Annotated in this window: 60 protein-coding genes, 1 tRNA gene and 1 pseudogene (2 of these 62 running past the window's edge); 17 read left to right on the top strand and 45 right to left on the bottom strand. The window is 49.3% G+C overall.

Annotated features, from left to right (window positions below):
* Together ACEW81_RS03210 and ACEW81_RS03205 are read left to right on the top strand one after the other, a co-directional pair.
* A protein-coding gene (locus ACEW81_RS03210; RefSeq protein WP_373531525.1) for a GumC family protein crosses the window boundary here: on the top strand, positions 1-311 show its end. It extends 1,834 nt beyond the left edge of the window; only the last 311 of its 2,145 coding nucleotides appear in the window; its start codon lies beyond the left edge, outside the window; it ends in the stop codon at positions 309-311.
* A 436-nt stretch (positions 312-747) separates the two neighbouring features.
* Positions 748-1,977 (top strand): right-handed parallel beta-helix repeat-containing protein, encoded by a 1,230-nt coding sequence (locus ACEW81_RS03205; protein WP_373531524.1) that lies wholly within the window; start codon positions 748-750, stop codon positions 1,975-1,977.
* Between the two features lie 75 nt (positions 1,978-2,052).
* Here ACEW81_RS03205 and trpA read toward each other — a convergent pair whose 3' ends face one another.
* From trpA to ACEW81_RS03165, 8 genes are all read right to left on the bottom strand, one after another.
* Positions 2,053-2,874 carry a tryptophan synthase subunit alpha gene (trpA, locus tag ACEW81_RS03200; RefSeq protein WP_373531523.1) on the bottom strand — a complete coding sequence of 274 codons (822 nt, stop codon included), beginning with the start codon at positions 2,872-2,874 and terminating at the stop codon, positions 2,053-2,055.
* Positions 2,861-4,045 carry a tryptophan synthase subunit beta gene (gene trpB, locus ACEW81_RS03195; RefSeq protein WP_373531522.1) on the bottom strand — a complete coding sequence of 395 codons (1,185 nt, stop codon included), beginning with the start codon at positions 4,043-4,045 and terminating at the stop codon, positions 2,861-2,863. The genes trpA and trpB overlap by 14 nt, the downstream gene beginning before the upstream one ends.
* Positions 4,033-4,725 (bottom strand): phosphoribosylanthranilate isomerase, encoded by a 693-nt coding sequence (locus ACEW81_RS03190; protein WP_373531521.1) that lies wholly within the window; start codon positions 4,723-4,725, stop codon positions 4,033-4,035. Before ACEW81_RS03190 ends, trpB begins: the two co-directional genes overlap by 13 nt.
* Complete coding sequence (locus ACEW81_RS03185) at positions 4,722-5,519, bottom strand: indole-3-glycerol phosphate synthase TrpC (protein ID WP_373531520.1); 798 nt, start codon at positions 5,517-5,519, stop codon at positions 4,722-4,724. The genes ACEW81_RS03190 and ACEW81_RS03185 overlap by 4 nt, the downstream gene beginning before the upstream one ends.
* Positions 5,497-6,486 carry an anthranilate phosphoribosyltransferase gene (gene trpD, locus ACEW81_RS03180; RefSeq protein WP_373531519.1) on the bottom strand — a complete coding sequence of 330 codons (990 nt, stop codon included), beginning with the start codon at positions 6,484-6,486 and terminating at the stop codon, positions 5,497-5,499. The genes ACEW81_RS03185 and trpD overlap by 23 nt, the downstream gene beginning before the upstream one ends.
* Positions 6,480-7,082: an anthranilate synthase component II gene (locus ACEW81_RS03175; RefSeq protein WP_373531518.1), complete on the bottom strand. Its 603-nt coding sequence runs from the start codon at positions 7,080-7,082 to the stop codon at positions 6,480-6,482. Before ACEW81_RS03175 ends, trpD begins: the two co-directional genes overlap by 7 nt.
* Positions 7,051-8,517 carry an anthranilate synthase component I family protein gene (locus ACEW81_RS03170; protein ID WP_373531517.1) on the bottom strand — a complete coding sequence of 489 codons (1,467 nt, stop codon included), beginning with the start codon at positions 8,515-8,517 and terminating at the stop codon, positions 7,051-7,053. Before ACEW81_RS03170 ends, ACEW81_RS03175 begins: the two co-directional genes overlap by 32 nt.
* A 373-nt stretch (positions 8,518-8,890) precedes the next feature.
* Positions 8,891-9,325: a ferritin-like domain-containing protein gene (locus ACEW81_RS03165; protein WP_373531516.1), complete on the bottom strand. Its 435-nt coding sequence runs from the start codon at positions 9,323-9,325 to the stop codon at positions 8,891-8,893.
* A 203-nt stretch (positions 9,326-9,528) separates the two neighbouring features.
* On the opposite strand from ACEW81_RS03165, the gene ACEW81_RS03160 reads away from it, so the two are divergent.
* Positions 9,529-10,194: a hypothetical protein gene (locus tag ACEW81_RS03160; RefSeq protein ID WP_373531515.1), complete on the top strand. Its 666-nt coding sequence runs from the start codon at positions 9,529-9,531 to the stop codon at positions 10,192-10,194.
* A 76-nt stretch (positions 10,195-10,270) separates the two neighbouring features.
* On the opposite strand, the pseudogene dinD reads toward ACEW81_RS03160, so the two are convergent.
* Positions 10,271-11,125 (bottom strand): annotated as a pseudogene (dinD, locus tag ACEW81_RS03155) (DNA damage-inducible protein D).
* Between the two features lie 257 nt (positions 11,126-11,382).
* A tRNA-Thr gene (locus ACEW81_RS03150) sits at positions 11,383-11,458 on the bottom strand.
* 129 nt (positions 11,459-11,587) lie between these two features.
* Between ACEW81_RS03150 and ACEW81_RS03145 the strand changes: the two genes are divergently transcribed.
* The 4 genes from ACEW81_RS03145 (at position 11,588) to ACEW81_RS03130 (ending at position 16,209) form a co-directional block, all read left to right on the top strand.
* Complete coding sequence (locus ACEW81_RS03145; protein ID WP_373531514.1) at positions 11,588-12,610, top strand: ATP-binding protein; 1,023 nt, start codon at positions 11,588-11,590, stop codon at positions 12,608-12,610.
* Between the two features lie 164 nt (positions 12,611-12,774).
* Entirely contained in the window at positions 12,775-14,487 is a 1,713-nt protein-coding gene (locus ACEW81_RS03140) for a R3H domain-containing nucleic acid-binding protein (protein ID WP_373531513.1), read from the top strand.
* Between the two features lie 71 nt (positions 14,488-14,558).
* Entirely contained in the window at positions 14,559-15,206 is a 648-nt protein-coding gene (gene tmk / locus ACEW81_RS03135; RefSeq protein ID WP_373531512.1) for a dTMP kinase, read from the top strand.
* An 82-nt stretch (positions 15,207-15,288) separates the two neighbouring features.
* Entirely contained in the window at positions 15,289-16,209 is a 921-nt protein-coding gene (locus ACEW81_RS03130) for a M48 family metallopeptidase (protein WP_373531511.1), read from the top strand.
* Here ACEW81_RS03130 and ACEW81_RS03125 read toward each other — a convergent pair.
* The 11 genes from ACEW81_RS03125 to ACEW81_RS03075 form a co-directional block, all read right to left on the bottom strand.
* Positions 16,206-18,110, bottom strand: coding sequence for a cation diffusion facilitator family transporter (locus tag ACEW81_RS03125; RefSeq protein ID WP_373531510.1), 1,905 nt, complete (start codon positions 18,108-18,110; stop codon positions 16,206-16,208). The two genes, ACEW81_RS03130 and ACEW81_RS03125, sit on opposite strands and share 4 nt — an antisense overlap.
* Positions 18,111-18,281: 171 nt before the next feature.
* Positions 18,282-18,689 carry a hypothetical protein gene (locus tag ACEW81_RS03120; RefSeq protein WP_373531509.1) on the bottom strand — a complete coding sequence of 136 codons (408 nt, stop codon included), beginning with the start codon at positions 18,687-18,689 and terminating at the stop codon, positions 18,282-18,284.
* 96 nt (positions 18,690-18,785) lie between these two features.
* Positions 18,786-20,897 carry a flagellar biosynthesis protein FlhA gene (gene flhA / locus ACEW81_RS03115; RefSeq protein ID WP_373531508.1) on the bottom strand — a complete coding sequence of 704 codons (2,112 nt, stop codon included), beginning with the start codon at positions 20,895-20,897 and terminating at the stop codon, positions 18,786-18,788.
* Positions 20,894-22,054: a flagellar biosynthesis protein FlhB gene (gene flhB, locus ACEW81_RS03110; protein ID WP_373531507.1), complete on the bottom strand. Its 1,161-nt coding sequence runs from the start codon at positions 22,052-22,054 to the stop codon at positions 20,894-20,896. Before flhB ends, flhA begins: the two co-directional genes overlap by 4 nt.
* A gap of 17 nt (positions 22,055-22,071) precedes the next feature.
* Positions 22,072-22,857: a flagellar biosynthetic protein FliR gene (fliR, locus tag ACEW81_RS03105; RefSeq protein ID WP_373531506.1), complete on the bottom strand. Its 786-nt coding sequence runs from the start codon at positions 22,855-22,857 to the stop codon at positions 22,072-22,074.
* Positions 22,858-22,901: 44 nt separating this feature from the next.
* On the bottom strand, positions 22,902-23,183 hold the full coding sequence (gene fliQ, locus ACEW81_RS03100) for a flagellar biosynthesis protein FliQ (protein ID WP_373531505.1): 282 nt from the start codon (positions 23,181-23,183) through the stop codon (positions 22,902-22,904).
* Positions 23,184-23,193: 10 nt separating this feature from the next.
* Positions 23,194-23,976, bottom strand: coding sequence for a flagellar type III secretion system pore protein FliP (fliP, locus tag ACEW81_RS03095; protein ID WP_373531504.1), 783 nt, complete (start codon positions 23,974-23,976; stop codon positions 23,194-23,196).
* 98 nt (positions 23,977-24,074) lie between these two features.
* Entirely contained in the window at positions 24,075-25,205 is a 1,131-nt protein-coding gene (locus ACEW81_RS03090) for a DnaJ C-terminal domain-containing protein (protein ID WP_373531503.1), read from the bottom strand.
* A gap of 130 nt (positions 25,206-25,335) precedes the next feature.
* Complete coding sequence (locus tag ACEW81_RS03085) at positions 25,336-26,466, bottom strand: LptF/LptG family permease (protein WP_373531502.1); 1,131 nt, start codon at positions 26,464-26,466, stop codon at positions 25,336-25,338.
* A 12-nt stretch (positions 26,467-26,478) separates the two neighbouring features.
* Positions 26,479-27,198, bottom strand: coding sequence for an LPS export ABC transporter ATP-binding protein (gene lptB / locus ACEW81_RS03080; protein WP_373531501.1), 720 nt, complete (start codon positions 27,196-27,198; stop codon positions 26,479-26,481).
* A gap of 59 nt (positions 27,199-27,257) precedes the next feature.
* On the bottom strand, positions 27,258-28,373 hold the full coding sequence (locus tag ACEW81_RS03075) for an LptA/OstA family protein (protein WP_373531500.1): 1,116 nt from the start codon (positions 28,371-28,373) through the stop codon (positions 27,258-27,260).
* Between the two features lie 228 nt (positions 28,374-28,601).
* Between ACEW81_RS03075 and ACEW81_RS03070 the strand changes: the two genes are divergently transcribed.
* The 3 genes from ACEW81_RS03070 (at position 28,602) to ACEW81_RS03060 (ending at position 31,610) form a co-directional block, all read left to right on the top strand.
* Positions 28,602-29,258 (top strand): molybdopterin-dependent oxidoreductase, encoded by a 657-nt coding sequence (locus ACEW81_RS03070; RefSeq protein WP_373531499.1) that lies wholly within the window; start codon positions 28,602-28,604, stop codon positions 29,256-29,258.
* A 187-nt stretch (positions 29,259-29,445) separates the two neighbouring features.
* Positions 29,446-30,705: a hypothetical protein gene (locus ACEW81_RS03065; RefSeq protein ID WP_373531498.1), complete on the top strand. Its 1,260-nt coding sequence runs from the start codon at positions 29,446-29,448 to the stop codon at positions 30,703-30,705.
* Complete coding sequence (locus ACEW81_RS03060; protein ID WP_373531497.1) at positions 30,702-31,610, top strand: hypothetical protein; 909 nt, start codon at positions 30,702-30,704, stop codon at positions 31,608-31,610. The genes ACEW81_RS03065 and ACEW81_RS03060 overlap by 4 nt, the downstream gene beginning before the upstream one ends.
* Before the next feature lie 95 nt (positions 31,611-31,705).
* Here ACEW81_RS03060 and rpsP read toward each other — a convergent pair whose 3' ends face one another.
* The 13 genes from rpsP to ACEW81_RS02995 all read right to left on the bottom strand — a co-directional run bounded on the left by rpsP (position 31,706) and on the right by ACEW81_RS02995 (position 41,125).
* The gene (rpsP, locus tag ACEW81_RS03055) at positions 31,706-32,020 is read right to left on the bottom strand and encodes a 30S ribosomal protein S16 (protein ID WP_373531496.1); all 315 of its coding nucleotides are present in this window, start codon (positions 32,018-32,020) and stop codon (positions 31,706-31,708) included.
* A gap of 74 nt (positions 32,021-32,094) precedes the next feature.
* Entirely contained in the window at positions 32,095-32,559 is a 465-nt protein-coding gene (locus tag ACEW81_RS03050; protein WP_373531495.1) for a hypothetical protein, read from the bottom strand.
* 146 nt (positions 32,560-32,705) lie between these two features.
* Positions 32,706-33,134, bottom strand: coding sequence for a hydrogenase iron-sulfur subunit (locus ACEW81_RS03045; protein ID WP_373531494.1), 429 nt, complete (start codon positions 33,132-33,134; stop codon positions 32,706-32,708).
* Positions 33,135-33,149: 15 nt separating this feature from the next.
* Complete coding sequence (locus tag ACEW81_RS03040; protein ID WP_373531493.1) at positions 33,150-34,295, bottom strand: cytochrome b N-terminal domain-containing protein; 1,146 nt, start codon at positions 34,293-34,295, stop codon at positions 33,150-33,152.
* A 24-nt stretch (positions 34,296-34,319) separates the two neighbouring features.
* On the bottom strand, positions 34,320-34,631 hold the full coding sequence (locus ACEW81_RS03035; protein ID WP_373531492.1) for a hypothetical protein: 312 nt from the start codon (positions 34,629-34,631) through the stop codon (positions 34,320-34,322).
* On the bottom strand, positions 34,628-34,954 hold the full coding sequence (locus ACEW81_RS03030) for a hypothetical protein (protein WP_373531491.1): 327 nt from the start codon (positions 34,952-34,954) through the stop codon (positions 34,628-34,630). Before ACEW81_RS03030 ends, ACEW81_RS03035 begins: the two co-directional genes overlap by 4 nt.
* A complete protein-coding gene (locus tag ACEW81_RS03025) occupies positions 34,954-36,456 on the bottom strand; it encodes a cytochrome b N-terminal domain-containing protein (protein ID WP_373531490.1) in 1,503 nt (500 codons plus the stop codon). Before ACEW81_RS03025 ends, ACEW81_RS03030 begins: the two co-directional genes overlap by 1 nt.
* Entirely contained in the window at positions 36,457-37,107 is a 651-nt protein-coding gene (locus ACEW81_RS03020; RefSeq protein WP_373531489.1) for a QcrA and Rieske domain-containing protein, read from the bottom strand.
* Entirely contained in the window at positions 37,108-38,256 is a 1,149-nt protein-coding gene (locus ACEW81_RS03015) for a hypothetical protein (protein WP_373531488.1), read from the bottom strand. It lies immediately after the preceding gene.
* Between the two features lie 19 nt (positions 38,257-38,275).
* Positions 38,276-38,452, bottom strand: coding sequence for a hypothetical protein (locus ACEW81_RS03010; RefSeq protein ID WP_373531487.1), 177 nt, complete (start codon positions 38,450-38,452; stop codon positions 38,276-38,278).
* Positions 38,453-38,472: 20 nt separating this feature from the next.
* Positions 38,473-38,640 carry a cbb3-type cytochrome oxidase assembly protein gene (locus tag ACEW81_RS03005; RefSeq protein ID WP_373531555.1) on the bottom strand — a complete coding sequence of 56 codons (168 nt, stop codon included), beginning with the start codon at positions 38,638-38,640 and terminating at the stop codon, positions 38,473-38,475.
* A gap of 1 nt (position 38,641) precedes the next feature.
* Positions 38,642-39,682 (bottom strand): cbb3-type cytochrome c oxidase subunit II, encoded by a 1,041-nt coding sequence (locus ACEW81_RS03000; protein WP_373531486.1) that lies wholly within the window; start codon positions 39,680-39,682, stop codon positions 38,642-38,644.
* Positions 39,683-39,718: 36 nt separating this feature from the next.
* On the bottom strand, positions 39,719-41,125 hold the full coding sequence (locus tag ACEW81_RS02995) for a cbb3-type cytochrome c oxidase subunit I (protein WP_373531485.1): 1,407 nt from the start codon (positions 41,123-41,125) through the stop codon (positions 39,719-39,721).
* Positions 41,126-41,377: 252 nt separating this feature from the next.
* Here ACEW81_RS02995 and ACEW81_RS02990 point away from each other — a divergent pair, with 252 nt between their 5' ends.
* Together ACEW81_RS02990 and ACEW81_RS02985 are read left to right on the top strand one after the other, a co-directional pair.
* Entirely contained in the window at positions 41,378-42,244 is an 867-nt protein-coding gene (locus ACEW81_RS02990; protein ID WP_373531484.1) for a hypothetical protein, read from the top strand.
* 14 nt (positions 42,245-42,258) lie between these two features.
* A complete protein-coding gene (locus ACEW81_RS02985; RefSeq protein WP_373531483.1) occupies positions 42,259-43,251 on the top strand; it encodes an ABC transporter ATP-binding protein in 993 nt (330 codons plus the stop codon).
* A gap of 22 nt (positions 43,252-43,273) precedes the next feature.
* Here ACEW81_RS02985 and cdd read toward each other — a convergent pair whose 3' ends face one another.
* Genes cdd through ACEW81_RS02970 form a run of 3 tightly spaced genes read right to left on the bottom strand, consistent with a single transcriptional unit; the run spans position 43,274 to position 45,989 of the window.
* On the bottom strand, positions 43,274-43,696 hold the full coding sequence (gene cdd / locus ACEW81_RS02980) for a cytidine deaminase (RefSeq protein WP_373531482.1): 423 nt from the start codon (positions 43,694-43,696) through the stop codon (positions 43,274-43,276).
* 7 nt (positions 43,697-43,703) lie between these two features.
* Positions 43,704-44,984, bottom strand: coding sequence for a S41 family peptidase (locus ACEW81_RS02975; protein WP_373531481.1), 1,281 nt, complete (start codon positions 44,982-44,984; stop codon positions 43,704-43,706).
* 24 nt (positions 44,985-45,008) lie between these two features.
* A complete protein-coding gene (locus ACEW81_RS02970; RefSeq protein ID WP_373531480.1) occupies positions 45,009-45,989 on the bottom strand; it encodes a hypothetical protein in 981 nt (326 codons plus the stop codon).
* Between the two features lie 199 nt (positions 45,990-46,188).
* Here ACEW81_RS02970 and nagA point away from each other — a divergent pair, with 199 nt between their 5' ends.
* Positions 46,189-47,367 (top strand): N-acetylglucosamine-6-phosphate deacetylase, encoded by a 1,179-nt coding sequence (gene nagA, locus ACEW81_RS02965; protein WP_373531479.1) that lies wholly within the window; start codon positions 46,189-46,191, stop codon positions 47,365-47,367.
* A gap of 3 nt (positions 47,368-47,370) precedes the next feature.
* Here nagA and queC read toward each other — a convergent pair whose 3' ends face one another.
* Entirely contained in the window at positions 47,371-48,126 is a 756-nt protein-coding gene (gene queC / locus ACEW81_RS02960; protein WP_373531478.1) for a 7-cyano-7-deazaguanine synthase QueC, read from the bottom strand.
* A gap of 144 nt (positions 48,127-48,270) precedes the next feature.
* Positions 48,271-49,224 (bottom strand): HEAT repeat domain-containing protein, encoded by a 954-nt coding sequence (locus ACEW81_RS02955; protein ID WP_373531477.1) that lies wholly within the window; start codon positions 49,222-49,224, stop codon positions 48,271-48,273.
* Positions 49,225-49,699: 475 nt separating this feature from the next.
* On the opposite strand from ACEW81_RS02955, the gene ACEW81_RS02950 reads away from it, so the two are divergent.
* Both ACEW81_RS02950 and ACEW81_RS02945 read left to right on the top strand, forming a co-directional pair.
* Positions 49,700-49,927, top strand: a complete 228-nt coding sequence (locus ACEW81_RS02950; protein ID WP_373531476.1) for a hypothetical protein — start codon at positions 49,700-49,702, stop codon at positions 49,925-49,927.
* Positions 49,928-50,086: 159 nt separating this feature from the next.
* The gene (locus ACEW81_RS02945; protein WP_373531475.1) at positions 50,087-50,584 is read left to right on the top strand and encodes a hypothetical protein; all 498 of its coding nucleotides are present in this window, start codon (positions 50,087-50,089) and stop codon (positions 50,582-50,584) included.
* Here the strand turns inward: ACEW81_RS02945 and ACEW81_RS02940 are convergent.
* The 5 genes from ACEW81_RS02940 to ACEW81_RS02920 all read right to left on the bottom strand — a co-directional run bounded on the left by ACEW81_RS02940 (position 50,581) and on the right by ACEW81_RS02920 (position 53,352).
* The gene (locus ACEW81_RS02940; protein WP_373531474.1) at positions 50,581-50,934 is read right to left on the bottom strand and encodes an arsenate reductase family protein; all 354 of its coding nucleotides are present in this window, start codon (positions 50,932-50,934) and stop codon (positions 50,581-50,583) included. The two genes, ACEW81_RS02945 and ACEW81_RS02940, sit on opposite strands and share 4 nt — an antisense overlap.
* A gap of 84 nt (positions 50,935-51,018) precedes the next feature.
* On the bottom strand, positions 51,019-51,726 hold the full coding sequence (locus ACEW81_RS02935) for a class I SAM-dependent methyltransferase (protein WP_373531473.1): 708 nt from the start codon (positions 51,724-51,726) through the stop codon (positions 51,019-51,021).
* A 15-nt stretch (positions 51,727-51,741) separates the two neighbouring features.
* Positions 51,742-52,134 (bottom strand): rhodanese-like domain-containing protein, encoded by a 393-nt coding sequence (locus tag ACEW81_RS02930; RefSeq protein ID WP_373531472.1) that lies wholly within the window; start codon positions 52,132-52,134, stop codon positions 51,742-51,744.
* 170 nt (positions 52,135-52,304) lie between these two features.
* Complete coding sequence (locus tag ACEW81_RS02925; RefSeq protein ID WP_373531471.1) at positions 52,305-52,736, bottom strand: YwiB family protein; 432 nt, start codon at positions 52,734-52,736, stop codon at positions 52,305-52,307.
* 109 nt (positions 52,737-52,845) lie between these two features.
* Positions 52,846-53,352, bottom strand: a complete 507-nt coding sequence (locus ACEW81_RS02920) for a 23S rRNA (pseudouridine(1915)-N(3))-methyltransferase RlmH (RefSeq protein WP_373531470.1) — start codon at positions 53,350-53,352, stop codon at positions 52,846-52,848.
* Positions 53,353-53,455: 103 nt separating this feature from the next.
* Between ACEW81_RS02920 and ACEW81_RS02915 the strand changes: the two genes are divergently transcribed.
* Together ACEW81_RS02915 and ACEW81_RS02910 are read left to right on the top strand one after the other, a co-directional pair.
* Complete coding sequence (locus tag ACEW81_RS02915; RefSeq protein WP_373531469.1) at positions 53,456-54,826, top strand: DUF1015 domain-containing protein; 1,371 nt, start codon at positions 53,456-53,458, stop codon at positions 54,824-54,826.
* A gap of 115 nt (positions 54,827-54,941) precedes the next feature.
* Positions 54,942-55,172 carry a hypothetical protein gene (locus tag ACEW81_RS02910; protein ID WP_373531468.1) on the top strand — a complete coding sequence of 77 codons (231 nt, stop codon included), beginning with the start codon at positions 54,942-54,944 and terminating at the stop codon, positions 55,170-55,172.
* Positions 55,173-55,181: 9 nt separating this feature from the next.
* Here ACEW81_RS02910 and ACEW81_RS02905 read toward each other — a convergent pair whose 3' ends face one another.
* A protein-coding gene (locus ACEW81_RS02905; protein WP_373531467.1) for a DNA methyltransferase crosses the window boundary here: on the bottom strand, positions 55,182-55,649 show its 3' portion. It continues 501 nt past the right edge of the window; the window shows 468 of its 969 coding nt (coding positions 502-969); the start codon falls outside the window, past its right edge — the gene reads right to left on this strand; the stop codon is at positions 55,182-55,184.

Raw genomic sequence — 55,649 nt, 5'->3', positions numbered from 1 at the left:
CAGGCCTCCATGCCCAGCTAGAATACCTGAATGCGGGACTGGTTATGGATAGCACCTTTGAATTTTTAAACGCCAAAAGTTTTGATGTGCTTTTAAATGTACTGAAAACGGATTATGACTGGGTTTTAATCAGCGCGCCCCCCATTTTAAAAGCACCCGATTGCGCCATATTGGCCAGTTATGTGGATGGATTGCTACTGCTGACCAATGGTGAAACGGAAGCTTCCCATATGGCACTGGCCGCCCAAAAAATTCAACGCATGGGGTCTACACCGTTTGGAGTTATCCTGAGAGACTTCTACGGTAAATAACATCCCTAAAATTTTAACGAGGTTATCGCCATGAAATCTATTGGATTTTTAAAATACAGCAAAAATTCCATTATTTTTTCCAGTTGGGAACCTCCGCTGTTTGCGTATAGGGCAGAGACTTTCTACTTGATTTGAAGTATTTAGCCCAAAAAAAATAAAATAGCCTTAAGCCCAGAAATGAAGCCCCATCTGACCACATTGCCCGCCAAATAATTTCCATGCCTGAGTTTGACAGCACATTGCCCCAGCAATTATAAAAACAAAAGAACCCATTTACTTTCGCACTGGAATGAGTGACCTACTGTCGATGGAAGCTCGGCTTTATCTAACTTTCACCTGGGTTTGTCAGTAATCTGTAGCTTAACGATCCCTCCCCTCTCGCTTGCGGGTCAGCTTCTTCCGGCCTTGCAACGAATTATCAATGATGGAGTCAACAATGAAAAAATCTCTCAGCCTTTCATTAGCCTGCCTGGTCGGTTTGGTGTTGGTACAGCAAAGCGCGTTTGCTTACCAGCTCGACGCGGGCGCCAGAAGCATCGGCATTTCCCCCGGCAGCACCCCTAGCGCCACCACCACGGACTTGAGAAACGCCCTCAATTATTTGGCCACCCTAAAAGACAAAAGCCGGGTATGGACCGTAAACATGGCACCGGGCAAGTACTTTGTAACCAACCAGTTAACCGTTCGCAACCTGCAAAACGTTAATTTTCTCTCCAACCTGAACAGCCCAGCCCAGCTCATTAAAAACCCCGGCTGGAATTCGGCCACTGGCGGCGAATATTTAATGCACATCACCTACAGTAAAAATGTATCCGTGGCAGGTATGCAGTTTTACGGCACCACGAATTACACCAAGAACAGCGACCCGGTATGGTCTGATCAGGGCATTTATTTCGGTTCTTGCGATACCGTGGTCATTAAAAATAACGGATTTTTCAATTTCGGCAACAGCGCCCTGCGGGTAGCCACCCATGAGCGGGATCCCATTCGGGGCGTGAACAGCCGCAATACACAAGTGCTGAATAATTTGTTTAACAATATCTACCAGCTCTCTACCACCACCACTGATACCCTGCATGGCGGCACTCAAAATTTCTTGCTGCAAAGTAACGTGTTCTACAACCTGAGAGGCTCCATTAAATTCGCAAGCAGAACGGCTGGGGCCAAAGACATTAAAATTCTGAACAACCGAATCAATGGTGGCAGTCATTATGGGCTTGAACTCAACAACTATAACAACGTCGAAATTCGTGGCAACCAGCTCCAGAACATTCAAGAATTTGCCATGAATATTTATAACAATACCAATGCCACCGGTTCCTTCAACTGGGGTGAAAACTACACCGTTGCCGATAACGTGATAACAAACGCTGGAAAAGGATTACGTTTCAGTACAGAACCTTATGCCAACGGCGTGAAGGTAAACGCAAGAAACGTAAAATTCGATAACAATACCTTCAACGGCATCACAAACACATCGGGCAACCCAGCCATTGCCCAAGTTAATGGCAATATTGCAGGGTTAACCATTACCCGTAACAAGCTAAGCAACATTGCCAATAAAAAATACATTGGCTATACCTCTGGCAGCACCAATGTGGTTTATAACAACAATCAGGTCAATGGTTCCGCCTTTGGGCCCCAACAGTCAACCGCCAGTAAATAAAAAACACTCACAAACCACTGGGAAGCGGGCTGGTTACACACTGGCCCGCTTCCTAGCGTAAATTGTTTTATGACACTAAACAACGGGCGCTGATAGATCCCGAATATAAGACACGATGGACGCCGTGGCATACGCCGGGGCCAAGGCCTTAATTTTTGACATCACGGAAGAGCCTACAATTACGCCGTCCGCTCCCAGCTTCACCATGGCCTCCACATGCGTCCGCTGGGAAATACCAAAGCCCACACAAACCGGTAAATCCGAGTAAGCGCGAACCCGGCTCAACAACTCGCCCAGACCTGAATCATAGCGTTCCTCCACACCCGTTACGCCCAAGCGGGAAACGGCATATAAAAACCCGCCTGAGTGTTCAACAATGCTTGGCAAGCGGCTCTGATCAGTGAGGGTGGAAATTAAAGAAGTGAGCTGTAGGCCACAAGCATCTATGGCAGGCTTGATTTCAGCGATGCACTCCACCGGCAAGTCGGCAATTAAAAGCGCATCCACGCCTGCGGCGGCGATATCGCTACAAAATTTTTCCACCCCACGGGCCAACACCAAATTGTAATAAACCAGTAAACTGATGGGCGTTTCCGGGTGTTTCTCCCGAATTTTTCGAATCAATACAATCGCCTGATCCACATCAAAGCCAGCATCCATGGTTTCACGGGCCGCTTGCTGAATGAGTGGACCATCCGCCACCGGATCGCTGAAAGAAATCCCCAATTCCAAAGCGCTGGCCCCGCCTGCGATAAAGGCATCAATCATGCTCAAACAAACTTCCGGGTTGGGCCAGCCTAACAAAATAAACGGAATCATGGCATGCCGGTTTTCCTGTTTTAATTGCGCGAATCGTTTTTCATAACGCTGCTGATTTTGCAGTTTAAGCGTGGACATGAGCGTTCTCCTGTTGGGCCATTACCTGATGCAGATCTTTATCCCCACGACCCGACAAGTTAATTAAAATAATTTGATCGGGAGACATGGTTTTGGCCAGCACCTCAGCGTACGCCAATGCGTGGCAGGTTTCCAGAGCGGGCAAAATCCCTTCCGCTTTGGCCAGCGTATGAAAAGCAGCCAGTGCCTCGGCATCGGTAGCGGAAACATAAGTGGCTTCCCCCGTGGATTGCATATAGGCATGCTCCGGCCCAACCAGCGGGTAATCCAGTCCGGCAGCCATACTATAGGTTTCATGAACCTGACCATCCCTATCCTGCAACGCCAAACTTTTCATGCCATGCAAACAACCAAGCGTTCCCTTGGCCAAAACCGCCCCGTGATGAGGCGTCTCCAAGCCCAAACCAGCGGGTTCCACCCCAATCAATTGGGCCGAGGTATTTCTAAACCCCTGAAAAATACCAATGGCATTGGAGCCCCCACCCACACAGGCCACTACTTTATCCGGCAATCGACCCGCCTGGGCCAGCATTTGCTGATGGGCTTCTTCTCCAATTACCTGCTGAAAAAAGCGCACCAGCGTGGGGTAAGGATGAGGCCCGGCAGCCGTGCCAATGAGGTAATAGGTATCTCCCAAATTGCTGACCCAATCTCGAAGGGCCTCATTAATGGCATCCTTCAAGGTTTTGGAACCGGTTTCCACCGCATGAACCGTGGCCCCCAACAACCGCATCCGAAATACATTGGGTTGCTGGCGCTCCATATCTACGGCGCCCATGTACACTTCGGTTTTCATGCCCAGCAAGGCACCGGCCATGGCCGTGGCGACACCGTGTTGACCAGCCCCGGTTTCGGCAATCAGCCGGGTTTTCCCCATGGCTTTTGCCAGCAAGGCTTGCCCAATGGCATTGTTGGTTTTATGAGCGCCCCCGTGCAGCAAGTCTTCCCGCTTTAAAAAAACACGCGCGCCATACAATTTAGATAAATTTTTGGCCTCATACAGCGGTGTAGGACGACCTGCATAATGCTTCAGCAACGATTGATATTCCGCCAGAAAATCCGCATCATCTTGAATATTCAAAAAGGCGGCTTCCAGTTCTTCCAGGGCTGGCATTAACAGCTCTGGTACATAAATGCCCCCATAGGGGCCAAAAAAACCTAGGGATTGCATGACAAAGGATCTCCATGGTTGGGTTGCGATTTAAAATTTTGAATGATTTGGCAAAAACGATTCATCTTTTCTACATCTTTTTGTCCGGGCGCTTGTTCAACCCCAGAGGCCACATCCACCCCCACCGGCTGAAATTGCTCCAATACGCTCTGGAGATTATCCGCCGTTACCCCCCCCGCCAACAAACTGGGAAAGGTGGATAAAAACGACCTTAAGCCCACAGCATCAGGCAAGCTTCCCACCGCTTTCACCGCACTGTTTTTGGGTAAATCCAGCAGTAGGGTTTTCACATTGTTCGCTTGCAAGTAAGCCATTGCGGTGGTGCTCAAATTTGAGAAAGATAAATGTGGTTGCAGCAACAGGGTTTTGATCACCGGAGCGGGTAATTGCTCGCAGAAGGCAGGCGTTTCATCGCCGTGCAACTGAATTTGATCCAGCCCCAAGGCAGCCCAATGCGCTTGAATGGTTTCCGCACTGGCATTTTGAAACACCCCTACACATTGTGTTGGGGGACTTTGGGATCGCACCGCTTGCAGAATCGCCTGGGCAGTTTCCACGGTAATAAACCGGGGCGTGTCTGGTACAAAAATAAAGCCCAGCCAATCCGCACCCGCTTGAATGGCGGCCATGGCATCGGACACATTGGTAATTCCGCAAATTTTAACCACAGGTGGGGTCATGTCAGTAGGCCCTGTAACTTTTTTTCCAACGCCAGGGGGGTCGGCTCCCGCATGAGGGTAGAGCCAATTAAAAAGCCATCGCAATAATCCTGAAGCCGCAAAATATCTTCCCGCGTTTGCATGCCGCTGGCCGAAATTTTTAAAACAGAATCTGGAATACGGGGCGCCAACCGATGGGTGGTGGAGAGATCCATGGTCAGCGTTTGCAGATCCCGGTTATTAATGAGCAAAATCGACGGGTTCACCGCCAAAGCCCGATCCACTTCCGCTTCATCCTGCACTTCAATCAAGGGGGTCATGCCCCAGTCCAAAATCAACTGATTCAGCAGGCTCAACTGCGAATCACTGAGGGCTTTCACAATCAGTAAAACCGCTTGGGCCCCTGCTTTTCGGGCTTCATAAACCTGATAGGGATCCATCACAAAATCCTTGCACAAGGTCGGCAAAGAAACCTGCTTCGCCACCTGTTGCAGTAACCCCAAACTCCCTCCAAAATAAGTTTGATCGGTTAGTACCGAAATGGCGGCCCCATACTGCGTGTACAGGGCCAGTAACGGATCTAAATCCAGAGTAGCTTTCAATTGGCCCGCAGAGGGCGAGGCCGGTTTGATTTCTAAAATAAAAGCGCTTTTACCCGCCGATTGCCGAATGGCGGTTTCCAAAGGTTGAGAGGTAATTTTCTGCAGCTGCGGTAGAAAGTCTGCCAAGGGAAGCTGGGCCTTGCGTGCGGCCACCTCCTGAATTTTGTGGGCCACAATGGTATCCAGTACCTTACCGGGTGGAAAACGATTCATAAAACCTCCGGCATTCATTCAATTTTTCCAACGCTTTTCCACCCCGCAGCAAGGCTTTGGCCTCTTGCACCCCCGCCGCCAGAGAACTTGCCTTTCCGGCAATCAACAGGCCCGCTCCCGCATTGAAACACACCATTTGATAGTAAGGAGATTGCTGATCCTGATTTTGAAACAAGCGCATCAAAATGGCCTCATTCTCCACCGGGTTATGTGGGCCGATAGGGTGAAGAGCTGGATTATTTTCTGTTTCAGTTTCTATTACAAAAGGCGGAATGGTCATTTCCTGATAGTGCGTTTTTTGAATCTCAAAAACACGGGTGGGAGCAGCAATTTCCAGCTCATCCAGCCCGGATTCCCCGCAAGCGATCCAGCCTCGCTGACAAACGCCGGTGCTGGCCAAATAATGGGCCATTTGGGTTTGCATAAGCGGATGAGAAACGCCCAGCAACCGATAAGCTGGTTTCACCGGATTTAACAATGGCCCCAAAAAGTTAAACAGGGTTCTGGTTTTAAGCTGACGGCGCAATTGATTAAAGGGGGCCAACTGAGGATAGCACTGCGGCGCAAATAGAAAAACCAGTCCACAATGCGCCAGCCCTTCAGGAATTCGCCGTAAATCCAGTGGCGCTGAAAAGCCCAATTGGGCCAGCAAATCGAAACTACCGCTCAGGCTACTCAAGCCCCGGTTGCCAAATTTAACGACGGGCACGCCCGCCGCCGCCAAAATAAAGGCCACCGTGGTGGAGGTATTAAAATGCGGCAGCCCACTGCCACCGGTTCCACAACAATCCATCACAGGCATCGCCGGAAGCGCAACCGGCAAGACGGTTTCCTCCAGACAAGCCAGCGCATCGGAAAATAAAGCGGGGGTGATTGCCTCGGGCGTTAATTGCCCCAGCCAATGCAAGGTATCCGCTTCCGAATATTCCAGATGAATGAGCTGGCGAAGCTCCTGACGGTTTAGCATAGGTTCAGGAAATTCCTTAGAATCTGTTTGCCATAAGGGGTGCCAATGGATTCGGGGTGAAACTGAATGCCAAAAATGGGCCGGGTGCGATGCTGCATGGCCATAGGAATGGCAGTTTCCAGATCTCGAACCGTAATTTCCAACCCCTCCGGCAGGGTGCTTTCATCCACTAGCAGGGAATGATAGCGCATGGCCTCAAACACTGTAGGGACATCTTTAAACAACCCACTATCGCTTACGCATTGCATGGAACGGCTCTCGCCATGCACGATTTCCGGGGCCGCAATAACCCGGCCACCCAAATAATGCGCAATGCCCTGATGCCCCAGACACACCCCCAAAACCGGACAATCCAGCGCCGCCTGATTTTGAATAATATCAGCGCAAACCCCAAAATCGGCTGCAATGGCCGGGTTTCCGGGGCCGGGAGATAAAATGACCCGTTGCGGCTTTTTGGCCAGCAAGGTGGCAAAATCAATTTGATCATTCCGGTAAATCTTTACCGGGGCTTCAGTTTCCACCTGTGTCATCTGATACAGGTTGTAACTGAACGAATCGTAATTATCAATAATCACCACGGGGCGTTGCGCTAACATCGGCGTTCATCCTTTCCGCCATCAGAATGGCTTTTACCATGCTTTTTGCCTTATTTCGGGTTTCTTCATACTCCGCCTCAGGCTCCGAGTGATGCACAATGCCTGCGCCTGCGTGAATATGGGCCATGCCATCCTGAATCAGGGCGGAACGAATGGCGATGGCCCCATCCGCGTTGCCATTGGCATCAATGTAACCCACCATCCCGGAATAAACACCCCGCTGCTCTGGCTCCAGTTTGGCCAGCAATTGCAGGGCCCGAATTTTAGGCGCCCCACTCACGGTGCCACGGGGAAAGCAACATTTCAGGGCATCATACCCATTTAACCCCGCTTTTAAGGTTCCCTGAATTTCAGTGGCCAGATGCATGACATGGGTATAGCGTAAAATTTGGGCGATTTCCCCCACCGCAATACTTCCCGGCTGACAGATGCGGCCCATATCGTTTCGACCCAGATCCACCAGCATCCGGTGTTCCGCCATTTCTTTACGGCTGGCTTTTAGTTCATCGGTCAAGGCCCGATCGCTTTGCTCGCAAGTGCCTCGGGGCCGGGTGCCGGCTAAGGCTTTCAAGGTCACCTGACCGTTTCGGCTGCGTATAAACGTTTCTGGGGAAGAACCCAGATAGGTAAACTCTGGGAACTTGAGGTAATATGCATAGGGGGAGGGATTGATGGCAGTGACCGTGCGATAAATATCCAGCGTGGAGCATTGAACCGGTAGAGAGAACCGCTGGGCCAGCACAATTTGAAAAATCTGCCCTTCCACAATCCATTGTTTGGCTTGTCGAATGGCTTCCAGAAAGCGAGGCTTGGGGGTAGCGTATTGCACCGAATCAAACACCCGCTCATCCGATATATCGGGCAAGGCCAGCAAGCGCAACTCATGTTTTTCCCGATGCAAGGCGGTTTGAATGGTGCTTAAAAGGGCCTGAGCGCCCAATTCGGCCCGGTGAGAAATGACATGAATGCGACGGTACAAATGATCAAACACAATCACCGAATCATACAGGGCCATGTAAATATCAGGAACGTTCAGCACATCCTGTTCCGGCTGAGGAATCTGCTCAAAGTACTGAGTGGTGCCATAACCCATATAACCCACCCAGCCGGAACTTAACGGCAGATCGGCAAACGAGGCGGGCAGCGGGGTGATATCAGGCAGCGTTTCGGCCTGCAAGGCTTTTAAGCGGGCCATGGGATCGGTACAAGATTCCAGCCGCTCGGTACCATCCCGATGGTTTTGGATCATGGCGGTTCCGTTTTTCAGCCGAAAGCTCAACACCGGATCCAGCCCCAAAATGGAAAAGCGGCCCACCCGGTTATCGCCATCGGTGCTTTCAAATAAAAACATGAGGGGAAAAGACAGGTTGAGCCGATGAAAGAGTGACACCGGGGTTTCCGTATCCGAGAGATAACTTTCTATGGTCAGGGGCATAATGGACTCCGATGGCTTAAAATTTAAACTTGAAAACTAAAAAATGGGAATAAAACACAAAAACAGGCTCGGCGGCCTGCTCTCTTGGGAATGTGGGGAAGGAATGACGATGATTAACGACAATCAACCCAGCACGGCAGGCCAGTAGTTAGGCGAAGCCACCACCACTGTGTTAAATTGGCCGGTTGGGATTGCAGGAAACGCATCATCATCCATACTTATTTTTTAAACTGATTTTAATTCTACTATATAGTAGCCGAGACTGCCACTTTGCTGTCAAGGGGTTGTTTGGCATGCCATGGCCACTGCCGCTTTTAAACCAAAGCACCCGCCAGTGAGACGGGTGCGGGTGGCATTTTTTAGTGAGGAGGCTCTACTTGCGCATCATTTTACGAACTTCGCCAATGTGGGTTTCCTCTTCGGCAACCATGCGGCGGGCAAACTCCTCAAACATCACCGATTTGTCTTTTACCAAATCCAGCAAATCCTGATACAGCTGCATTTGGCGGGACTCATGAATGAGAGACTCTTCCAGAATGCTGAAAATATCGTGCTTGTGGGTTTCCAGGAGCTGTCCAATGCCCAGCGATGGGTGTTCTCCCAGGTAAGTAATCAACTCACCGCTTTCCTGAGCGTGAACCAGAGACTCACTGGCCTGATCGCGCAGCCAGGAGGTAATGGGAATACGGTTAGGGCCAAACACCATAAAGGAATAGTGCGTGTAGCGAACCACACCCGCCAGTTCCATTTCCACAATGCGGTTCAGGGTGTCTACCACTTTGGGCATATCAAACGTATAATCGGTCATGCTTACATCCTTATTAAAATAGCGCGTGTAAAAGTATCCATTCGTTGAGAATAATCGAGTGGGCTTGCGTTTGATTCTAACGGAATGCCCCGCTTTCTCCAAACAAACAGAAACAACGGGCCTATGGCCCCGTTTCCAGAACGCCCCCAGCCGTGCTTGCCCTGGGTGGCATCGTTCAAAAAAGATGTGATACATTAGGCACTATGAAAAAATTATGCCTCACCCTCGGCTTTACCGGCCTGCTGATGCATGCAGCGCTTATTGCCAGCAGCTGGGCAGATTTATCCAGCCCGGTGAATCAAAGCGCACTGGATGCTATTTTTTCAAATGGCCTACCCGCCCCTTATGAGGCCACCTCGTCTCAAGCATTGAATACGACATCCAATGAGGCGGTTGGGTTTTACGCTTTTTTAGAGAACCCGAAAACCCAGTCTCAGGTCATCCTCATTGACATTCGCCAAGCTGATCAGCGTTCTTTTTATTTAACCGAGGATTTGGGGCGGCTTGCCAAAACCCTGCTCACCCAGGCGGGCCCAACCATGCCAATTGCTAGCCCCCTTTCGGTCCCCATCTCGCTAAAAATCCAGCCCCTTCGCTCAAACGCTGCTGAAAATCAGTTGGCCAATTTAAAAATTGCTCAACCCAAAGGGGTGGATCAATTGGGGTTTATTGGCCGTTTAAAATTCTCACAAGACCGCCATATTGTGCTTTTACTGCTGAATGCCCACTATCCCGAAGTGCTGTTAGCCACAGAAAACACCCCCTTGCGACTGGAAGCCAACACCCTGATTGACACCTTAAGAAACACCGATAAAACCCTGCCCTCCGAACGCTTCATTCTATGGCGCCTAAGACGCATTTTTAAGTGAAATCCGTAACACAGAACGCATTCAAGTTTTTTGAACGCCTAAAAAAATAGCCCTCTACCAAAATCATATTCGCTTTCTAATTGTCAACGACAGGCAGCAAAGGTCTGACCTCTTTTAAAAACTTTTTCTCCTCGGATTTCACGCGCCTTTCCAACTTTTTGATATCTTCTTCTGGCGGCAGCTCTTATGGTTTAATACCACTCTTTTCTAACAGTTCTCGGATGTTTTGATTATTCTGCACGTGCTCATCCGTAATTTGAACTTCTCCGTATAAATCATCTCGTCTAACATTATGATTTGTAATTTCAGTTGCAAGATTTTTTGCCGTAATAGTCACGGTTGGAAGAAAGTCTGCCAGCGCTCGACGTGGGGGGATATTTAACTTGTCTTTCATTTGGGAGGTGTTGTAGCCACCAAAAAGCGCTTGATCGCCTTTGCTCCGAATGTTGCCGAAGCCCTGACTATCAACACCACGCTCATAAATATTCTTAGAGAGCTCTGTTTCACTAGCGGTAAGTTGTTCTCTCGCCTGAAGTCGTTCTTGAAGTAATAGTCGAGCTTCCAAAACCTCCTGTTTTCTGGTCTGAATGGCAAAGTACGTCTGCGCAAAAGCAATCTGTCCCTTACCCGGATCGCCATTTTGAGCGATCAAATAGCAAGCATATCGAGTCAGCTTGATATCAAGCACACTTCTTTCTGTCCCTGAGCCAATTTCAACCATTTTGTTGGTATCAACAAAATGGTCTACAATTTGTTGACCCACAACCTCACAAGCAATTTTGGCTTTGTTTATAACATTTAAAAAATTACGCCACTCGTCGTAGTCTAAAAGGTGTTGCAGATCTCGAGCATACCAAAACTCTACATCTCCCTCCATTTGGGCATATTCTTCGAAATTTTTTCTCAAGAGCTCGATCAATTCTTTTTTCATAGCACTTTCCCAAATAAAACCAGACTCATACTTCGTAAAATAAGCCTAAATCAATGAACAAAAAAATAGAACACATTACATACTATATATTATGACAACTGGGCAATATTGCACATTTTTAATCGCCTCATTAATATAAATGAGTACGTAAATAAAATTTGCAGTCGCTGCTTGCTTTATATTTTGATGAACTGCGACAAAACGGCGACAAAAAGAACCCTATAAAAACAAAAAGCAGCACAAAAGCCGCTAGATATTGGAGCCGATGACCGGAATTGAACCGGTGACCTACGGTTTACGAAACCGTTGCTCTACCAACTGAGCTACATCGGCATGAAAAATGACTAGAAGATGAATTCCTTTTATACCTCAAACCACACTCAGCGAACAAGACACCCCCATAAAAACAGCATGACCCGGCGGGCTCATGTTGAACCGAGCCTCTCCTTTGGCTAAGGTGGAATGATGACATTTTCCGCATTCCCATTACCCCAACCCCAATCCCCCCCCTCGCTCAGCGAAAGCCAAGCCCGCATGGTTCGTGCGCTGGATGAGCGCCGCTTTTTTAAACTGATTGGGGGCGGTAGCTTTACGGAAGGGGATAAAATCGCCCAGCTCAGCAACATCTACAGTCGAGCCGGGGTCGATTGCATTGACATTGCCCCCGATGCAGCCCTGATTGAAACCGTATGGCGGGCGGTGCAATCGGTACAAGGCCCAAAACCGGTGATCATGGTCAGCATTCCACTGGATGCCGACCCGCATTTCCGAAAAATCGAACTGACCGAAGCCGACTGCATTGGCTGCGGACTTTGCCTGCCGGTTTGTCCCACAGAAGCCTTTACCCTGTCCAGTGCGCTGGAAGTGTCTCAAAATCTATGTTATGGCTGCGGGCGATGCGTTCCCACCTGCCCCACCGATGCCTTACGATTGCTGCCCTTTCAGGTGGAAAGTCAGATTGAAGCAGCGCTGAAGCATCCGGCCACCGAAGCCGTGGAAATCCATAGCCACTTTGTGGATGCCTATATGCTGGAGGCTTTTTTAAATCGCTGGGGACATTTATTACACAATAAGCTCGTAGCGCTTTGCTTTCGGCTGGACCAGCCCGATGACCCGCAAGTACTGAGCTTTGTGCAAACCGCCCAGCGGCGCCATGCTATGCCCATACTGCTCCAGATAGACGGACTCCCCATGTCGGGAACCACGCACTTGGAAGCTTCCTTGCCCGCCTTGGAAGCAGCAGTGAGAGCCAGACATATTTTTGAGAAAAACAACTTACAAGCGCCTCCCATAACCATTTCCGGGGGGATTAACCAACAAACAGCTTGCCTGCTGCAACAAGCGCCTTATCAATGGATCGCCGGGGCGGGCATGGGAACCGTGGCTCGGCAAGCGGTCTGGAATCTGAACGAACCAGAGGCGCTAGCGGTGGCCACCCAAATCACACAGGCATTTCAAAGCCGATCCGCAGACCGGCGCCTCTAAAATGCTTTCCCCTGCAATCCACCCAAATCATCCACCTCAATACCAACGAAAATAGAAACTATCCAATCGAAAGTAAAGTTTCAAACAGGGCTTTTCCAATTTTAAGACAATCATCCAACCATACGATATAATGAAAGTAAGAGGGAAAAAGTTCGAAAGGGAAAGTGACTCTGAAAAAGCCTGCACATGCGAGCAGAAATTTTCTGCAGCCGTTAAACTCACCCCATGTATCGAATCCGCCATCCGTCAATCCTGTTTTATTTGAGGAAAGCGCCATCGCTACTGATCTCCAACTACTCATCGACATTCTGCCCGAGCGGCTCCGCCGAGCCATTCAAGCGGTGGATCTGGATGACTTGATAGAAATTGTTATGGATCTGGGCCGCATGGCCGAGGCCCGGTTTTCAGAAGGCAACATTTTGGAACTGGGCGAACAACAGGTCACGTTGGACGAAATCCACCATGTGGTTAAACACATGGGTTACTTTACCAGCGATAACCGGGCTGGCATCCCCCGAACCCTGCACCGTATCAGCGCCATGCGAAACCGGCAAGGCGATATTGTAGGCCTGACCTGCCGAGTGGGGAAACTGGTTACCGGAACGGTTGATCCCATTAAAGATATTATTGAAAGCGGCAAAAGCGTTCTGCTGCTGGGCCGTCCGGGGGTGGGCAAAACCTCCCGGCTCCGGGAAATCGCCATGCTGCTGGCCGGAGAGTCTCAAAAACGGGTGGTAATCGTGGATACCTCCAACGAAATTGCGGGGGATGGCGATATTCCACACCCGGCGGTGGGCCGAGCCCGCCGTATTCAGGTGCCTCACCGAGAGCGCCAGAAAGAAACCATGATTGAAGCGGTACAAAACCACACCCCGGAAGTGATCATCGTGGATGAAATCGGCACCGAGGATGAAGCCATGGCCGCCCGCACCATCGCCGAACGGGGCGTTATTCTGGTGGCCACCGCCCACGGGCACACCCTGGAAAATCTGGTCAAAAACCCCATGTTGTCGGATTTGGCCGGGGGCATTCAAACCGTGACCCTGGGCGATGAGGAAGCCAAGCGGCGGGCCTCTCAAAAAACCATTCAGGAGCGAGCCAAAAAGCCGACTTTTGACATCTGTATTGAAATCCGGGATCGCAACACACTGGCGGTTTACCCGGATGTGGCCGAAGCGGTGGATCACCTGCTGAGGGGCTGGACCTTGTTTCCAGAAATTCGACGGGTGGACGCTGAAACCGGGGCCACCAAAGTACTGAAAACCAACTTTGAAGTCATGCCCACCCAAATGATGGACCCCCCGGCAGGCAGCTTCAACCCCGGCGATTTCTCCGAGCATCCCCGGGATGATTCGGCGCTGCCGGTGGGGCAGGAAGAGTATCGTGTTTTTGTTTACGGGGTCAGCAAGTCCTATCTGGATCGTATTTTAGAGCGGCTGAATATGCACCACATCCGCATTACCAAAAACGTGTACGACGCCAATGCGGTCATTGCCATAAAGGCCAACGCCCGACCGGGCTCTAAAATTTTAAAACTGGCTCAGGATTACGAAGTACCGGTGTATTACGCCAAAACCAACACCATGCCCCAAATCCAGCGGGCGCTGAGAGAAGCGCTGGATGCGGAAGTAGGCGCTTTTGCCGGACAAATGATTCAAACCCCGTTTGAAGATGAAATGGAACTGGCCTTACGGGAAGCGCAAGAAGCGGTAGACATGGCGCTGGCTGAAAAAATCGCCATTGAATTGGCCCCCAGACGCTCCTATATCCGCCGCATTCAGCATGAGCTGGTGGAAAGGCACCATTTAACCAGTGTGAGCATTGGGGATGAGCCCAATCGCCGCCTAAAAGTGCTGCCGCTCAAAAACCGGGATTAACATCCCCGCCAGCCGCCTGCTTTGTTTATAATAAACGCTTGCAATCAATTGGCAGGGTGGATGATACGCGCATGGGCTTAACACAAAAACAGGGTTTATTAATCACGTTTGAGGGAATTGACGGCTCCGGCAAATCTACCCAGCTGGCCTTGTGCGCCCAGGCATTGCAAGCCAGCGGCCAAAGCGTGGTGATTACCCGAAATCCGGGCGGCACCCCCTTTGGGATGGAGCTGCGGGAAATACTGCTGCACTCTAAGCAAACCGTATTCCCCATGAGCGAACTGCTGTTGTTTATCGCCGATCGGGCACAGCACATGGATGAAGTGGTATTCCCGGCGCTGGCGCAAGGCAAAATGGTGCTTTGCGATCGGCATATGGACTCCACACTGGCCTATCAGGGCTATGGGCGAGGGCTCTCCATTGAAACCATTCAGGAACTGAACCAGATTGCCATTCAGGGCAAAAAGCCGGACTTGACCCTGTTATTTGACGCCGACCCCCATGTTCTGGCCCAACGGGTCACCCAACGTGGGCAAGCCGATCGACTGGAAGGCGAAAAAGCGGAATTCCACCGCAAGGTACGGGAAGGTTTTTTAGCACTGGCCCAACAAGAGCCCGAGCGAATCCATATTTTTAACGCGCTGGACAGTCAGCAAGCCCTGCACCAACAAGTGATGCAAGTATTAGCAGCACAGCGGCAGCCATTAAAAACCCTATAACTTTTCAAACAGGCTGGATTTTACAGCACCCGCGCAGTACATTTTAATCAATTGACCAGCCAATTTAATTCAGTGGGGTGTTATGTCTATTTCAAGCCTTGGCAATTTTTACGCAGCCCAACCCCAACCTTATCGGCCACAGCCGCCTGTCTGGGTAACACAGCCTCCAGTAACCACCCTTGGCATGTACGCCGCCACTGAAAGCGATGTAGACTACCCAACACCGCTTCCCAAAAAATCTTCCAGCAAAATTGATGAACTGGTTTTAAAGCACTCCAAACCCATTGAGCTGCCAGAGGCCACCATTCCCCTAACCCGCATTGCCAACCGATTGGCCAAAGCAGGGGGCATTCAGCAGGCTTTTAACATTCAGATTGTGAACAAGCCCAGTTACAACGCGGCGGCCTTTAGCAACGGTACGGTTATCTTCAATCTGGATACCTTAAAGCGGGCCAAATCCCCGGAAGAATTGGCCTTTGTGCTGGCCCATGAACTTTCTCACGTTCAGTTTGAAGACGCCAAAGCCCGCAAAAAGCGTTATGGGCTTGCTACTACGGCAGCACTGGTACTGGAAGAGGCTAGCACCTGGCTTCTACAAGCTCGCAGCCTTTTAAAAGGAATCTTTATTTCCATTGCGGCCCCAGCAGCGGCATTTCAATGGTTTGCCTTTCAGGAGCGCAAAGACGAAGCCCGAGCGGACGTAAACGCCATTCACCTGCTAAAACGAGCCGGATACACCCCGATGGGCTACACCACCGCCTTTTCCAACATGAAGCAAGATATGGGCAAAGCGTCTTTATGGACGGAAATTCAATGGAAAGTATTTGGCGAAGACCACCCGGCCCTGCCCACCCGCCAGCGCTCTGTAGAGCAAGCCATCCTAAACACCCCACCCAGCCTCAATGAACGACCGCTGATGAGCCCTGAGGAATGGCAAGACCTGAAACTGGCCGCCACCTGCATACCCACCCATACGGGCAAAGGCTTAAAACTAGGCGATTAGCTGGCCGACTTCATTTCCCCATTGCTTCTGCCGTTGCGGGTTTCAGATTCTTCCGTTTTCACCTCGAAGGGCACCGGGGAATCAATAATCACGCTCACGATACGGGGGCCATCGGCCTCATCTACTGTAAACTTCAAATCCTCAAAGTCCACTTCATCGCCCTGTTCAGGCTCCCGGCCCAGTTCACCAAACACATAGCCGCCAATGGTTTTGAAATCATCAAACGGAATATTGAGGTTTAACTTATCGTTTAAATCCTCAATTTCAAACTTGCCGTTCACCTTAACCCGGTTGGTTCCCATAAAGGTGAACATGGGTTCTTCCTCTTCATGCTCATCCCAAATTTCACCAATAATCTCTTCAATCACATCCTCAACGGTTACCAAACCGGCAAAACCGCCATGTTCATCGGCCACCGCCGCAATGCGGATTTTGTTGCGCTTAAAGTCTTCCAGTAAGTCGCTAATGCCCTTGTTTTCAGGAAAAATATCAATTTCCCGAACCACATTGGCCAGCGGGGTGTCCATCTGGTTTTTGCGAATCAGGTCAAACACATCCCGAGAGTGAACCAGCCCCACCAGATCATCCACGTTTTCCTTAAACACGGGCAACCGGGAATGGCCACTTTCTATCATCAAATCGGCCACTTCAGACAACGGGGTTTCCACTTCCACATATTCCACATCAATCCGGGGAATCATAATGTCTTTTACCGTGGCTTCGCTGAAATCGTAGACGTTTTTCAGCAAAATTTCGGAGCGGGCATCCAGTACGCCTTCTTTGCGGCCTTGCTCTACCAGTGAATTAAACTTTTCGCCCCATTCAATTTCAGATTCATCGGCCAAAACTTCCACAAACACTTGAGAAGCCTGTGCAATGCGGGCCTGAATCTTGTCCTTGATGCGGTCCGTAAGATCATCCACGTCTTTTACCTGAATATAAGGATCCACCTGCACTTGCAAGTGAATAGTCAAGCCGGCAATGCCGTGATCCAGGGTTTTTAAATCCAGAATTTCGGAGACACCGTGCATACTGGTGACCAAATCGGTAATTTTTTTCTCCACTTTGGGAGAAGCCGAGGTTTGGGTAAGAATGCCCCGGTTATGACGAAACAGGTAAATGGCCATACCCGCTAGCAGAAAACCGATAACAATGGACACAATAGCGTCAAATCGGGTTAATACAGCCGCAAACAAATTAGACTCCAGGGCTTCCGCTGAAATCCACCCGGACTCCACCGAGAAGAAGGAGATGGAGATGGCGATTAGGGCCAAAAAAGCACCTAACAGCGCGATATTGTCTTCATAAAACACAAACCGGGTGGTGGGGCTAAGCACATTTTTAATGTTGCGATAGGCCAGCGCAAAGGTTTGAAATTCATTTTGCGTTTTAATCTGCATCTCTTCCAAAACGGCCTGAGAGGCACGGCGAACCGCCACAATTTCCAACCCAATACTGATGATTAGAATGGTGGCCGATAACACATACCCTTGCAAGGTAATGGCATCGGGAGAGGTGAGGTGATGAAAACCTTCGGAAATGGCCCAGGCGGAGGTGGCAATTAAGAACACACAGGCCGCTAAGGCCCAAACGTTGGCTTCCAGCCCATAGCCAAAGGGATGGGTTCGATCCGGCGGCTTCTGGCTGAACTTGTTACCCAAAATCAGGGCAATACTGTTTACCGCATCACCAAAGGAGTGCAAACTTTCACTAAACATGGACGGACTGCGGGAAAACCACCAGGCCAAAAACTTAATGCCGCCCACGGCAAGGTTAACCAGAAACGCCACCCATAGGGAGGATTCGGCATGCTGAAAGGCATTATCTCGAGGGCCGATGAAAGTCGGTGTTGCGGGATAATCGGTTGGCCTTGGAGTGCCTGGAGGTTCGACTGTACCCATGTAACCTTGCGAATTGAGTTCCAACACACCTTTTTCCTTTGGGGAAAACGGTAATTATTAAATCGGACGAAACCCTGAAAGCTTTAATACTTTTCCAGCATCGCCTTGACTCAATACCCCATTATAACAACAGTTGGCCAAAAAGGGGAAATTGGCCGGTTCAAACCGAAATCAGGAACTGGTGTCAGGAGTAGGTGGCTCCCCCTCCAATTCCGGCTCCGGTGGGTCTTCCGGGTATAAATCGTCAAGCTTTTTGCCCAAAGCCAACTCAGCGGGAGAACCCATATTTCCATTTCCATCCGTCGCAGGCAAGCCCGAAGAAGCCCCTTCTTTTTTGTTGTCATTCGGGGTTCCGTGGGGATTAGACAGAATATCCCCAATCATAAAACCGATAATGGCCGCCGCAAAAGAACCAAGCAGGCTAACCGCCAGCGTTTCCACAATCGCCATTCCCGAAAAACTTTCGGTGGTGATGGCCGCAAAATCCATAGGCCGGGTTTGTTGGTAAAAACCCGGCACTGAGGTCACTAAAAACGTAATGCTCCAGCACAGGCCAGCAACTTTCATGGGTAACTTCATACCAAACCACACTCCGGTTTCAGAAAAAGGGTGTTCATCTCCATCCTATAATTTCTGGAACAATTAATCCGGTTACTCACACCTTTAATCCTCCACCTAGGCGAGCTGGGCCAAATCCACCCGCACCGAGCCAACGGCGGTGGCTTTCACGCTAGGGCCAATTTCGTTATAGGACAACACCGCAATTTGCGGCAGCATCCGATCAATCATGCGACGAAACGGCAGCCGCAAACGGGCGTTACACAGCAATACCGGCTGCACCCCGTGGGCACCGATTACCCGTTCAATTTCCTGATTGAGGGCCGCAAACAGTTTTTGGGTAAAGGCAGGCCCCATGGCCAGGGTTTGCCCATCCTGCGTTAAGCCTTGAGCCATTTGCTCTTCCACCATGGGGTCCAGAGTGACCACAGGCAACTCTCCGGTATCCGGGTTTTGATGCTGCTTGCAAATACTGCGAGACAACGCCATGCGTACCTGCTCGGTCAGGTAGTCAGGCTCTTTGCTCACCCGGCAATGATAGCTGAGGGCTTCCAGAATGGTAACCATATCCCGAATGCTGACTTTTTCCCGCAACAGGTTTTGTAAAACAATCTGGATTTCAGCCTCAGTCAGGGTATCCGGCACCAAATCGCCCACCAGGCTTTCGTTCACCTTTCTGGTATTGCCCAGCAAGTTCTGCACATCGCCTCGGCCCAGAATTTCGGCGGCGTTTTTCTTGATCATTTCGGTTAAATGGGTAGATACCACCGAAGAAGCGCTTACCACGGTATAGCCGACCATTTCGGCCTGCTCTTTCTCATCCGATTCAATCCACAAGGCAGGCAACCCAAAAGCGGGTTCTTTGGTTTCAATGCCTTCAATGGGTTCAGTAATATCAGGATCGGTACTCATAGCCAGCCACAAATCGGCCATCACCTCCCCTTGCTCAATGGTCACCCCCCGTAGCTTGATGTTGTACTGGTTGGGCGGCAACTGCAAATTATCTCGCACCCGAATGGAAGGCAGCACAAAGCCAAATTCCAGCGCGATTTGCTTACGAATCTGGGCAATGCGATCCAGCAAATCGCCCCCTGCCTCAGCCTCTATTAAAGGCACCAGCCGGTAACCAATCTCCAGCTCCAGGGTTTCCACTTGCAGCATATCCAGTACATTTTCGGTGGTGGTTTTCTTTTTTTGAACGGTTTTGGCCTTGCTGTCTTCCAAAACCTTCATTTCGGCCTGTTCCCGCGTATTTTTAACCAGTAAAAAACTACCGCCTATGGCCAAAGCGCCCACCACTAAAAACGGCAGGTTGGGCAAACCGGGAACCATACCCATCAACAGCATCAGGCCGCCCATAATGGCTAAGACTTTGGGGTTCTGGAACATTTGTCCCCCGATTTCATCCCCCAGAGACATTTCAGAATCATTGACCCGAGTTACTAAAATACCAGTGGCCGCCGAAATAATTAAGGCCGGTAACTGAGACACCAGACCATCCCCCACCGATAAGGTGGTAAAGGTGGCGGCGGCCTGTTCCAAAGGCATTCCCATTTGCAAAACACCAATAATCAAGCCGCCCACAATGTTAATCACCGTAATGATAATGGCGGCAATGGCATCGCCTTTTACAAATTTGCTGGCACCATCCATGGTTCCGTAAAAATCGGCTTCTCGCTGAATATTCTGGCGGCGCTGCTTGGCCTGCTTCTCATCAATCATGCCCGCGTTCAAATCGGCATCAATACTCAACTGCTTACCGGGCATGGCATCCAAAGTAAATCGGGCCGCTACTTCCGATACCCGGCCCGCACCGTTGGTGATAACAATAAAGTTGATAATGATGAGGATGATGAAAATCAGCATACCCACCACGTAGTTGCCACCAATGACAAAGTTCCCGAAGGCATGCACCACCTCTCCGGCCTCGCCATACAGCAAAATCAGGCGGGTGGTACTCACGTTAAGGCCCAAACGAAACAGGGTGGCAAACAGCAGCACGGTGGGAAAGGTGGAGTACTGAAGCGGCTCCTGAGTGTATAAGGTGACCAGCAAAATGGTAACGGATAAGGCAATGTTCAGGGTCAAAAACACATCTAGCAAAAAGGGCGAAAGGGGAATCACCATCATGGTGACCACAAACACAATGCCGACGGCCAGCAGCACATCGTTGTGCTTCAGCAGGTCTTTCCAGCCCAGTTTAGGCAGGTTTTTGAAAGGGGAACTCATTCGCTAGCATCCTCCCGCTTTCTCTGAACCGCCGCTTTCCGGGCCGCCTCTTTTTGGGCCGCTTCTTTAGAGCGTTTTTGGGCGGCCATCCTGCGTCCCTTGTTTTTGGCGAACACAAACGCCAGCACTTCGGCCACGGCCACAAACAAATCTGGCGGAACCATGCATTCCACCTCAATCACCGGATAAAGCGCACGGGCCAAAGGCTTGTTTTCCACCATGGGAACCCCTGCCTCTTTGGCCACTTCCTTAATTTTTTGGGCGAATATATCTTTTCCCATGGCCACCACCACCGGGGCAGGGGCAATGTCTGGATCGTATTTCAGGGCAATGGCGTAGTGGGTGGGGTTGGTAATCACCACGTCGGCGGTGGGCACTGCCGCCAGCTGACGGGTGCGCATCATCTTCATTCCCATTTGCCGCATGCGGCTTTTCATCATGGGATCGCCGTCAATGTTCTTGCGCTCATCTTTAATATCCTGTTTGGACATGCGGAGTTGCTTTTCCATCTCCCAAGCCTGATAGCGCCAGTCGGCCATACCAATAATGAGAAACGAGATACAGCCCCACTTGGCAATTTCGCCTGCCACGCCCACAATCACGCCCCACGCGGTGGGTACTTCCAGGGCGCCCAACCCCATCAACTCCTGCAAGTGGCCACGAATGACCGAATAGCCGCAAGCCCCGATAATACTCATTTTAATAATGGCCTTCACCACTTCAATGACAGAACGCATTGAAAAAAGGCGTTTAAACCCGTTCAGTGGATTCAGCTTGTCCAGCTTGGGAGCAAGCGCTTGCATGGTAAACAAGGGGCCTACCTGGGTGAGGTTGGAGATAATGGCCATTACGCACACCGATAGCAAAAAGGGCAACATCAGCCAAATCATGGACTCCAGAGTACCGGCAAACAACCCCTGAAAGGTTTCCTTGCTAAAAGGCTTGAGCGCCATGGGGCTGGTTAACAGCTTGCCAAAGGAATATTGCATTTGGGCGTAAACGGTATTAATGGTGTAAGGTCCCATAGACCCCATCATCCAGGTGACCGCGATTAAAACCAGCGCCCCGTTAAAATCCTGACTTTTGGCAACCTGCCCCTTGTTCCGCGCGTCAGAGACACGCTTGCCAGTTGGCTTTTCTGTCTTTTCTCCAGACATCTTCTGCTAGCCTCCCCTCACGTCTTGTAAAGGCCCAGCAGGACCTTGACGAGGGTGGCGTAATGTTCTCCCAGCAAGGTGCTGAGATAAGGAAGGCTAACCATCATGGCAAAAAGGCCGCCGCCCACTTTAACCGGCAAGCCCACGATAAAAATATTCATTTGCGGCATTACTTTAGCCACAAAGCTCAACGCGATTTCCAGCAAGATCAATATAGACATCAGCGGCACACTCACCATCATGGCCATAATAAACATATCGCCGCTAAGCCGGATAAACCGTTCCGCCATCAAGCCTCCGGTTAAGTTCCCTTCCCCAATAAAATGCCCCAAAGGAATGGCATTGAAACTTCGATCCACGCCCACAATCAACGCATGGTGAATATTCAGATTCAAAAACAACAGCGCCGCAAAGTAGAAAAAGAACTGCCCAACCACCGCCGACTGGGTATTGGTAACCGGATCCAGCAAGTTGGCGATGGACAGACCCATTTGCATACTAAAAAATTCCCCGGCAATTTGCAGGGCAATAAACACCAGATTGGCCGTAAAGCCGATGAGAATGCCTAAAATACTTTCCTGAATCGCCAATAGAGCAAACTGAATTAAATCTTTGGGAATGACCAGATTGCCCGCGTGCAAGGGAAACAGAATGAGCGCAATGGTAACCGCAAAACCCACCTTAACCTGATTGGGAATGTTGTGCATGTTGAATAACGGGGCGCTGGCCATCATTCCGGCAATGCGAAACAGCACCAGTAGGAAGCCAATCACGGTATTCAGGGTCAGCAGACTCAAATCCAAATGAACGAGGCTCCTTGGGTAATTTTTGGGGGTAATTTTTGAGGTTACTTTTTGGGCGCTTGGGCCACTTCAATCAGGGTTTCAAAAATCTGGTTGGAGTAATCCAGCACCATCTGGGTCATCCACGGCCCTGCCAGAATGAGTACCAAAAAGGAAGCCAGCAGCTTTGGCACAAAGGACAAAGAGGCTTCCTGAATCTGGGTAACCGCCTGAAAGATAGAGATAGACACCCCCACCATCAGGTTTACCAGCAACATGGGGGCCGATAGCAAAATAATCAGCCACAACGCGTTTTGCAATAAATCAATAAAGGCAGATTCTGTCATGCGCTGTCTCCTAACCAAATCCGGTGACAAGCGACTGGGAAATCAAGTGCCAACCATCCACCAGCACGAATAACACCAGCTTGAAGGGCAGGGCCACTGTGGCGGGCGGCAAAAACATCATACCCATGGAAACCAGCACGCTGGACACCACCATATCAATAATCAAAAACGGCAGAAAAATGATAAACCCAAGCTGAAAAGCCGTTTTAAGCTCACTAATGGTAAAAGCGGGCAGCAGAACGTGGGTAGGCACCTCGCCCCGGTTTTTGGGCTTTTTTAATTTGGCCAGACTCATAAACAATTCCAGATCCTTGGGCGCGGTTTGCTTGAACATAAAGGTTCGAACCGGCACCATGGCCTTGGTTAACGCTTGCTCTTGCGGCATTTGCCCCTTTAAATAAGGCTGAAACGCCTCCTTGTTAATTTGGGTGAAGGTGGGGGACATCACAAAAAAGGTTAAAATCAAAGACAAGCCAATAATCACCTGACTGGGTGGCAACTGAGGGGTACCGATGGCTTGGCGCACCAGAGACAACACAATCACAATGCGGGTAAAAGCGGTGCCCATAACCAAAATAGCGGGCGCTAAAGTAAGCACGGTGAGCAAAACCAGAATTTGCAGCCCCTTGCTCACTTCCTGGGGATTGGTGGCAGAGCCTACCTGAATATCCACGGTAGGAATCCCCAACTGGGCCATAGCCGGAGGGGTCAGTAGGCACGCTAGCGCCAACCCCAGCATCAGCAGGCCCATTATTCTCAATCCACGATCAACCCTGAGGCCAGTCCCGCTCATCCGGCAATACTCCACACTTTCACCACGTTCCTCCATAGTATGGAGATTTTTCAGGCGGCGAACATCATCCGAACGATGTAGGCCCGCTATTCACTTTTTTAGCGAGGCTTTTTGGGGCTGGGCTTTTCAGGACGCAACCGGGCCAGTTCCTGATACAACTCTTTTTCTCGGGCCGACAAATGATCGGGAAGCACCACCACCACGGTCACAAAATGATCCCCCTGCGTCAGGCCACTTTGCACCCCTCGTTCCTTCAGCCGAAACACCTTACCGGGCTGAGTACCGGCTGGCACGGTCATTTTAACGCCCCCATTCAGGGTGTTGACCTCAATTTCACAACCCAATACGGCATCGGTTAACGCAATCGGCACTTCCCCGTAAACATCCATGCCCTCTATGCGTAAGGCCGGATCAAAGCTGATTTCAATTTGCAGAAACAAGTCTCCGCTTTCCGCACCCCCCTGCCCCCTCCCGCCTTCCTTGGCCACCCGAACTTTGGAACCGTTTTTAACCCCCGCCGGAATGCGCACATCAATTTTTTTCAGACGAATTAAAATCTTTTCCCCATGGCACACCGGGCAAACCGCCCCATTCACTTTTCCGGTGCCGGAACAACGGCGACAAAGCTCGTTATGCTGAACATTGACCGTTTTAACCACCCCTTCTGAGGCTTCCTGAAGGGCAATCACCGTTTTTACATGCACATCCTCGCCCCGAGCGGATTTTTCGGAGGGCTTACCGCCGCTTTCCTTGCCGGTTTTAAACACGCCTTCGGTGGATGAGGCTTGATTAGACTTGTCCTGAAACCCTTTTTTCAAAAAAGATTCAAACAAATCGTTAATAGAGGTAGTGCTTCCCTTGGTTTGCGCTTTGTCCTCCGGCGTTTTGTCGGAAGGAGGGGCAGTGGTTTTTTTCTCGCTGGGTGGGGGAGGCGTAGCTTTTCCTTTAGCCTGCTGAGCCGCCTGTTTTTTATAAGCGTTTTTGCCTTCAGTGGCGCTGCCTTGCTGCATGGCCTGCAAACTGGCATCATGCATGGCCCGCTTATCCGGGTTGCTTAAAATTTCATACGCTTCATTAAGTTGTTTGAAGCGTTCTTCTGCCTGGGTATTGCCAGCGTTCAAATCCGGGTGATGTTGCCGGGCCAGTTTTCGAAAAGCCTGCCTGACCACCTCTGCGTCCGCAAAGGTTTCCACCCCCAAAACTTGATAATAGTTTTTGAACATAGCCATGCAATCGACTTGGTACTTTCACCCTTACTCGCTTTTTCCATTTTAGAGCATCTTGAAACACTCTCACCATATCCACCCGGACGAGATCAACCTGAAACCGATTTAAAACGGGAAAGCGGTGAAAAAAACGCTATCCCTGTGTAGGGCGCAACGAGTGCAATACAAGCGTAGTTAAAATAGCGGCCATTAAAGGAATCCAGGCCACCAGCCAGGGGGCAATCAAATCCAGCGAACCAAAACTACCGGAAAACGGCACCAGAATACTGTAGAAAAAGACCACAATCACACCGAACAACAACCCATAGACCCGGTTGGTTCTGACCCGTTCCATGCCCAGCAAAGCGCCCAGCAAGGCAAAAATAATGGTGGCCACAGGCGCAGACCACTTCTGCCAGACCCGTACTTCAAAAAACGGCACATCCTGCAACTGGCCGCCTTCTTTCATCAAGCGAATGTATTGCCGTAGCTGGCCCCAAGGCATAATCATGGGGTTTTGCTGGGTGTAATCCAGCAAAATGGCGGCGTATTTATCCGTTCTGATTTGTTGCTGACTGAATTGACGGATATCGTGGTAAACGCCATCCTCATCCAAAACATACTCAATACCATCCTTCAGTTCCCACTGATGGCTTTTGGGCATCCAGCGGCCCGTATTGGCCCGAATGATTCGAGAAATTTGTACCCCCGCCTGAGGGGTATCGGTATAGTACAAAATAATAAAATCCGATAATTCCGGCTTCTGGATTTGCCCAATTAAAAAGAACTTGCTGAGCTTTTTATCGTGATTTTTTTCCACAAACAAAAAGTTGCGATCAGGCACGTCCTTTAATTCGGCATCCGTATAATATTTTTCCAGCCAATTGGCGGTATTAGGAATCACCCACTCGTTTACCGCCGCGTGAAACCCGCCAAACAGCAGGCCAATCCATAGTACTGCCGCTAAAATACGGGCAGGGCTAATGCCACTGGCCAATAACGCCACCAGCTCATAGTTCTGGCTAAGCCGCTGAAACAGAATAATGGTTCCCAGCAATACGGCAATGGGAATGGTTTGCGGCAACACTTGCGGCAAATGCAGCAAAAACATCACCAGGCCCTGCCAAGGGCTGATTTGTCCGCCAAAAACGTACTGGGTCAGTTTAAACAAGGTTTCCGGGGCCAGCCAGATAATACTGAACAGCACCACCGCAAACAGCACAATCAAAAAAAGCTGGCTACCTAAGTACCAGTCCAGCAGGGAGAAAAGTTTGGTCGATCTCAACGTTCCGTACTCCTACAAGCTGAAGTCTTCGCCCAGATAGGTTCGGCGAACCATTTCATTCTGGGCGACGGCCACGTTGGTACCGGAGAAAATCAACTTGCCATCGTGAATAATATTGGCGCGATCAACCACCGACAAGGTGGCCCGAGGGTTGTGATCGGTGAGCAAAATGCCCAGTCCCCGCTCTTTCAGCAATACAATTAACTTTTGAATATCCTGAATGGCAATGGGATCAATACCGGTAAAAGGCTCATCCAACAGTAAATACTTGGGATTGGTGGCAATGGCCCGGGCAATTTCAACCCGACGTCGCTCCCCCCCAGACAGGCTGATGACAGAAGCGGCTCTCAGCTTGGTGATTCCGAACTCCTCCAGCAATGTATCAATACGCTGCTGGCGTTCTTTGGCGCTCATTGGCTGAAATTCCAGTACCAGCGCCAGGTTTTCTTCTACCGTTAAGCTGCGAAAGACCGACGTTTCCTGCGGCAAATACCCAATACCCGCCTTGGCCCGCTCATGAATGGGCAACCCGGACAGGACCCGATCATCCAGCGAGACAGTGCCCCCATTGGGCTTGACAATGCCCACCACGGAATAAAAGGTGGTGGTTTTTCCGGCCCCGTTGGGTCCCAGTAAGCCTACAATCTCGCCCGGATTGATATCGAAAGAAATGTCGTTGACCACAGGACGACCGGCATAACTTTTACGAAGATGTTCAACGATGAGGGGCATAGGGCAAGAATTCCAAACTCAACCAGATTAAGACGGAGAAAGACCGAAGGGCGTTCTAACTAATAGTCCGAGGCCTCATCGGAGGGCAAGGCTTTAGCACCCGTAGCAGGCCCTTTGGCAGGCGTGGCGGCCGGTTGCTGAGCGCCTTTGTTTTCGGTTTTGAAGTTCACTTTTACATTGCCTACCGCGTCAAAATTTTTGGGATTGGTGGTAATGGTAATTTTATCGGCGGTAATTACCCGGCCCGGCTCGGTAATGGTGGGGCGTCCGGTCAGGAAAATGCGATCCAGATCATTGCCCTTCAGCTTAAAAGTGGCCTTGGGACCCACGGCCACATAATCATCGTAGAGAATTTTGACATTACCGCTGGCCATCATCACATCGGATGATTTGTCATACTGCTGATAATCTGAGGTAATAATTACCTTGGTGGGTTTAGCCGAAGCCGGGGTTGTGGTGGGCTTGGCAATGGGCGAAGGGCTTTCTTTCAAATTCACATTGGTGGTTACATGATTTTCAGCGATCAAATTCCCGGAATCAACCATCACCGTAATGCGATCGCCGTTAATGACACTGTTTTCCTGCTCTATTTTAGCCCCACCGGAAAAAATAACCCGGTCTGCCTTGCCATCGGGCTTCATGCGAACGTTGGCGATAGAGCTAAAAGCACGAGAGCCTTTATAATCCACCTTTACGTTACCGCTGGCTGAAACCACCTTGTTTTTATTGTCAAATTCCTGAGCATCGGAGCGAATTAAAAACGGGGCAGCGGCCACGGTGGCAATATGAGACACCACGTTTCCCAAAGCCCCGTAACGATCTTCGGCCAGATAAACCTTGATAACATCGCCCACAATGTTATCTTCACCCACATTGGGCTTAATGCGCTTGAAGGTGGGCCGATTGTAAAAGTTAGCCACTTGCGGCTTCCCAGCGGCATCCATATCCACCTCGGCCTTGTTGCCGGTAATCCGCATATCCTGAAACGCAACGGTGACATGCCCGCTGAGTATATATTTCTTTTCTGGCAAGTTATAAGACTGTTTATCCGCGGTCATGCGAATATTACTGGGATCAGGGGTAATGGCCGACGTTGCGGCCGAAGCCAACACCACCTGAGAGAACATGGCCAACAACGCCATAAGGGCTAATCGTTTAAAAACGGAACGGCTCATAAACACCTGCGGAGGTTTCCTGAGGATTGGGGGATCACTCATCACGACTTTTGTATCATCCTATGATAGAACAAACGCTGTATTTTGAAGAGATGCAAAATCAGCCGCTTTGTTCAAATTCATTTCAGGCAAAGCTCAAGCACAGGAAAGCACGGATCGGCCCAATCAAAAATTTCCTTCGGCGAAAAACTGTGGGGGCTCTAAGCCGCTTATGCTAAAATGAGCCTCATGTTTTACAGTCTTCACAATCAAACCTTGGGTTCCGTTACCGATAAGCCGGACCAGCTGGGCGTTAAGTCCAATAACCCATTCCCCAACTGGCCTGCCAGCTATATGGATGGTTATAAAAGCGTTGATTTAAACCAATGGGCCATGGAAGTGAGTGGGCTGGTTGACAAGCCCCAAAGCTTTTCTTTGAAAGATTTTGCCCAATTTACCCGTATCCAGCAAAACAGACGGCTGGTATTCGCGGATGGCTACACCTACCGCGACACCTGGGAAGGCTTTGTGGTGCAAGAACTGTTGCACCGGGTTTGCCCCCAGCCAGAAGCCAAATACCTCAAGCAAACCAATTTATGCGGGCATGTGGAATATTTGCCGTTGAAAGACCTATATACACAACGGGCCTTGTTTTGCGTAAGAGCCAGTGGTAAAACCCTGCCCGCCATACACGGCGGCCCCTTGCGCCTGATGATTTTTGATCGCTATGCCCACAAAGGCATGGGCCAACTGGCAAAGCTGGAACTCGTGGAAGAGGAGCATCCCGGCCACTATGCTTGCAAAGGGCATGATTCCGACGCCATGATTCAACCAGGCAACTACTACGCCAGCGATTTAAACAGCATGCAAGTGATTCAAACCCCCGGTGAGGTCACTCAGTGGTAAGTGGGAACCCATTGACCAAATCCCCGTCCTAACTCACAAAACGCACGTTCAACAAGCAGGGGCTTGTTAATTTTTACGAAGAATATAGAGCCTCTCAGAAATCGGTCGCCGTTGGCCGGTTTTATTGGGATAATATCTTTATTCAGATTCGGATCCAGCACCCCTGAAATACAAGGCCAATCGCGCGATGAGTAAAACGACTGCACCAGCCACCTCGCCTGTTAAATCATGGATGGGAGTCGTTTTGGCGGCCAGCATTCTGTTTACTCAAGTTAATAGTAGCTTTGCGGCAAATCCTGCCCAAAAAGGCTTGGTAGAGCGAGATTTTTTACCCCCCGTGGCCAGTATTAACGCCAAGCTGGTTGAAAGCGTGGAGTCAGGCAGTGAGGACTTACTGGAGCCTGTGGCCTTGTCCGCCGTTCAAAGCCCGGTTTTACAAGCCTCACCCAAAATAGAAAAGCTCAATACAGACTTAAGCGTACACATTAAAACCGATCAACTGGAAAACTTGCTGGAAATCCAGAGAAGGGTAGATGAAGCCGATTTGGAATCTCTGTGGGAAGCCACTATCCAGAAAAATCCGGTCATTCGCTTCTCTTTGGAAAAACTGGCCACCCCCAGCGATCTACAAACCAAGCAATCCAGCCGGTTTATGACCAAAACCCTGAATATGCTGATTTCAGGAGCCACCATGGTTCCCGCCATGTTACCCGGCGCCAGCGTATACCAAAACATGGGCAGTATGGCCATGGGGAACGCCTTGCAAAATATGGTGAATGGTAAAACCCAGGTCAATGTAGGCAGCCTGTCCGCTACAGAGCAAATTCAGCTGGCCAGCCTCATTGATGAACTGAAACTGCGACTGATACACAGCTATCAGGATTACAAAAATACCTTGCAAAATCTGGCCCAAAGCCATCAAGTGACCGTTAAAAACAACGCCATTTACGCCAAAGCCCTATCCTCCAAAAACGATTTGGCCATTATGGCCTCAGGAGCCGCCTACTATCAGTCGGTTCTCAGTGAAACGGCCTTGCGGCAAAAAGCAAAATTAAACCGTGTGCAACTGGAGCGGCTGGCTGGACCCGAAGCTGTTAACCGACTGGAGTTAGCCGTCCATGTCTCTGAAAACACCAGCACAGCAAGCGCCGCGCCGACCAACAACCGCTCTGGATCCGAGGATTTGGTAGGCCCCTTGCCCATTGAAACCGCCGCACCCCACAACACCGCCAGAATCACGGAAATGGTTGGCCCGGAACTTCCGCCCGCCAAGATTAAGACGCCGAAAAAGACCGTGCAGAACAACAAAAATTTCAAAAAATACGAACTGCCACAGCCCATGGAAATCGGCCCTCACCTGCAAGAAAGCAGACACATTGAGCCGCTCAATATTTCACAGGCTACCCACAACGCAGGGCCAGAAAACCCGGAGAACCCGTTTCAATGAAAAAAACCAACCAACAGGTTTTGGCCCTGAGTTTGATACTGGTAACCGCCATCAGCCTGCCGTTTAGTGCTTTGGCACAAGGCAAAGCCAAGCCAGCGGCAGCTTCCGCCAAATCTTCAAAAACGCATGCCGTTGAACCCAAGCCCATTTTAGATGAAGCGGCCAAAAAAGAAATTAACGAAGTCGCCAAAAAGCTGGACCCCGAAACCCGTAAAAACATGAACCAGCTTGCGGAGAATATGGAGCAAGAAGACAAAACCATCTACAACGAAGTCCGGGACGAGGAAGAACTTGCGCTAACTGACATCGGCATGCTTTGGGAAGCGGCGGTAGAGCGCAGCGGAACCATTCGCTACGCCATTGAAAAACTGTCCCGCAGGGACGCAACCGGTAAGCCTGTGGAAGGCGATAACTTTTCCAAACGAATGCTGGGCAGTCTGGTCCATCTGGGCGGTGTAGCGGGCAGTATGTGGACCGGAACGCCTGCCGGATTGATTGGTTCAGGCATGATTCAGGATTTGATGAGTGGCAACCCCACCGATTCTGCGCTGGCCAGAGTGACTGACGCCGATATGGTGATTTTGGCCAAAGAAGTAGAAGAGCTGCAGAATCAGCTGATCACCCTGTACTACAATTACAAACACTCTAAAGAAAGACTTAGCCTGGCTCAAGAAGCACAAAGCACCATGCTGAAGTACGGCGAGCAGGCCGAATTAAAAAGCACCAAAGATACCGAGGCCCTGAAGCCCTTAATGCAATCCCTGATGGAATCAGCCCGTCAGGAGGTTCAGAATGCCGAGCAGGCCCTGAGCAGCAACCGATCCGCCTTAAGTGGAGTGGTAGGCCCTACCGCCATTGCCGCTTTGGACCAGTCAAGCCCAAAAAACGTCAGCCTGGGCAACTAATTTAGTTTGCTAGTTAAGCAAAAGTTGTAACTCCCATTAAAAAAGAGGCCTGTTGTTAGGCCTCTTTTAATGATCGAGATTGATGGCAGCAAAAACTACTCGGCGGTAGCTTTCGCTTTTTCAGCCGCTTTCTTAGAAAGCTTGTCCCGCTTAACTGACTCAAGCTTAATCAGGTTTCCACCTTCATCAGCTTTTTCAATCAGCTTTTTAGCGGTATCACTAGGCTGAGCGCCTTTGCTAATCCAGTCCAAAGCAGCTTGCTTGTCCAGTTTTAATTCTTTGGAGATTGGATTGTAGTACCCCAACTCAGACAAAGGCGCACCATCGCGACGATTGCGAATATCGGTAACCACGATCCGGTAAAACGGACGGTGTTTGCGGCCTTGACGCTTCAAACGAATCTTAACCATAGAAAGGGGAATCTCCTAGTTTTTCACATGGACACACAGATTAAGGTACCTTTGTAGCACAAAAATAATTGCGCTTACAAGCGACTTTTTCTTTGATTACGCAAAGAATTCAGGAAAACCAGATTTCCGATTGCCAGATAAGTTAAAAACAAAATCGCAATGCTGCTAATCATCCAGGTGTTATGCCCGTCGCTAATAAAGCCCACCTTCCAGGCATTGCCGTTTTCAGCAAGCACCAGCCCGTAAATGGCCAACAGCAACATATAAACACCGAGTAAATGGGGCAACAAACAAACAATGACAATCGCCACCAGGAATTCTGCAATCAATAAAAGTCCATAGCCGCCCCACACAACATCGGAGGCACTAAAATAATTGTGCAGCATCCCGGACAGGGTTAATGGAATGGCGCACAAAAGCAAAAAGCACGAGCCCGGCAAAATAATGGGCCAAAACTCTTTAAAAAACCAATGAAAACGCCCTTCAGCGTTAGTCACATCAAAATGATGGCCTTCATGCGGGTCTGGATGATTAGACATACGCTTCTTCTCCTATCTAGCTCTCTGCAATGATACCAAAGCTGGCGATCAATAAGATCAAAGCGAAGTAAAAGAGAAAAAACCAGACATATTTGATGAAAAGCGTAATATCCTTGCGTTCTTCCATATCCATCTCTTCCTATGCCTTACTTCGCTGCCTTAGCGGTCGATTTAACTTCAGGAGCTGGCAATGCTTTGCAATCCTCTACAAATTGACCAACCATTTCGCTTAATTTGTCGTACTCAACCGCAGAAAGCCAATAGCCTTGAACTCTGCGCTTGTCTACGCTGGGCTTAAGCTTAGGCATGCGCTTGCCCACCAGCCGATCGCGGCAAAACTTATTGCCTTCACGGTAGTGGCAATCACCCATCCGGCAGCCCAATGCAAACGTACCACTGGCCCCGTTTTTTAACGCGGTTTCCAGCATGATGGGCTGGATTTGACCGCTACAAGGTACCCGGATAATTTTGACAGAAGGATGATCGGTCATGTTGCCTTGTTCATCAAGCTTGCCTTCAAAATCCACGCTTCGCTCGCAGACCAGGCCGATTAGTTTTGTATTGTCAGTAGTCATCACTCTTTTTCCTTCTTAAGAAGTGGTCAAAGCGGCTTCGATTTCAGCTAACACGTTGTTGGTTTCGCGCCGGGGGATTTCAATAGCCTTAAAGGCGCAAGCACCAACACACAGGCCACAGTTTGCGCAACGACCCGGATCCACAACGGCCAGCCGCTTGAAACGTGTGCCATCGTTGCCACGATCAACCATTTCAATGGCCTCATAAGGGCAATCGTTATAGCAAAGCGAGCAACCCGTGCAATTCTCACGAACAACGGTTGCAAACTGATCACGCAAGGCTTTCTTTTGCAAATAAGGCAAAATAAGCAACCCGACCGGAACAGCCAACACCAAAAGCACAACCAGCAAAGGATCCACTTGTTGAGCGGCCAGATACTGGGGCCAAGCGTACAACAAATCAAAATTCATCACAGAGCTGACAGAGGTTAAGGAAGGGGTCGCCAAAGGGTCATTGGCGTTCAGTATTTGCAAACTAACCGGAAAGGCCGCTGAAAAAAGAAACAAAACACCCGACAGCATAACCACCAAAGCCAAAGGAGGCTCTGAAACCGGCCGTGTAATACGCAGGTAGTGTAACCACAACATAAACATCATGAACAAGGGAATGCCCAAGTGCAAAAACATCATCCGGGTCAGCGTGTAATCGGTAATCATTTTACCGGCAATTAAAAACTCGGCCACCGCGCTGCCAATTAAAGGGGTCTTGCTCACCAGGTTAAAGGTCATATTGGCAAGGGTAACAGCTTCTTGGTCCCAAATTAGCAGATAGCCAGTTAAACCAATGGTAAAGGTAATGATTAACAAAACCACACCAGTCACCCAAGGCACAATGCGGTATTCCCGGTAGCGATCGGTGAACCAAACCCTGAACATGTGTAGCATGACGAAAATCATCATCCCGTCACTGGCGTACCGGTGAATAGAACGAAAGAGGTTCCCAAAAGGAAGCTCAAAAGTAATGTATCGGACAGAGGCGTAAGCGGTGGCAAGTGTTGGCTGGTAATAAGCAAACAAAAGCAATCCGGATATAAACAAAGCCCAGATAAAAAAGTTGGGTAACGCTCCGTGATAATAGAAAGGGTTATATTTTTGGGAAAAAAGGTCATTTAAACCCTTTTCTAACCACAAAGTCGCTTTTTGTAACGGTTCGGTATACACGGGCTTGGCTCCTTTTTAGCTCGTCTATTTCTTGGAATTCGGCTCATCCAGTGCAGTATAGATTTCATCTTGCGAGCCGAGCAAAATATAGGAAACGCTGACCGCAAATAAAGTCAGGCCAATGGCCCAACTATACTTTTGCAGGTTGGGAAGAATGACTTTATTGTACTGAGTCAATATGGCAACCGGCTCCAAAAGCTCTTGGGGTTTGCCATTAACAAATTTAACCAGCCAAATGCTACCTTCGGCACTAAACATGACCCATAGGCCAGCCAAAGAAACAACCGCAATCAGCAGAGCGGCCAGGTCTCTCCAATAACGTTTCAACACATTCATTGTGTAATTCCTTTATCTTCAGCACGAACGCTCAGCAAAAAACCACGCCGAATCATCCATTCAAAAAGTCTGACTGGCTTCTGCACATTGCCTTTTCCTTTTTCATGAACGTAGCTGTCGTAAGCCAATACCGCAATGGAAACAAACAATAGCACCATTACCAATGCCCAGACAAAAGCGTTCAAAAGATTCGGACGCAAGGTAAAAGCCCCAAATGTCCTGAAGCCAAACGATGCAGCAACCGTAGCGATTAGAAAGAAAAACCACCACATTGGCCGATTTAAAGGCTTCTCCCTATCACTTTTAGAAAAAGTGGTTGGCATTAAGCAGTCACTCCTTCAGGTTGCAAGGTGCCTGCGCGTTCATCACGACGAGCCCGGTCTACCCAAAACAAGAAGGCAGCCAACAGAATCTGTGCGATGGAATAGCCAAACCACAGCAGATTCCAGTACAGGTTGGTGAAATCAATACCCACAGCAGCACCATGGAACATCATTTCAAACCAGGCAATCATGCTGTGACCACCAAAAGCGCCAGCCAGCTTGGAGTTTTCCACCACCAAGTGCCAGAAAAAGAGATAAAACGTACTGGCAGCCAGGTTAAATAACATCCACACAGTCATTGGAAGACGTTGTTTATACATGCTCCAATGCCAGAACTGTCCAATAGTGATCATCAAAATCAAATGGCCAAACCAGTAAGGCGGATCCGTTTCAATGTTAGCCATGTTGGCGATAATCAACATGGAGAACACCATAAACTCAATGGCCGCCATAATGCCAATGGTTGTAAACAATGGGCGCTTCAACCAGTTGCGCTCAGGACCAAAATCTAAAAAAGTCAAACCAATGGTTACAAAAGGAATACCCAAAGTCCAAAGTGTGGCCCAGTAAGGATCCATGTATTTCAGCAATTGGTATAAGGCCAGGAAGTACCAGTCTGACAAAATAGGCAGAGGGGTTACTTCAGGGTTGGCGCGCGTACCAGATTCCGCGGGGAAAATAATGGCGGTTACAACCAACATGGCAATCACCAGAAGCACCAAAGGTTTTTTGAGGTTGATGCGCTTCAAACGATTTTTGTAGAAATAAATTTCAGAAATCACCAGCAAAATTAAAGATAATGCGAAGTGCAGAGAGTAAAAACGGGTCATGGTAGCCTGACCAATAGAACTTCCTCCCATTAAAATTTGAGAGGTGCTGAACCCTTGATGGGTTAAATTACCAATTAACTGGGTAACCGCCCCAACCGCGTTGGGAATAAACCAGGAACCCTTGTAATTGGCAAAATCCCAAGGCCAGGTCCAGTTAGCGGGTGTAATGTCCAGGTAGGTGGGGAATGTAGCGAAAACCTTAGTGGCCCAAAAAGCCCGCTGGTTCCAAATCAGCAAATACCCACTCAAGCCTGAATACATGGCTATAACCAACAACAAAATACCCAAAATAAAAGTTAACTCACCCTTATTTTTGTATTCAGCCGTAAACCACATGCGGTAGACCCGAAGGGTAGCGGCGATAATCATGGCGTCGCCACTATACTTATGCATTCCCCTTAAAATAGAACCCCAGGCGTTGTGAGAGATAATATCCACCGAGTTAAAAGCCTGAGCGGTGGTCGGTAGATAGATAGCAACCAGAATAACGCCCGTAATGAGAACCAAAACCCAGCACAAGTAATACAAGGCGCCCAACTGGTACCAGGGAGACTGTGCTTGTAAATCGACTTTGGTTTCATCAAAAAGATCGATTTTCTGAACCCGCTCTTTCAGCCAATTAACGGCTTGAGCAGGGAGTGCTTTGGGGTCAAAAGAATTTGTGGCTACCATTTAGGCGATACCTCCTGCCTCAAGCGTGGTAATAACCAGCTTGGAGCCTACCATATCGAACTGAAACTGTCTGGGCGGACGAGGAGCAGGCCCACTCACCACTTTTCCGGCCAATAACTTACCGCTCACATCCTGAGACTGAAGCGGATCGTAAACGCTCAAGTGGCAAGGACAAGCGAATAAAGGATTGTTGGCGGAAGGATAGTTATAAGCCGCTGCCTCCGCAGGATCCGGCAAAAAGTTAAACACACAGCCCATGTGAGGGCAAATCCGGCTGACTACCAGAAAATCCGGTTTTCCGTCTTTGTCTTCAGGCAATCGAACGACAAAACCCGGAATTTTACTGGCTTGAAAGTGCTTAAACGTATATTCTTTGCTTTGCTGGCTAAACGTAAAAGGCTGAAATGACCAAGGGGTAGGAAAGCTGGCCAAATCAAATTCCACGTTTCGTTCAGCGGTGGGCATATCGGGTTCTTTAACCAAACCCTTGGTGCCATGCCACTCGGTAGGATTGCCCGATAAATCCCAGCCAGTACTCTTTAAAGGACCGGAAGAGGGACGTAAATAACGGAAAAGAGGAGAAACAAACAGAGCCAACGCGCCCAATACGGGAATGCTGACAATCAGCTTCAAAAAATCTCTTCGGTTCATTTATTGAGCCCCTCCTTGTGTTTGGGCGTGTCCTGCAGCATTGCCAGGCACTACAGTATTTTTAGGAACAGGTCCCACATGGGTCATACCGCCTGTAATGGGATCCGCCGGCAAAATGGTGTAATGGTGGCCCTTATTGGGTCCATTATTTTGCATAGCCTGAGACCAGGGGCGATTGGTGGGCATGGGACGACAGCTTTCAAGCTGAAGCAAGCCCGGTGGGGGGTTCTTGGCTTCTGCCATTGTGTCTGGGTTCAGATCATTGTCATACGCCCAAGTACGAACATAGCGAACCGTGTTCATCAATAACTGATTGTCAAAAATATAGGTCGGCTTGCCCGTGTCTTTGTCCAAATTGACGTTGCCGTACCAAGCGGGCATAGCAGAAGGGTAAATACCTTCACACAAGTACTTCAGCAATTGGGCATCCGTTCGGTTATAGACACGACTATACTGCTGGAAATTGGCCGGAGCAGGCATCAGGTTCTTCACCTGAGGCGCGTCATGCAGCTCGTGATTTCCGGTTTTACCAGTATGCAAGAAGCCATCGCCTTGGCCCTTAGAACCGTGGCAAACCGCACAGTTACCGCTGAAAATACTCGCCATGGTGGTTTTTGGATCAGGAGATTTTATATCGCCAGCACCCGCCAAATAACGAGCGTAAAAAATAACAGCCCAGCGCTCATCAGGGTTGAGCGAATCTCTAAAAGCAGGGTGCCCTTTGGGCAGCACAGCTTTACGTTCAGAGGTCAGCAAAGCCGGAACAGGTTTGCCATGCTCATCAATGAGTTGTTTCACTTCGCCTCGGGTCAGAAAGCGATAAAGGTCAATGGGCGTAGTGTAGGCCAGATCGGTCTTTACCTTTTGAGTTTGCCAGTAAGAAGTGGCGTGGCATTTGACGCATTGCTGCTGAAAAATTTCCCGGCCTTTCATTAATGACGGCGGCTTGGAGGGGAAAGCAAAATCTTCATCACTCAACTGCTGATTAAAAACGGGCTGGGAAACCAGGTTAATATCACTCTGCTCAGCATTCTTAACCGCGCCTGTACAGCCAGTCAAAAAAACCGTCAATGAAACCACAGCGGTCAGAGCTAACGTTTGTACCGGAAGCATTTTTTTATCAATCTGCTTGTTTAACGAGAAGTCCATGTATATATAGCCTTTTTGCTTAATATCCAAAAAACTGAATCCAGGAAATAGAGGCCCAGCCAACAATCAGGATGAAAAAGAGCCACAAAAACCATGGCACTTTATGCTCACCAACCTCAAATTCATCGTAAGGCTTGGGCAGACTGGCTTCGTTGTGCGAGGCCAGTTTTTCAGTTGTATTGTTCTCTTCAGACATGAGGGAAAACTCCGTTCTGATTAATCATCATGAAGCATGCGAAACTTGGAATCTTCCAAATCGTCCAGCTTTCCATTGCGAGAGGCCCAAAACATTGCTGCAAAAGCAATCAGGAAAAACAAGCCACAAATGGCAAATGCCGCAATATAACCTGGTCCAATACCTCCAGAAAGACAAGATGGGCACATATTAGTGTCGTCCGCCTCCATGGTTTTGAGGAAATTCGTGTTTCAGTTCAGTCAGATGGGTAATCTCTTCGTAGTTTTTAGACATCACATCCGGCTGATCCAACTGAGAATAGTTTACAACTTCTATTTGATTAGAAGGGGTAGCGCCATCCACTGGCAAGGTTTTAATGAAAGCAACCAGATAAGCCAGTTGTTGCTCACTCAAACTGCGACCCCAACGAGGCATCCGGGTGCCAGTGACCCCTTCTTTAAGACGCCAGTAAAACAAAGCATCGGTGTATTGCTTGTAAAAAGGACGGGTCAGGTTTGCCGGTTTTTTAATCATGGAAGAGCTAACAGGCCCATTGCCCCGACCGGTGACACCGTGGCAAGTAGCGCAGTTTTGCATATAAATGCCCCGACCGGAGTTGGCGATGGAAGAGTTATCCGTATCCACGTTTTTAGAAATTCGCTTCCACTCATCCCGCATTTCCTGAGGCGCCTCTAGCCAGGTTAAAGGCTCTTGAGACGGAGCGCCTGCGTGTCCACCAGCAGCGGGTTCATGACTGGACTTTTTGCGGCGACGAGCGGCAAGCTCACGCTCTTTGCCCAACGTTTGCAAATAAGCGACCAGATCTTTCATTTCATGATCTTCCAGATAACTGAAAGAAGGCATTAAAGAACCGGGCTTAACCGCACGAGGCTGCACGTGGTGCGCCCAGTGCCAAGCATCGGGGTATTTGCCACCAATGTTAGACAAATCAGGGCCAGTACGCTCGGTACCCAGCAAGTGAGGCGTTTCATGAACGAAGTCGCCTGCCTGAACCATCTCACCCATTTCGCGATCTTGATACCGGACAAACTGGGTATGGCAGTAAACACAGCCTTCCCGCTTGTAAATCTCCCGACCCCGCCATTCACTGGCCGTGTAGTCATGAGAAGCGGCAGTGGCTTCCGGTTGAAATGTAGTCGCTGGCAAAATGGCGGTTACAAAAATAATCGTTAAGAAAATCAGGGCCACAAAGACAGCGGCAATCAGGTAGTTGAGAATTCTAGGTTGCATAGTCGTCTTTTTCCTTAAATAGTCCTTGTGTTCGCCCTATACGTAAGCGATTCCAGTGGGAGACTCCGGCAGCGGCTCAGCCGATTTGGAGAAAACCGTTTTATAAATGTTCAACATGTAGAGGATTTGCCCAGAAAGTAACAGGAAGCCAGAAACAGTACGGGCCAGGAAATAAGGCACCATTTCCATCACCCACTGATCGTAAGGCAAGGTGAAATGCCAGCCAGCGGCCTGAATTAAGCCTGCAATGGTCAGCGAAAACACCATCAGAATCCAGCCAATAAAGCTGAGCCAGAAGTGCCAGATAGCCAGAGAGCGGCTGTAGATTTTACGCCCGGTAATTTTAGGAATAATAAAGTAGGAGGCTGCGAAAACAATAAAGGTAAAGGTGGCCAACAGCGCCAAGTGAGCGTGACCCACCACCCAGTTAGAGAAATGCAAGTACCAGTTAATGGAGCGGGTCGCCTGAAAGGGTCCCTGGATACAAGTGAGCAAATACGCCAAGCCCGCCGCCATGGCAAACCGCATGGGAATGTGATCGGCCATAAGGTGCCACTTGCCTTTCAGGGTCATAAAGAAATTCACCTGAACGGTCAAAACGGGAATCAACAAGAAAACACTGGAGATAACGGCAATGGCTTTCAACCACTCAGGAACCGGAGATTGCAGAATGTGGTGGGTGCCAGTAGGCGCGTAGAACATGCCAATGGTCCAGAAGCCGATCATGGATAGAGTGTGACTGTAAAGCGGATTGCCAGAGAAACGAGGCAGCAGGTAGTACAAAATACCAACACCGCCTACGGTAAACCACATGCCTAGAATGTTGTGCCCATAGAACCAGCCCGCAATGGCATCGTTCAAGCCAGTAAATTGTACGAACGCCCGGTTGCCGACCACATAAACGATTGGAAACCAGAACAGAGCGCCCATAAAATACCAGAGACTAACGTACCATTTCTTTTCGGTACCGGTGAAAACGCTCATGTACACGTTAACACCCACCAGCAGCAGCGCACTGAGAACCAGCCAGTCAAACGGACCATTCAGCTCCGCATACTCCCGGCCTTCCGTGTACCCGTTCATAATGGACCAAACGCCCAAAATAACGGTTAAATTCCAGAAAAAGAGAGTGATATTACCCAGCCGCTCAGACCAAAGATTTTTTCGACCCGACAAAACCGGCACAATGTAGAACATGCAGGAAACATAGCCCATAGAAAGCCAGCCAATCAGGATGGTATTGATATGCGCTGGACGAATGCGGCCAAAAGCCAACTGCGGAATGCCATGAATCAAATCAGGATAAGAAAGTAAAATTGAGGCGATCATGCCAAACAGCATGCCGAAAACCAGGTAAAAAATGGCGCAAATCAAGAAGTTGCGACTGGCGCTAAAGGGTTCATCACTAAATACGGCGCGCCATAGGGTGGTAAGGGCTTGCATAGGTTTGGTCATTCTCCAGAGATAAGGCTTACGGGGGAACTCAAGCTGAGTACCTTTAACTTTCCATCATTAATATAAACACGGGGAAATGACGGAAAATATGCGGAATCACATACGGCGATCGGCTTTGAGCCTACTAGATGTAGTACAGGTTACCAAAAAAAGTAGATTTAGGGGCTTTTATGAGATAAATAATTCATGAAAATTTTCCAAATGCCAATCTACGCTTTTTAGGGGAGGGGAATTTATACCATGGAAACGATGCCCGGTTATTTTTTAATACAAACGCCTGATTTGCCTAAATTTAAAGGCCCGGAAACAGGTTTAAGGCCCACACTGAGAACGGGTATTGCCGACGATCGCCCCGATGAGTGGATACCCGTTGAATCGCTCAACCCCACCTTCCCGATGGACAGGGTAGACGCAATCATTGGCCCCCGACAATCAGAGCGGTTGGCCAAAGCGCAGCAATCACAAATCAATAACCTGCTGACCGGTTTAAGCCAAGGCATTGATGTATTGGTTCAAAACAGCGCATGGCGCCATCAATTTACAGAATCCAAAGTGATTCAGGGTAGCCGTGAAAATATTTTTGATCAGCTTTCATCCCTATGGCATTTAGCGGTGGCCCGCTTCAAGGAAGCCTGCCCTGAAAATCAGGATGCGCCAGAGGCGAAAGCTCTTAAAATTGAGGAAAAAGATAGGTTAGAAGAGGCTCTGCCTTTGGCAAACACACCTTCAGAGCCTTTAGAACCGGAACCTCGTCCTAACCCGGAGGCCTTTGAAAATTTTCAAAAAGTCATTGTCAAATACCCGGATGTTGCCCTCAAACCAGCCCCGGAACTGCCATTTGATCTGGGCGCTCAGGCCGCTTCCGTGGCACAGAATCCGGCAGAGGTAAAAAAAGGGTTGAATGCTTTGCGTCAACAAAAATTGAGCCTGGATCAAAAAATAAAAACAGAGGCCCAAGCCAGGCAGCTAAAAGCCGAAGCCCTCAAAACCCATCAATCCGAAGCATTTAAGCAAGCGCTTCCTGAAATTTTAGGGGGCGTGAAAACACTGTTTGAATTGCCAAAAAGTAAGTGTGACCCGGTTTCAACACCTTCAAACCCCAAATAGGCTATAATGGCCTTATGGCTGCTTCACCCTTACTTTCCATTGAGAACCTATCGGTTGCCTTTCCCACAGAAGATGGACCGGCTTGCGCTGTGAACCATTTGTCCTTGCAAATTGAGCGAGGCAAAGTGCTGGGAGTGGTTGGAGAATCGGGCTGCGGCAAAAGCATGACCAGCATGGCTGTTTTACGGCTGGTGCCACAACCGGGCTATATCTCGGAAGGGGCGGTATATTTTAATGGACAAAATCTGTTGACCCTCAGCCCCGAAGAAATCCGCAAAGTGCGAGGCGCTCAAATCGCCCTGATTCCCCAAGATCCGCTTACCTCCCTCAATCCGGTTTACACCATTGGCGATCAGATTGCGGAAGTGCTGACCCTGCATCAGGGTTTGAGCAAGCGAGACGCGCACCGGCGGGCCATTGAACTGCTGGATCTGGTTCGCATCCCTAACGGCAAAGATCGCATTCACGAATATCCGCATCAATTTTCGGGGGGCATGCGTCAGCGTGTGATGATTGCCATGGCCCTGAGCTGTACGCCATCCTTGTTAATTGCCGATGAACCCACCACCGCACTGGATGTTACGGTGCAGGCCCAAATTCTGGCCCTGTTGCGGGATATTCGCAAGGAGCATGACACGGCAATTATGCTGATTACCCACGATTTGGGGGTGGTGGCCGAAATGTGCGATGAAGTAGCGGTAATGTACGCAGGCCGGGTGGTTGAACAAGCCAGCGCCCTGGATTTATTTAAAAAACCCAAACACCCTTACACCTTGGGCTTACTGAATTCCTTGCCCACCATGACCCGCAGCCGCCTGCAACCCATCGAAGGGCAACCGCCTTCTATTACAGAAATGCCGCCCGGTTGCGCCTTTGAACCCCGCTGCGACAAACGCCTTGAGGTTTGCAAAACCCGATTTCCACAAGCAGCGATGATGGAAGAAACCCATCAGGTAAGCTGCTACCTGTACCCCGGCAGTTATTGGCCTGAACAACAAGCCCCCTGAAATCTTTAAGGATTGGGGTTTATTAAGTCAAAGGTGTGGTAGGGCCAAATGCCTCTGGTAGTAAAGCGGCCATGGTTAAAATGCGAACTTCTCCGGTTTGGCTATCGCTCATAATCACCGGGGTATCTGGTTTTAAAAATTCGGCCATCACTTGGCGACAAGCACCACAAGGGGTCACCGAGCCATGAGGACGGCGACTGGCCCAAACCGCAATGGCCTGAAAACGTTGCTGACCATCACTAATGGCCTTCACCAAAGCAGTTCTTTCCGCGCAAAGGGTCAGCCCAAAACTGGCGTTTTCTACATTCACCCCACAAATAACTTGCCCGTTTTCGGCCAGCAAAGCGGCCCCAACCGGAAAATCACTGTAAGGCGTATAGGCGTTTTCAGCGGCTAAACGCGCCTGAGCCAACAACGCCTCAGCCTGATGAGGGGTCAAGGGCATGCTCTCTCTATTTCCCAATTTCATTTTTCAGAAACTGCATAGCCCGATCCAGTTGAGGGTCCCGTTGGGCCAGATAGTCCGCTTCGGTATAGGCCGCTTTAACGTTGGGTTCGATGCCTTTTTTGTTGATATCCGTGCCATTGGGCGTCAGGTATTTGGAAATAGTGATATTCATACCGCTATTGTTGGACAAGGTGTTGATCTTCTGTACCAAGCCCTTGCCAAAGGATTGAGAGCCGATTAGGGTGGCTCGATGATTGTCTTTGAGAGCGCCCGCCAAAATTTCACTGGCACTGGCACTGCCACCATCAATCAACACCACCACTGGCTTTTCAGTAATGGTGCCAGGATGAGCACTGTACACCCGACGGTCCCGTTCCCGGTTCACAATGGAAACAATATCGCCACTTTCCAGAAACATATCCGCAATTTCAACGGCGTTAGAAAACAATCCGCCGTAATTGCCCCGCAAGTCAATGATCAAGGCTTGTTTAGCGGTTAAATCCTTCATGCTGTCTTTCATTTCATCCAGCATGTTTTCACTGATAAAACTGCTCAGTCGGATATAACCAACCTGCGGATCGTCCATGGGCTTGGTAAATACAGATTTAATCTTGATCTCATCCCGCTCAATCTGCTTCAGCAACTCATCGTTGCCCCGCTTGATACTGAGGGTAACAAAAGTGCCTTTTTCTCCCCGAATCTGATCGGCGGCATCTTCTACACTCATTCCAGCGGTTTCAATGCCGTTAATGTGGGTGATTTGATCCTTGGGCATTAAACCCGCCCGTTGGGCAGGCGTATCATCAATGGTGGCCAACACCAAAAGCTTATTGTCTCGCTTGGAGATTTGAATCCCCACCCCGTATAAGCGGGAATCAATGCTCATGCTTTGCTCGTTCATGTCACGAGGTTGCAAAAAACGGGTGTATTCATCGTTTAAGCTAGCGACCATGGTTCCAATGGCCACATAAGCATCATCGGTATCCTTTAGCTTACCTTGATACTTATACCGCCACTTGGACCAGTCCTGCCCATTAAAAGAACCGTCCACGTATTCTGTGCGCACCATAGTCCAGGCTTCATCGTAAAGCTGTTCGGCAACACGCGCTTTATCAGCGGCAGTATTCACGTTTACAGCAGAAGAGGGCGTGGCTGGCTTTTGAAGATTACAGCCTGAGAATACGCTAATCGATGTCGAAAATAGCGCTATGAAGGTGAAGATCCCCGCCCGTTTTAAAAAGGCAGGGATCTTCAAAGCAGTAGATAGAGAACCCGGATTGTTCATCGGCTTCTAAAAATTTGGCTGAAATTAATGGTTCAAGTCTTCAGGGGAACCCATTTTACCGCCCGAAGTGTTGGAGAGAATAAACAAGTCGATAATCTCCGACAATTCGTTGGCTTTGCCCTGGTAATACTTGATATCAGTTTCCAGCTTGCGGATAACGGTTTTATACTCTTCAATTTTTTTAATGTTGGCCCGAACAGCGTCCAGCATTTCAGATTGAGCGGATTGCGCTTCAGACAGAACATCTTCCATGGAAAGGCCCATGGCTTCCATCGTCAAACGAATGATCTGGGCGCCGGTTTGCTTGGTGACGCCATCAGGCAATTCATTCACCAAACGAATCAGGGTTTTTACATTGCCACTGAATTCAGTATCCACTTCCTGAGGAATCGCTTCCTGAGCAAAGTGCTGCGCGGCAGAAAACTGTTGATGCTGCTGCTGTTGTTGCTGCTGTTGGGGTTGTTGAAACTGAGGGCGTTCGTACCCAATGTCTGCTGATAATGAAGAAATGGAGGTTTCTTCCTCACCAAACGAAATGGGGGCCTTCGATAAATCCTTGTAACCTGAAAGGTCAGCCATACTTCCTCCCGATATTGAGCTATCCGACTTCACATAGTTCACCTGAGATGTAGAGGAAGGAACTCCGGCCGGATGGCGAGCCTCCGTTTGTGCATCCGGCACCATACCTCTCATCGATAGTGTATCATCAAATTCCTTTTTTGGGGTTTCCAGCCTTTGCGCCGTTTCGGGCGGTAAGTGAACAGCTTGAAGTTCACGACTCAACCGCTGGCTACTTTCATGCAACTCAGGCGGTAAAGAGGCGTCAGAGTCATCCGCTTCCAAAAACTGAAAACCGGATTGATCGTTCCGGGAAATCTCGATTTCCTGATAAGCGTCAATCTGTAATTCATTTCCCCCGGAAGAGGCCACTGAGGTTCTCAAAGCTTCAAACAGCTTTTGCTTGAGCAAAGAAGTAGAACCTGTTGTATTTTCATAGTCACTCATACAACCTATTATGGGTCCGATTGAGCAGTGTGACAAGTACAGGCTTTCAACCCGATCCATAAAACCTCCATCCGATGGAATTTCCCTTACCTTTCCTTTTTTACTTTTCTTTTTTCTTTTTACACCCTCATTCCCTTAAAAACAGCCCTGATTGGCATAAAGCTGTTAAAATACCTTCAATATGATGAGCGGCGACACAATGAAAATAATTACAGGGGCTACTCTGATTCTCCCTGACGGGCAGCTTTCGGAAAGCTCCTTGCTGATAGAAGGAAACCGGATTCGGGCCATTAGCCCGGAAGCGCCGGGATCATTGCTGTTAAATCAGGAAAATGTGGAAGTGTTTTCGGGGGCTGGCTGCTATTTAACGCCAGGGTTAATCGAGCTGCACTTTAACGGGGCTTTGGGATGCAATCTGAATCAAACCAGCATTACTGAAGCACAGGCATTGCTCCAAAAACTCCCCGCCTTTGGCATTACCAGCGTTCTGTTTACAGTAATTACCGGCGCCATGACCGATATGCTGTCGGCCATTCACACGCTGGAAGAAGCCATTCATCATAAAAACCCTTACCATTGCAGGCCCTTGGGCATCCATTTAGAAGGACCTTTTATTAATCCTGCCTACCGGGGAACGCATCCTGCCCACGAAATTCGCACCGCCAACCCGGAAGAGTTAAGCATTCTAATTTCTCCGCAAACCAAAATGATTACCCTGGCCCCGGAGATGGATGCCAGTGGGCAACTTATTCCCTGGCTTCGGCAACAAGGCATTCGGGTTTCCATTGGCCATTCCAACGCCACCCATCAACAAACACTGCAATCGTTTCAGCAAGGGGCCAATAGCGTTACCCATCTTTATAACGCAATGCGTCCGCTGCACCACCGGGAACCCGGCATTATTGGCGCCGCCTTGTGCGAAGAGGATATTTTCGTGCAATTCATCGGGGATGGCGCTCATGTCCACCCCGAAGCCATTCGAATGCTCTTAAGAATGAAGCCCCGAAACCGGGTTTTACTGACCAGCGATGCCAGCCCGTTGGCAGGACTCGACGATGGCAGCAAAGGCAGTTTTTCGCTACAAACCGTAACGGTACGAGGCCATCAGGTCATCAATCAGGAAGGCGGATTGGCGGGCAGCGGCAAACTGGTGAGCGATTGCGTAAAAAACATGGTGCAATGGCAGCTTTGCGACTTTGCGGAAGCCGTTCAATACGCCTCCTACAACCCGGCCCTGTTTTTGAATGAAGAAGCCATTGGGCGACTGGAACCCGGATGTCTGGCGGATCTAGTGCTTTGGAACAAGGAAACGCTGGCCGTGGAAACCACCTTTATTAACGGGGAAGTGATTTACCAAAAAAACAGGGTGCCTGTATAACCGCTAAAAGGCAATACCAACGCTGGTAGCGGTTTGGGCTTCCACTTGCCGCTGGGCGTTTTTAACCCGAATACACGACGGGCATGCCCCACATTGGGTTTCGGTTTCCTCGTAACAACTCCAGATTAAATGAAACGGCACCTTCAGGGACAGTCCCCGTTCAATAATTTGAATTTTGTTCAACTCACCCACCGGGGTTTCCACCTGAACGCCGGTTAAGGTGGAAAAGGCGAATACCTCGCTTAACTTGTCTCTAAAGGCGGGCGTATTATCAGGAAAATCGACGCCTTCCTCGGCATTAGCCCCAAACACCAAAGTGTTGGCTTTCAAGGCTTCCGCAAAGCACGCCCCAATGTTTAAAAATAATCCGTTTCGGTTCGGCACCCAAACCCGGTTTACGTCATACAATGCCGCGTCCGTTTCCGCTTTTTGCTCCTGAATGCCCTGGGCTTTTAAAACAGCGGCCGGGGTTAAAGCGGTAGGCAATAATTCCGAAATCCAGGGCAAGGCAATCACCCGGTGCGCAATTTGATAATGAGCAGCAATGGCTTGAGCGGCCTTCAATTCGTTTTTAACCGCCCGTTGCCCATAATCAAACGTTAAGGCACAGGCCACCGGCTTTTGAGATAACACTTCTGCCAAAGCCACCGTGGAATCCAGCCCGCCCGATAAAAGAACCACAGCGCAATTGGCAACAAACTCGGAGGAATGCGATGAAGAGAAAGATAAAGAAGAGGGTGATGAAATAGAATCAGGCATGCAAAAACCTCAAATGGAAGCAATTAGTGGGCAACGCAACCCAAAATAACACAATCGAAACCCCATCACCCATGAAAGCAAGTGTGGAATCCACCACCGAAACCAACCAACGCCCTATCATTCCGTTTAGCCTGATGGGCTGATTTAAGGAATATAGCCTTCAATCTCTTCCCTTAAAAACCGGGGCAGGTTTTCCCGGCTCAGCAGTTCCCGAATGGCGGCTTCCCCTTGCAGGGTATAAACGGCGTAAACGGCGGCTTTGGCCACTTCATCGTTTTCATCCAGCACACAGTTTTTTAAAGCCTCTACACAGTCTTCATCCCCAATTTGCCCCAAGGCTTCCACTGCCGCCAAACGAATGGAAGGCGCTTCATCGTTTAGCGCTTTGCGTAAACTATCCGAAGCTTTCCGGCTGGGCTGACCAATGCGCCCAACCGCTTCAATAATTTGTTCTTTCAAAAAATTAAACTTATCACGAATCCCCTGCTTGGACTCCAGAATATCAATCAAAGGCTCAATGGCCCGAATATCCCCCAGCATGCCCAAAGCCTTCACGGCGGATTCTTTCAGATAAACCGATTTTTCCCGCTCATCGGCCAAAATATCAATCAAAGGTTTCACCGCGTATTCATCGCCCATGCGGCCCAGGCTTTCAGCCACGGCCAATCGCAAACGGTAATTCTCTTGCCGGTTATTCAAAATACTCATCAGCGGAATAATGGCCCGGTTATCGCCAATTTTGCCCAAAGCCTGAGCAGCGCCACAACGCAGGCGAGCGCTTTCATCCGATTTATCAAAATCAGCAGGCTCAGGATGCTCATACAATTCAATATGGGTGGCCAGTAGCACATCAATTAAAACCGGAACCGCGTCTTCAGCCTTAATTCGGCTCAGTACGCTCATGGCCTGCATAATCAGGCGGGTATTTCGCTCCTGCCTGACACATTCCAGCAGACATAAAACACCCGCCTCCATGGGCTCTTTCAGCAACAAGTCGCCCAAAGCGGACATAGCCCGCAACCGGTGATCGATGACATGGCTGTCTCTGGCCTCAATCACCCCCATCAGCTCATAGATTTTTTGGGGAACAGCGTCCATTTGGCTCCGTACTAAGCGTGGTTCATTGGACCAATTTACCATTTTTTCAACTGACAAGCGCACGGTCCTCACGCTTATTTTTGAGGTGTTGATGGGGACGTTGCCAATTTGACAGCATTTTATTCTCATTGCACCTTGCTGAAACGTGCTAATTCTAACAAAAACAAAACCCTTCATGAAACCCTACTATTGTTTTTTTGTTTAAATAATTCGATTTCTCTCATTCTTGGCTTTTATATGCAAAAAAATACTTTATTTTCAAGATCTTATTTTCAAAAGAGTAATGTGATTTGCATACCATTATGATTTTTTTAAAGTTATGTAAACAACCTTAAAACGTTGGGCTAACCTACGATCAAAACCCCTTCTATGACCGTTTCAGATTAATTTTTGTAAACAGAATCTTGTCCGAATGCTTATAATGGCAAAACGTGGAAAACATAAACGTTTCATGGGACAGGGTAGAGGAGTTAGCGTGAGTACGATTGATCCATTTGAGAGTGATAGTATCGTTGTCGGTACATTCAAACGCTGGAGCGCATCCGCGGTGGAATGTTACAGCCGTAAAGCCAATTGCGACGGCTGCTATTATCAAAATTTCTTCTCCAGCAGGCCTTATGGCTGCAAAATGAATCTGGCAGTGGAGCAACTGATTGAAAGCATTGGCGAGCCTAGCGCGGGGCTGGTCAGTAAATTTTCCTAACATAATTTGACTTTAACCATTCAACAAAAAGCCGGGCCTCTCAAAGCCCGGCTTTTTATTTGAGAAGGCCCACTTTAACAGTAAAGCCTTGCGACAAATTCGGATCTGCGCCAAGATAGGAAAAATTCCCCCGATGCAAGCGAGTAAAGGTCCATCATTATGCCTACCACTATTCCCATCATGCCTATTATTCTGGCTGTTTTGTTATTACTACCCATTCGCCTTGGCAATCAGGCACTCAAAGGACTGGCTTTCACCCTGTGGCTTATCGGTGGTCTGGTGCTCTCCACACGGGGCGTCAATTTTTTAATGGATTCTCCCGCCATCACCAATATGCCTTTAATGGCCGGATTGATTGTAGCCGCTTTAATCATTGGCTTTGGCAAAGGCAAGTTTGTACTCGCTAAAACCTCCGCCAAAAACATTGAGCGCATTGATCAGTTTAGCGAACCCAAAAAGCCCATTGAAGTGTATAGCGTACGAAGCTGGATCATTATTACTTTAATGGTTGGCATCAGCTTGGCGTTAAACATTTTCAACGTGGATCACATCGTGCGTGGCCCCATTAACCTGGGTATCGGTTTTGCCTTGATTGTCAGCAGTCTGGTTTACCTGAAAGCCTTGTCCGCCAATAAGCAAGCGCCCGCTTCCAACTAGGATTGCCTTAAAAACGCTTTCAAACTGGCTTCATCAAAGCCTTGATACAGCGCGCCCTGGTCATTCATGATCACAGGGCGCTTTATCAAATTCGGATCCGTCAACATGAGCTGCAGGGCCGTTGATTTATCCGGCAAATTTTGGCCCAGATTTTTCGCTTTATAAATGGCGCTTCTGCTATTTAAACTGGCCTTGACGTTGGCCTCATCCACCAGCCTGGCCAAAATTTCAGCAGTGGGAGGCTGGGTTTCAATGGGCAACTCCTCAAAGGCCACGTTTTGACTTTCTAAAAAAGCCTTAGCCTTTTGACAGGTTACACAGTTTTTTTTACCGTAAAAGCGAAGGGTCATGGGCCTGTTATTCTCATCAAAACTGGAATATACCCATTATAAGGGAGGAATCAGCGCCTTTACGCATAATGGGCATCAGCTTCTTTAAGCCTTGCGGCCCCAAACCAGCAAAGAACCCACATTCGTTCTGAAGTCCACCACATCCGCCAGCGTTTCATATCCCCAACCCGGCTTAAAACTGGCCTGCTCCGCCGCCGTAAGCGGATTGGGATTAAACAGGCGATCCGCCTGCACCTCCTGAAATCCAGCCTTTTGCAACAACGCTATATATTCCTGCTGGGCGTACAGGTGCATGGAAATTTCCATCCAATCAGCCCAACAGTGGCTATAGGGGTTTTCCTGATAAAAATCGACCATCAGCCAAACGCTGGCCCCGGCACTAGCCACCCGATGCCATTCCTGCAAGGCAGTTAAAGGGTCTGCCATATAATAAATGGCTTCTACCGATAGCAACCGATCCAGGGAATCCGGCTCAAAGGGTAAGCATTCCGCCGCCGATACCAAAAAATCCACATTGGGAGGATTTTCAGGATGGGCCAGCGCTTCCCGAATCATCAGGGGGGCCACATCAATGCCGCAGGCCGCTCCATCTGGCATCACCCGACGGGCCGTTTCCCGCACCGCATACCCGTTGCCGCAGCCAATATCCAAACATCGCAGCCCCGAACGCAGATTCATGCGTTCCAGAATCTGTCGGGTCATGGGCCAATGCCCTTTGGCCATGGATTCTCCCTTGCCAAGGGCTGCCCAGCTATCAAATAAAATAGCGGCGGGGTTCATCGGTTCTGTCATTGAAACCAGTTCAGTTTAGAGGTTGTTATCGTATTCCACGGTGGGGTAAGGCTTTTCTTTCCATTGTTTGTAGCCGCCTTGCAACGAATAGACATCCCGGTATCCCATTTGTTGCAGTACATCGGCGGCCAGGGCAGAGCGTCCACCGCCGCCGCAATAGGTGACCACGGTGCGGTTTCTGTCCGGGGCGGTATCATCCACTTCCAGCTCCAAAACCCCACGGGGAATATTGGTGGAATTCTCAATACGGGAATGGGTGTGATCGTTGGCTTCTCGCACATCAATCAAAATCATGTCTTTGCCTTGCTCAATCCACTGGCGCAACTCATCCTGGGTCACTTCCCGTATACGGGTTTTGGCATCGGCCACAAAATCCTGCCAGGTTTTGGCTTGTTGGGTCTGGGTCATGGGGGTCCCCTCCTTTGTCAGTCAATCCGCTTGAATATGGTTATTTTACAGGCAAACGCCCGCCAATCCCATAGGTGAATCGGCTAATTCCCAGATTAAAAAACCTGTTTTAAAGGCAAAAAGCCGTTGAATAAAATCATCAACGGCTTTTTTAATGCGTTTGTTAAAAACTAACGGATAAACAATTCCAGATTAAAGTAACCCAAATGGGTGTCTCCGCTCCACAGTTCGTATAAAACCTCGATAATGCCGCCTTCGGGGGTTAAGGCATAATCCAGTTTTTTGGTGAAATTACGGCAAACCAAAGAAGCACCACCGTAAAAATACTGACTGGCATACCATTCGTTGGCAGAAAAAGTCTGGCGGCTATGCACTTCGCCAATTTTAACCACGGATACCGTGTTTTTAGAAACCTTGATGGTGGTAGTCACCTTTTTTTCCCGCAACATGGTATCAAAGGCAAGAATATAGGTGTCTTTGTCTACCTGATAGAGCGATCCCAGCGCTTCTTCCTCAATCTCCAGCGGATCATAACCGTTTACGGACTGGGTATGGCAAATGTCTACCATCACCATTTTCTTGATTTTTTTTACATCACTCATCGCACACTCACCTGGTCTTTTCGCACGTCAACGGTTACCCGCACCAAAGCTATCGGCCTGCATGCCGAAAGACTTGAGCGGTCATTGGGAAATCTTTACAGAAGTCCGCTTATTTGTGATAAGGTTCGCCCCGCCGGATTTTAAAGGCTCTGTAGAGTTGTTCCAGCAGGATTAGTCTAACCATGGGGTGAGGAAAGGTCATTTTGGAAAGTGAAACCGTCCAGTCGCACTCGCTCAAAATAGTTGGATGTAAGCCCAACGGCCCTCCCACAATGAATATGATAGGCCGGGAGTCGTGGCCGGGAATACCTCCGTTTGAAGGATTTGCGCCCAGCCGCTCAAAAAAGGCCGTGGAAAATTTCTCGGAAGTGAGAGTATCTACCCGCTCCGAGAGGGCAATGGAATAGGCGGCCTTGCTTAAGTAAGGCCGAATGCGGCGGGCCTCCCCCTCCATGACCTGATCATCGGTTCGGGAGGGCAAAATAGCCTCATCGGGAACTTCCACAATGGAAACCGCCGCATAAGCTTTCAGACGTTTTAAATAATCGTCAAGCCCTGGCTGAAGGTAAGAAAATCCGCCTTTCATGCGGCCCACCACAATGATTTGAATCTGCATTTTTTAAGAGGTTCCACACACGCTTTCCATTTGAAACTGGCGATTAACCCGGCTATGCTGTAGCTACTTTATTCAAAAGTCAGATACAGGAGCCAAATTGATCATGGTGGATATTCTCCCCTTTCGTGGTTTGCGTTACAACCTGGAAAAACTGGCCGCAGAAGGCGCCGGTTTGAATGAGGTGGCCACCCCGCCTTACGACGTGATCAACGACGCTCAGCAAGACGCATTTTACGCCAAGCACCCAGCCAACTTTGTGCGGGTGGACCTCAACAAAAAATCAGCACAAGACAACGACACCGATACCCCCTACACCCGTGCCGCCCAATTGGTTGAGCAATGGGAAGCCGAGCAAACTCTGATTCCCGAAACGCAGCCCGCTATTTACGCCTATTCTCAAAGCTGGCAAGAAAACGGGGCAACCATAGAACGCAAAGGCATGATTGCCCTGCTGAAGCTGGAAGAATTTGAAACCGGCAAAGTGCTGCCGCACGAGCACACCCTGAAAGGCCCCAAACAGGATCGCATCCAACTCATGCGAAGCACTTTGTGCAATTTGAGTCAGGTTTTTATGATTTACAGCGATCCCCAGCGCACCTTAGAGACCCTGCTCTATTCCCCACCCAATGCCGATGGCTGGGCCAGGGCCACCGATGCCGATGGGGTGGTTCACCAGTTTAAGCCGGTCACGGATGCTGACATCTTAAAGCAGCTGCAAACCCTGTTTAAAGACAAAACCCTGTTAATAGCCGATGGCCACCACCGCTACGAAACCGGTTTGGCCTATCAACGGGAAGTTCGAGAACAAATTCAACAACAAACCGGGCAAGCGCCGCCAGAAGGCAGCTTGCTCTCGGATTACGGCATGATTTTCCTGACCAATATGGACGATCCGGGCTTAAAAGTGTATCCCACCCACCGTATTTTGTATCAATGGCCCCAGGGCTGGAATCAGGAACGCTTTGAGACAGAACTATTCAAAAAATATGAAGTGGTCAGTGCCGATGAAACTTTCAGTTACCGCAAACCCGGTACCGATGCCTTAATTAAGTTGCGATTAAAGCCGGAAGCCAAGCCCACCAAACTGCCGCCGCTGCTGGATACCTTTGATGCGGCCTTGCTGGAGGAAACCGTGTTTAAAGGCATTTTAAACACCACCGGAGAAGCCTTAAAGCACGAACACCTGCTTGGTTTTTACCGCAACGAGGATGAAATTGAAGCCCTGTGGCGGGATCATAAAACGGTGGGAGGCTTTTTTCTGGCCGCGCCCTCCGTCAAGCTGGTACATGAAATCTGTGAAGGCGGGAACCGCATGCCCCAAAAGTCTACTTACTTCTACCCAAAAATCCTGAGTGGACTGGTGCTTTACCCCTACCGGGCTTTTTCAGAGAACACCACCCACGCCCTAAGCCAAGTGGTAGAGGCACACCCGCTAGCCAATAACACAAAAACCCCGGTGGCCGGGCTTATATAAATCACTCTAAAAAAATCACGCCCACCCCGGCTTCAATATCTGCTTGCCTGATAGCAGATGTCTTTCTTAAGATAAGCAAGATAACAACGCTAACAATTAAGGAGTGGCTCACCCCATGAGTTCCGTTAAATCCATTTCCGCCGCTGAAAAACACCGCCGTTCTCAGCTTTACGCCCGGCTGACCTATGTGGGTATTATTGTGGTGTTTGTCAGTGTTTGCGCCATTGCGGTGATAAGCACCATGAATACCGAAGCCAACCGGGAAGGGTTCCGGCCCATTGAAGTGAGCAAACCCATCTCTTTCTTTGATTATTCATACGTTAAAAAAGACAAGAACACGCCATAAACAGCTTTTTCAGGCTGAAGGCTTTTTCTTTTCCGGTTTTTTTGATGCCGGTTTTTTGGGCGCTTTTGGCTTTTGCATTAAAAAAACATATTCGTGCTTAAAAATGTAAAAACCACCCACCAGCGCCCGGTAACGCCATAAATTGGTCATGCGGCCCTTGGCTTTTTCGTTACCACTGATATTTTTAACAATAATGCTCTTGGTGCTGAAACCCACCCGGTTCATGCGCTCCATGCATAGAAATCCCAGCGGAATCAGCTCCCCGGCGGCGTATTTATCGCCAATCACCAAGCCCGCAAAGCGACCCGGCTCCAGCATGTCGTACCCCAACTGGCAAACCTGCTGAAACATATCGAGAAACGCTTCGGTGCTATCGGCGTTGGATAAATCATTGTCAGAATCAGAAAAGCGAATAATATCGGCATAGGGCGGATGCAGGAATAAAAACTGGGCTTTTTCCCGCTCAAAGTGCTTTAA

The organism is Vampirovibrio sp. (genome assembly GCF_041737375.1).
Classification (GTDB): domain Bacteria; phylum Cyanobacteriota; class Vampirovibrionia; order Vampirovibrionales; family Vampirovibrionaceae; genus Vampirovibrio.
Note: the sequence above shows the minus strand (reverse complement) of the source record. Positions and strands in the feature narration are given on the sequence as shown.

What these genes read in the sequence shown, in the direction of transcription:
- ACEW81_RS02990 (WP_373531484.1), top strand. Translation starts at nt 41,378, where the DNA reads ATGGAAACGATGCCCGGTTATTTTTTAATACAAACGCCTGATTTGCCT.
- trpA (WP_373531523.1), bottom strand. Translation starts at nt 2,874, where the DNA reads ATGTCCACGCTTAAACTGCAAAATCAGCAGCGTTATGAAAAACGATTC.
- ACEW81_RS03015 (WP_373531488.1), bottom strand. Translation starts at nt 38,256, where the DNA reads ATGGACTTCTCGTTAAACAAGCAGATTGATAAAAAAATGCTTCCGGTA.
- ACEW81_RS02975 (WP_373531481.1), bottom strand. Translation starts at nt 44,984, where the DNA reads ATGAACAATCCGGGTTCTCTATCTACTGCTTTGAAGATCCCTGCCTTT.
- ACEW81_RS03005 (WP_373531555.1), bottom strand. Translation starts at nt 38,640, where the DNA reads ATGTGCCCATCTTGTCTTTCTGGAGGTATTGGACCAGGTTATATTGCG.
- ACEW81_RS03185 (WP_373531520.1), bottom strand. Translation starts at nt 5,519, where the DNA reads ATGAATCGTTTTCCACCCGGTAAGGTACTGGATACCATTGTGGCCCAC.
- ACEW81_RS03090 (WP_373531503.1), bottom strand. Translation starts at nt 25,205, where the DNA reads ATGGCTATGTTCAAAAACTATTATCAAGTTTTGGGGGTGGAAACCTTT.
- ACEW81_RS03045 (WP_373531494.1), bottom strand. Translation starts at nt 33,134, where the DNA reads ATGACTACTGACAATACAAAACTAATCGGCCTGGTCTGCGAGCGAAGC.
- flhB (WP_373531507.1), bottom strand. Translation starts at nt 22,054, where the DNA reads ATGTCTGGAGAAAAGACAGAAAAGCCAACTGGCAAGCGTGTCTCTGAC.
- ACEW81_RS03065 (WP_373531498.1), top strand. Translation starts at nt 29,446, where the DNA reads ATGAGTAAAACGACTGCACCAGCCACCTCGCCTGTTAAATCATGGATG.
- ACEW81_RS03145 (WP_373531514.1), top strand. Translation starts at nt 11,588, where the DNA reads ATGATGACATTTTCCGCATTCCCATTACCCCAACCCCAATCCCCCCCC.
- tmk (WP_373531512.1), top strand. Translation starts at nt 14,559, where the DNA reads ATGGGCTTAACACAAAAACAGGGTTTATTAATCACGTTTGAGGGAATT.
- ACEW81_RS03175 (WP_373531518.1), bottom strand. Translation starts at nt 7,082, where the DNA reads ATGTTAGCGCAACGCCCCGTGGTGATTATTGATAATTACGATTCGTTC.
- flhA (WP_373531508.1), bottom strand. Translation starts at nt 20,897, where the DNA reads ATGAGTTCCCCTTTCAAAAACCTGCCTAAACTGGGCTGGAAAGACCTG.
- ACEW81_RS02920 (WP_373531470.1), bottom strand. Translation starts at nt 53,352, where the DNA reads ATGCAGATTCAAATCATTGTGGTGGGCCGCATGAAAGGCGGATTTTCT.
- queC (WP_373531478.1), bottom strand. Translation starts at nt 48,126, where the DNA reads ATGCCTGATTCTATTTCATCACCCTCTTCTTTATCTTTCTCTTCATCG.
- ACEW81_RS03130 (WP_373531511.1), top strand. Translation starts at nt 15,289, where the DNA reads ATGTCTATTTCAAGCCTTGGCAATTTTTACGCAGCCCAACCCCAACCT.
- ACEW81_RS03035 (WP_373531492.1), bottom strand. Translation starts at nt 34,631, where the DNA reads ATGAATGTGTTGAAACGTTATTGGAGAGACCTGGCCGCTCTGCTGATT.
- trpD (WP_373531519.1), bottom strand. Translation starts at nt 6,486, where the DNA reads ATGCTAAACCGTCAGGAGCTTCGCCAGCTCATTCATCTGGAATATTCG.
- ACEW81_RS02945 (WP_373531475.1), top strand. Translation starts at nt 50,087, where the DNA reads ATGCCTACCACTATTCCCATCATGCCTATTATTCTGGCTGTTTTGTTA.
- ACEW81_RS03020 (WP_373531489.1), bottom strand. Translation starts at nt 37,107, where the DNA reads ATGAACCGAAGAGATTTTTTGAAGCTGATTGTCAGCATTCCCGTATTG.
- fliQ (WP_373531505.1), bottom strand. Translation starts at nt 23,183, where the DNA reads ATGACAGAATCTGCCTTTATTGATTTATTGCAAAACGCGTTGTGGCTG.
- trpB (WP_373531522.1), bottom strand. Translation starts at nt 4,045, where the DNA reads ATGCAATCCCTAGGTTTTTTTGGCCCCTATGGGGGCATTTATGTACCA.
- fliP (WP_373531504.1), bottom strand. Translation starts at nt 23,976, where the DNA reads ATGAGCGGGACTGGCCTCAGGGTTGATCGTGGATTGAGAATAATGGGC.
- ACEW81_RS02955 (WP_373531477.1), bottom strand. Translation starts at nt 49,224, where the DNA reads ATGGACGCTGTTCCCCAAAAAATCTATGAGCTGATGGGGGTGATTGAG.
- ACEW81_RS03125 (WP_373531510.1), bottom strand. Translation starts at nt 18,110, where the DNA reads ATGGGTACAGTCGAACCTCCAGGCACTCCAAGGCCAACCGATTATCCC.
- ACEW81_RS03190 (WP_373531521.1), bottom strand. Translation starts at nt 4,725, where the DNA reads ATGACCCCACCTGTGGTTAAAATTTGCGGAATTACCAATGTGTCCGAT.
- ACEW81_RS03000 (WP_373531486.1), bottom strand. Translation starts at nt 39,682, where the DNA reads ATGCAACCTAGAATTCTCAACTACCTGATTGCCGCTGTCTTTGTGGCC.
- ACEW81_RS03060 (WP_373531497.1), top strand. Translation starts at nt 30,702, where the DNA reads ATGAAAAAAACCAACCAACAGGTTTTGGCCCTGAGTTTGATACTGGTA.
- ACEW81_RS03030 (WP_373531491.1), bottom strand. Translation starts at nt 34,954, where the DNA reads ATGCCAACCACTTTTTCTAAAAGTGATAGGGAGAAGCCTTTAAATCGG.
- ACEW81_RS02915 (WP_373531469.1), top strand. Translation starts at nt 53,456, where the DNA reads ATGGTGGATATTCTCCCCTTTCGTGGTTTGCGTTACAACCTGGAAAAA.
- ACEW81_RS03170 (WP_373531517.1), bottom strand. Translation starts at nt 8,517, where the DNA reads ATGCCCCTGACCATAGAAAGTTATCTCTCGGATACGGAAACCCCGGTG.
- rpsP (WP_373531496.1), bottom strand. Translation starts at nt 32,020, where the DNA reads ATGGTTAAGATTCGTTTGAAGCGTCAAGGCCGCAAACACCGTCCGTTT.
- ACEW81_RS02930 (WP_373531472.1), bottom strand. Translation starts at nt 52,134, where the DNA reads ATGACCCAGACCCAACAAGCCAAAACCTGGCAGGATTTTGTGGCCGAT.
- cdd (WP_373531482.1), bottom strand. Translation starts at nt 43,696, where the DNA reads ATGCCCTTGACCCCTCATCAGGCTGAGGCGTTGTTGGCTCAGGCGCGT.
- lptB (WP_373531501.1), bottom strand. Translation starts at nt 27,198, where the DNA reads ATGCCCCTCATCGTTGAACATCTTCGTAAAAGTTATGCCGGTCGTCCT.
- ACEW81_RS03165 (WP_373531516.1), bottom strand. Translation starts at nt 9,325, where the DNA reads ATGACCGATTATACGTTTGATATGCCCAAAGTGGTAGACACCCTGAAC.
- ACEW81_RS03160 (WP_373531515.1), top strand. Translation starts at nt 9,529, where the DNA reads ATGAAAAAATTATGCCTCACCCTCGGCTTTACCGGCCTGCTGATGCAT.
- ACEW81_RS03075 (WP_373531500.1), bottom strand. Translation starts at nt 28,373, where the DNA reads ATGAGCCGTTCCGTTTTTAAACGATTAGCCCTTATGGCGTTGTTGGCC.
- ACEW81_RS02985 (WP_373531483.1), top strand. Translation starts at nt 42,259, where the DNA reads ATGGCTGCTTCACCCTTACTTTCCATTGAGAACCTATCGGTTGCCTTT.
- ACEW81_RS02910 (WP_373531468.1), top strand. Translation starts at nt 54,942, where the DNA reads ATGAGTTCCGTTAAATCCATTTCCGCCGCTGAAAAACACCGCCGTTCT.
- ACEW81_RS03120 (WP_373531509.1), bottom strand. Translation starts at nt 18,689, where the DNA reads ATGAAGTTACCCATGAAAGTTGCTGGCCTGTGCTGGAGCATTACGTTT.
- nagA (WP_373531479.1), top strand. Translation starts at nt 46,189, where the DNA reads ATGAAAATAATTACAGGGGCTACTCTGATTCTCCCTGACGGGCAGCTT.
- ACEW81_RS02925 (WP_373531471.1), bottom strand. Translation starts at nt 52,736, where the DNA reads ATGAGTGATGTAAAAAAAATCAAGAAAATGGTGATGGTAGACATTTGC.
- ACEW81_RS02940 (WP_373531474.1), bottom strand. Translation starts at nt 50,934, where the DNA reads ATGACCCTTCGCTTTTACGGTAAAAAAAACTGTGTAACCTGTCAAAAG.
- ACEW81_RS02970 (WP_373531480.1), bottom strand. Translation starts at nt 45,989, where the DNA reads ATGAGTGACTATGAAAATACAACAGGTTCTACTTCTTTGCTCAAGCAA.
- ACEW81_RS02995 (WP_373531485.1), bottom strand. Translation starts at nt 41,125, where the DNA reads ATGCAAGCCCTTACCACCCTATGGCGCGCCGTATTTAGTGATGAACCC.
- ACEW81_RS03205 (WP_373531524.1), top strand. Translation starts at nt 748, where the DNA reads ATGAAAAAATCTCTCAGCCTTTCATTAGCCTGCCTGGTCGGTTTGGTG.
- ACEW81_RS03025 (WP_373531490.1), bottom strand. Translation starts at nt 36,456, where the DNA reads ATGGTAGCCACAAATTCTTTTGACCCCAAAGCACTCCCTGCTCAAGCC.
- ACEW81_RS03050 (WP_373531495.1), bottom strand. Translation starts at nt 32,559, where the DNA reads ATGTCTAATCATCCAGACCCGCATGAAGGCCATCATTTTGATGTGACT.
- ACEW81_RS03070 (WP_373531499.1), top strand. Translation starts at nt 28,602, where the DNA reads ATGTTTTACAGTCTTCACAATCAAACCTTGGGTTCCGTTACCGATAAG.
- ACEW81_RS03010 (WP_373531487.1), bottom strand. Translation starts at nt 38,452, where the DNA reads ATGTCTGAAGAGAACAATACAACTGAAAAACTGGCCTCGCACAACGAA.
- ACEW81_RS02935 (WP_373531473.1), bottom strand. Translation starts at nt 51,726, where the DNA reads ATGACAGAACCGATGAACCCCGCCGCTATTTTATTTGATAGCTGGGCA.